Annotated in this window: 58 protein-coding genes and 1 pseudogene; 22 read left to right on the top strand and 37 right to left on the bottom strand. The window is 44.8% G+C overall.

The window, feature by feature from the left end; all coding sequences use genetic code 11:
• The first annotated feature begins 224 nt into the window (after positions 1-224).
• Positions 225-479 (top strand): transposase, encoded by a 255-nt coding sequence (locus IPL83_07875; GenBank protein ID MBK9039063.1) that lies wholly within the window; start codon positions 225-227, stop codon positions 477-479.
• 4 nt (positions 480-483) lie between these two features.
• Positions 484-579: a hypothetical protein gene (locus tag IPL83_07870; protein ID MBK9039062.1), complete on the top strand. Its 96-nt coding sequence runs from the start codon at positions 484-486 to the stop codon at positions 577-579.
• Positions 580-583: 4 nt separating this feature from the next.
• Here the strand turns inward: IPL83_07870 and IPL83_07865 are convergent, their stop codons facing one another.
• Together IPL83_07865 and IPL83_07860 are read right to left on the bottom strand one after the other, a co-directional pair.
• The gene (locus IPL83_07865) at positions 584-820 is read right to left on the bottom strand and encodes a hypothetical protein (GenBank protein ID MBK9039061.1); all 237 of its coding nucleotides are present in this window, start codon (positions 818-820) and stop codon (positions 584-586) included.
• A gap of 32 nt (positions 821-852) precedes the next feature.
• Entirely contained in the window at positions 853-1,854 is a 1,002-nt protein-coding gene (locus tag IPL83_07860; GenBank protein ID MBK9039060.1) for a tyrosine-type recombinase/integrase, read from the bottom strand.
• 289 nt (positions 1,855-2,143) lie between these two features.
• On the opposite strand from IPL83_07860, the gene IPL83_07855 reads away from it, so the two are divergent.
• Positions 2,144-3,394, top strand: a complete 1,251-nt coding sequence (locus IPL83_07855) for a hypothetical protein (protein MBK9039059.1) — start codon at positions 2,144-2,146, stop codon at positions 3,392-3,394.
• A gap of 223 nt (positions 3,395-3,617) precedes the next feature.
• Here the strand turns inward: IPL83_07855 and IPL83_07850 are convergent, their stop codons facing one another.
• Both IPL83_07850 and IPL83_07845 read right to left on the bottom strand, forming a co-directional pair.
• Positions 3,618-3,923 carry an XRE family transcriptional regulator gene (locus IPL83_07850; GenBank protein MBK9039058.1) on the bottom strand — a complete coding sequence of 102 codons (306 nt, stop codon included), beginning with the start codon at positions 3,921-3,923 and terminating at the stop codon, positions 3,618-3,620.
• Positions 3,924-4,045: 122 nt separating this feature from the next.
• Positions 4,046-4,219: a hypothetical protein gene (locus IPL83_07845; protein ID MBK9039057.1), complete on the bottom strand. Its 174-nt coding sequence runs from the start codon at positions 4,217-4,219 to the stop codon at positions 4,046-4,048.
• A gap of 327 nt (positions 4,220-4,546) precedes the next feature.
• Here IPL83_07845 and IPL83_07840 point away from each other — a divergent pair, with 327 nt between their 5' ends.
• The 7 genes from IPL83_07840 to IPL83_07810 all read left to right on the top strand — a co-directional run bounded on the left by IPL83_07840 (position 4,547) and on the right by IPL83_07810 (position 9,593).
• The gene (locus IPL83_07840) at positions 4,547-5,392 is read left to right on the top strand and encodes a hypothetical protein (GenBank protein ID MBK9039056.1); all 846 of its coding nucleotides are present in this window, start codon (positions 4,547-4,549) and stop codon (positions 5,390-5,392) included.
• 1,556 nt (positions 5,393-6,948) lie between these two features.
• Complete coding sequence (locus IPL83_07835; GenBank protein MBK9039055.1) at positions 6,949-7,284, top strand: hypothetical protein; 336 nt, start codon at positions 6,949-6,951, stop codon at positions 7,282-7,284.
• The gene (gene tnpB, locus IPL83_07830; protein MBK9039054.1) at positions 7,281-7,691 is read left to right on the top strand and encodes an IS66 family insertion sequence element accessory protein TnpB; all 411 of its coding nucleotides are present in this window, start codon (positions 7,281-7,283) and stop codon (positions 7,689-7,691) included. The genes IPL83_07835 and tnpB (IPL83_07830) overlap by 4 nt, the downstream gene beginning before the upstream one ends.
• Before the next feature lie 131 nt (positions 7,692-7,822).
• Positions 7,823-8,197 (top strand): hypothetical protein, encoded by a 375-nt coding sequence (locus IPL83_07825; protein ID MBK9039053.1) that lies wholly within the window; start codon positions 7,823-7,825, stop codon positions 8,195-8,197.
• Positions 8,194-8,334 (top strand): hypothetical protein, encoded by a 141-nt coding sequence (locus IPL83_07820; GenBank protein MBK9039052.1) that lies wholly within the window; start codon positions 8,194-8,196, stop codon positions 8,332-8,334. Before IPL83_07825 ends, IPL83_07820 begins: the two co-directional genes overlap by 4 nt.
• Before the next feature lie 316 nt (positions 8,335-8,650).
• Entirely contained in the window at positions 8,651-9,226 is a 576-nt protein-coding gene (locus tag IPL83_07815) for a transposase (GenBank protein MBK9039051.1), read from the top strand.
• A 100-nt stretch (positions 9,227-9,326) separates the two neighbouring features.
• A complete protein-coding gene (locus IPL83_07810; protein ID MBK9039050.1) occupies positions 9,327-9,593 on the top strand; it encodes a hypothetical protein in 267 nt (88 codons plus the stop codon).
• A 264-nt stretch (positions 9,594-9,857) separates the two neighbouring features.
• Here IPL83_07810 and IPL83_07805 read toward each other — a convergent pair whose 3' ends face one another.
• The 3 genes from IPL83_07805 to IPL83_07795 form a co-directional block, all read right to left on the bottom strand.
• Positions 9,858-10,253, bottom strand: a complete 396-nt coding sequence (locus IPL83_07805; GenBank protein ID MBK9039049.1) for a hypothetical protein — start codon at positions 10,251-10,253, stop codon at positions 9,858-9,860.
• A gap of 22 nt (positions 10,254-10,275) precedes the next feature.
• Positions 10,276-10,629 carry a hypothetical protein gene (locus tag IPL83_07800; GenBank protein ID MBK9039048.1) on the bottom strand — a complete coding sequence of 118 codons (354 nt, stop codon included), beginning with the start codon at positions 10,627-10,629 and terminating at the stop codon, positions 10,276-10,278.
• A gap of 89 nt (positions 10,630-10,718) precedes the next feature.
• Complete coding sequence (locus tag IPL83_07795; protein MBK9039047.1) at positions 10,719-11,384, bottom strand: hypothetical protein; 666 nt, start codon at positions 11,382-11,384, stop codon at positions 10,719-10,721.
• 517 nt (positions 11,385-11,901) lie between these two features.
• Here IPL83_07795 and IPL83_07790 point away from each other — a divergent pair.
• Together IPL83_07790 and IPL83_07785 are read left to right on the top strand one after the other, a co-directional pair.
• Positions 11,902-12,222 (top strand): type II toxin-antitoxin system RelE/ParE family toxin, encoded by a 321-nt coding sequence (locus IPL83_07790; GenBank protein ID MBK9039046.1) that lies wholly within the window; start codon positions 11,902-11,904, stop codon positions 12,220-12,222.
• A 10-nt stretch (positions 12,223-12,232) separates the two neighbouring features.
• On the top strand, positions 12,233-12,514 hold the full coding sequence (locus tag IPL83_07785) for an XRE family transcriptional regulator (GenBank protein ID MBK9039045.1): 282 nt from the start codon (positions 12,233-12,235) through the stop codon (positions 12,512-12,514).
• Positions 12,515-12,627: 113 nt separating this feature from the next.
• Here the strand turns inward: IPL83_07785 and IPL83_07780 are convergent, their stop codons facing one another.
• The 4 genes from IPL83_07780 to IPL83_07765 form a co-directional block, all read right to left on the bottom strand.
• Positions 12,628-14,010: a hypothetical protein gene (locus tag IPL83_07780; protein ID MBK9039044.1), complete on the bottom strand. Its 1,383-nt coding sequence runs from the start codon at positions 14,008-14,010 to the stop codon at positions 12,628-12,630.
• Positions 14,011-14,441: 431 nt separating this feature from the next.
• Positions 14,442-14,840, bottom strand: coding sequence for a hypothetical protein (locus IPL83_07775; GenBank protein ID MBK9039043.1), 399 nt, complete (start codon positions 14,838-14,840; stop codon positions 14,442-14,444).
• A 4-nt stretch (positions 14,841-14,844) separates the two neighbouring features.
• Positions 14,845-15,117, bottom strand: coding sequence for a hypothetical protein (locus IPL83_07770; protein MBK9039042.1), 273 nt, complete (start codon positions 15,115-15,117; stop codon positions 14,845-14,847).
• 286 nt (positions 15,118-15,403) lie between these two features.
• A complete protein-coding gene (locus IPL83_07765) occupies positions 15,404-15,913 on the bottom strand; it encodes a hypothetical protein (GenBank protein MBK9039041.1) in 510 nt (169 codons plus the stop codon).
• On the opposite strand from IPL83_07765, the gene IPL83_07760 reads away from it, so the two are divergent.
• The 6 genes and pseudogenes from IPL83_07760 (at position 15,903) to IPL83_07735 (ending at position 19,418) form a co-directional block, all read left to right on the top strand.
• A complete protein-coding gene (locus tag IPL83_07760; GenBank protein ID MBK9039040.1) occupies positions 15,903-16,295 on the top strand; it encodes a hypothetical protein in 393 nt (130 codons plus the stop codon). The genes IPL83_07765 and IPL83_07760 overlap by 11 nt on opposite strands.
• A gap of 358 nt (positions 16,296-16,653) precedes the next feature.
• Positions 16,654-16,734, top strand: a pseudogene (locus tag IPL83_07755) (type II toxin-antitoxin system Phd/YefM family antitoxin).
• A 487-nt stretch (positions 16,735-17,221) separates the two neighbouring features.
• Positions 17,222-17,554 (top strand): IS66 family insertion sequence element accessory protein TnpB, encoded by a 333-nt coding sequence (tnpB, locus tag IPL83_07750; protein MBK9039039.1) that lies wholly within the window; start codon positions 17,222-17,224, stop codon positions 17,552-17,554.
• Positions 17,523-18,692 carry a transposase gene (locus tag IPL83_07745; GenBank protein MBK9039038.1) on the top strand — a complete coding sequence of 390 codons (1,170 nt, stop codon included), beginning with the start codon at positions 17,523-17,525 and terminating at the stop codon, positions 18,690-18,692. The genes tnpB (IPL83_07750) and IPL83_07745 overlap by 32 nt, the downstream gene beginning before the upstream one ends.
• Before the next feature lie 317 nt (positions 18,693-19,009).
• Positions 19,010-19,159 (top strand): hypothetical protein, encoded by a 150-nt coding sequence (locus tag IPL83_07740; GenBank protein MBK9039037.1) that lies wholly within the window; start codon positions 19,010-19,012, stop codon positions 19,157-19,159.
• Entirely contained in the window at positions 19,146-19,418 is a 273-nt protein-coding gene (locus IPL83_07735) for a type II toxin-antitoxin system RelE/ParE family toxin (protein ID MBK9039036.1), read from the top strand. The genes IPL83_07740 and IPL83_07735 overlap by 14 nt, the downstream gene beginning before the upstream one ends.
• Before the next feature lie 66 nt (positions 19,419-19,484).
• On the opposite strand, the gene IPL83_07730 is transcribed toward IPL83_07735, so the two are convergent.
• The 16 genes from IPL83_07730 to IPL83_07655 all read right to left on the bottom strand — a co-directional run bounded on the left by IPL83_07730 (position 19,485) and on the right by IPL83_07655 (position 32,627).
• Positions 19,485-20,225, bottom strand: coding sequence for a hypothetical protein (locus IPL83_07730; GenBank protein ID MBK9039035.1), 741 nt, complete (start codon positions 20,223-20,225; stop codon positions 19,485-19,487).
• A 488-nt stretch (positions 20,226-20,713) separates the two neighbouring features.
• On the bottom strand, positions 20,714-21,535 hold the full coding sequence (locus tag IPL83_07725; protein ID MBK9039034.1) for a hypothetical protein: 822 nt from the start codon (positions 21,533-21,535) through the stop codon (positions 20,714-20,716).
• 60 nt (positions 21,536-21,595) lie between these two features.
• Entirely contained in the window at positions 21,596-23,380 is a 1,785-nt protein-coding gene (locus IPL83_07720) for a hypothetical protein (GenBank protein ID MBK9039033.1), read from the bottom strand.
• A gap of 20 nt (positions 23,381-23,400) precedes the next feature.
• Positions 23,401-24,405, bottom strand: a complete 1,005-nt coding sequence (locus IPL83_07715) for a ParA family protein (protein ID MBK9039032.1) — start codon at positions 24,403-24,405, stop codon at positions 23,401-23,403.
• A gap of 133 nt (positions 24,406-24,538) precedes the next feature.
• Positions 24,539-24,865, bottom strand: coding sequence for a TraM recognition domain-containing protein (locus IPL83_07710; GenBank protein ID MBK9039031.1), 327 nt, complete (start codon positions 24,863-24,865; stop codon positions 24,539-24,541).
• A gap of 188 nt (positions 24,866-25,053) precedes the next feature.
• Positions 25,054-25,470 carry an ATP-binding protein gene (locus IPL83_07705; GenBank protein ID MBK9039030.1) on the bottom strand — a complete coding sequence of 139 codons (417 nt, stop codon included), beginning with the start codon at positions 25,468-25,470 and terminating at the stop codon, positions 25,054-25,056.
• A gap of 11 nt (positions 25,471-25,481) precedes the next feature.
• Positions 25,482-25,850, bottom strand: a complete 369-nt coding sequence (locus IPL83_07700) for an ATP-binding protein (GenBank protein ID MBK9039029.1) — start codon at positions 25,848-25,850, stop codon at positions 25,482-25,484.
• Positions 25,847-26,332 carry a hypothetical protein gene (locus IPL83_07695; protein ID MBK9039028.1) on the bottom strand — a complete coding sequence of 162 codons (486 nt, stop codon included), beginning with the start codon at positions 26,330-26,332 and terminating at the stop codon, positions 25,847-25,849. Before IPL83_07695 ends, IPL83_07700 begins: the two co-directional genes overlap by 4 nt.
• Positions 26,333-26,593: 261 nt before the next feature.
• A complete protein-coding gene (locus IPL83_07690; GenBank protein MBK9039027.1) occupies positions 26,594-26,839 on the bottom strand; it encodes a hypothetical protein in 246 nt (81 codons plus the stop codon).
• 128 nt (positions 26,840-26,967) lie between these two features.
• On the bottom strand, positions 26,968-27,342 hold the full coding sequence (locus IPL83_07685; protein MBK9039026.1) for a hypothetical protein: 375 nt from the start codon (positions 27,340-27,342) through the stop codon (positions 26,968-26,970).
• Positions 27,343-27,345: 3 nt separating this feature from the next.
• Entirely contained in the window at positions 27,346-27,741 is a 396-nt protein-coding gene (locus IPL83_07680; GenBank protein ID MBK9039025.1) for a hypothetical protein, read from the bottom strand.
• A 69-nt stretch (positions 27,742-27,810) separates the two neighbouring features.
• Entirely contained in the window at positions 27,811-29,607 is a 1,797-nt protein-coding gene (locus tag IPL83_07675; GenBank protein MBK9039024.1) for an ATP-binding cassette domain-containing protein, read from the bottom strand.
• On the bottom strand, positions 29,591-30,409 hold the full coding sequence (locus tag IPL83_07670; GenBank protein ID MBK9039023.1) for a replication-relaxation family protein: 819 nt from the start codon (positions 30,407-30,409) through the stop codon (positions 29,591-29,593). Before IPL83_07670 ends, IPL83_07675 begins: the two co-directional genes overlap by 17 nt.
• A gap of 395 nt (positions 30,410-30,804) precedes the next feature.
• Positions 30,805-31,131, bottom strand: a complete 327-nt coding sequence (locus IPL83_07665) for a hypothetical protein (GenBank protein ID MBK9039022.1) — start codon at positions 31,129-31,131, stop codon at positions 30,805-30,807.
• Between the two features lie 22 nt (positions 31,132-31,153).
• Positions 31,154-32,083: a hypothetical protein gene (locus IPL83_07660; GenBank protein MBK9039021.1), complete on the bottom strand. Its 930-nt coding sequence runs from the start codon at positions 32,081-32,083 to the stop codon at positions 31,154-31,156.
• A 1-nt stretch (position 32,084) separates the two neighbouring features.
• On the bottom strand, positions 32,085-32,627 hold the full coding sequence (locus IPL83_07655) for a hypothetical protein (GenBank protein MBK9039020.1): 543 nt from the start codon (positions 32,625-32,627) through the stop codon (positions 32,085-32,087).
• A gap of 897 nt (positions 32,628-33,524) precedes the next feature.
• Here IPL83_07655 and IPL83_07650 point away from each other — a divergent pair.
• Positions 33,525-35,864 carry a hypothetical protein gene (locus IPL83_07650; protein ID MBK9039019.1) on the top strand — a complete coding sequence of 780 codons (2,340 nt, stop codon included), beginning with the start codon at positions 33,525-33,527 and terminating at the stop codon, positions 35,862-35,864.
• Positions 35,865-36,084: 220 nt separating this feature from the next.
• Here the strand turns inward: IPL83_07650 and IPL83_07645 are convergent, their stop codons facing one another.
• The 6 genes from IPL83_07645 to IPL83_07620 all read right to left on the bottom strand — a co-directional run bounded on the left by IPL83_07645 (position 36,085) and on the right by IPL83_07620 (position 39,737).
• Entirely contained in the window at positions 36,085-37,104 is a 1,020-nt protein-coding gene (locus tag IPL83_07645) for a group II intron reverse transcriptase/maturase (GenBank protein ID MBK9039018.1), read from the bottom strand.
• Between the two features lie 129 nt (positions 37,105-37,233).
• Positions 37,234-37,596 carry an ATP-binding protein gene (locus IPL83_07640; GenBank protein ID MBK9039017.1) on the bottom strand — a complete coding sequence of 121 codons (363 nt, stop codon included), beginning with the start codon at positions 37,594-37,596 and terminating at the stop codon, positions 37,234-37,236.
• Between the two features lie 563 nt (positions 37,597-38,159).
• Positions 38,160-38,420 (bottom strand): hypothetical protein, encoded by a 261-nt coding sequence (locus IPL83_07635; protein MBK9039016.1) that lies wholly within the window; start codon positions 38,418-38,420, stop codon positions 38,160-38,162.
• A 117-nt stretch (positions 38,421-38,537) separates the two neighbouring features.
• Positions 38,538-39,041, bottom strand: a complete 504-nt coding sequence (locus IPL83_07630; GenBank protein ID MBK9039015.1) for a transposase — start codon at positions 39,039-39,041, stop codon at positions 38,538-38,540.
• A 52-nt stretch (positions 39,042-39,093) separates the two neighbouring features.
• On the bottom strand, positions 39,094-39,369 hold the full coding sequence (locus IPL83_07625) for a helix-turn-helix domain-containing protein (protein MBK9039014.1): 276 nt from the start codon (positions 39,367-39,369) through the stop codon (positions 39,094-39,096).
• A gap of 164 nt (positions 39,370-39,533) precedes the next feature.
• Positions 39,534-39,737 (bottom strand): hypothetical protein, encoded by a 204-nt coding sequence (locus IPL83_07620; GenBank protein ID MBK9039013.1) that lies wholly within the window; start codon positions 39,735-39,737, stop codon positions 39,534-39,536.
• 1,056 nt (positions 39,738-40,793) lie between these two features.
• Here IPL83_07620 and IPL83_07615 point away from each other — a divergent pair.
• Positions 40,794-41,171 carry a hypothetical protein gene (locus tag IPL83_07615; GenBank protein MBK9039012.1) on the top strand — a complete coding sequence of 126 codons (378 nt, stop codon included), beginning with the start codon at positions 40,794-40,796 and terminating at the stop codon, positions 41,169-41,171.
• Between the two features lie 38 nt (positions 41,172-41,209).
• Here IPL83_07615 and IPL83_07610 read toward each other — a convergent pair whose 3' ends face one another.
• The 4 genes from IPL83_07610 to IPL83_07595 form a co-directional block, all read right to left on the bottom strand.
• Entirely contained in the window at positions 41,210-42,670 is a 1,461-nt protein-coding gene (locus IPL83_07610; protein ID MBK9039011.1) for a DUF1552 domain-containing protein, read from the bottom strand.
• A gap of 103 nt (positions 42,671-42,773) precedes the next feature.
• On the bottom strand, positions 42,774-44,636 hold the full coding sequence (locus IPL83_07605) for a DUF1592 domain-containing protein (protein MBK9039010.1): 1,863 nt from the start codon (positions 44,634-44,636) through the stop codon (positions 42,774-42,776).
• 419 nt (positions 44,637-45,055) lie between these two features.
• Positions 45,056-45,496: a hypothetical protein gene (locus IPL83_07600; protein MBK9039009.1), complete on the bottom strand. Its 441-nt coding sequence runs from the start codon at positions 45,494-45,496 to the stop codon at positions 45,056-45,058.
• A 19-nt stretch (positions 45,497-45,515) separates the two neighbouring features.
• Complete coding sequence (locus IPL83_07595) at positions 45,516-46,346, bottom strand: hypothetical protein (protein MBK9039008.1); 831 nt, start codon at positions 46,344-46,346, stop codon at positions 45,516-45,518.
• Between the two features lie 74 nt (positions 46,347-46,420).
• Here IPL83_07595 and IPL83_07590 point away from each other — a divergent pair, with 74 nt between their 5' ends.
• Together IPL83_07590 and IPL83_07585 are read left to right on the top strand one after the other, a co-directional pair.
• Positions 46,421-46,702, top strand: a complete 282-nt coding sequence (locus tag IPL83_07590) for a hypothetical protein (GenBank protein ID MBK9039007.1) — start codon at positions 46,421-46,423, stop codon at positions 46,700-46,702.
• 496 nt (positions 46,703-47,198) lie between these two features.
• Positions 47,199-47,300: transposase (locus IPL83_07585; GenBank protein ID MBK9039006.1), on the top strand; the 102-nt coding region annotated here is incomplete at its 3' end.

Here is a 47,300-nt window from a genome sequence, read left to right as displayed (position 1 = left end):
CATCGAGTGAGAACGACTAATTCGAACCACGAGGGTCCAATTGCTCCACGAGTTTTCAGGATCGAGGATGATCTGCCTAAAGAGTCTAATCAGGTTTTGGCCGGAGATATAACCTATCTAAGATTTGGATCTCGCTTTTCTATCTGGCCATAGTTCTCGATGTTTGTACCCGAAAAGTTGTGGGTTGGTCGGTCACTGACAGTTTGGAAACCACCGAGTCTTAAATGCTCTGCGGATGGCGTTGGCTAATTGCAGAAATAGGGCGAACATCGTCTTCCACTCGGACCGCGGAATTCAGTACGCGAGCAAATTATTTTTTGGCTTTGCTGAACAAAAATAATGTGATTCCGAGCATGAGTCGCAAGGGAAACTGTTACGATAATTCGATTGTTGAGAGTTGGTTCAAGTCATTCAAGTCTGAGTGGCTTTACCGTCATGACTACAAAACAGAAGCGGAGCTGAGAACCTTGGTTTTTTGAGTATATTGAAATCTGGTACAACAAAAAGAGATTGCATTCATCACTTGGCTATCAGAGTCCTTTAGAGTATGAGTCAACACTAAATGTAAATGCCGCCTGAGAAACTATCCACTTTTTCTGGGGAATTCCACCTCTTCACTTTCATGGACTACAGTAAACCCAGCTGCAAGCATCAGGTTTTTAACTTTGTCCTTCTCCTTGCCGTCGACCAAGAGATCAATATCGAGAGTCGCTCGAGCAACCCCATGGGCCGCTAGTGCAAAACCACCTATAAGAGCATGTTCTATTGAAGCACTTTTAAGAGCTTCATTCGCAGTAGTTAGCGTATCTTTTAAATTCATAGGACCTACCTTACCAGAGACTACGAAATTCCTCAATCGTCCCACTCAAGCCACTTGGAATTCGACTCCTTGGGGTTGGCCTCTAAATACCTTCCGGTGGTCGCAACACTCCTGTGCCCAAGAGTTTTTTGCACCACGTGAATCGGCGCGCCGTTTTCGAGCGCGTGAGTGGCTGAAGTGTGTCTGAACCAATGGGGTGAGGGCACCGGACTGACTTTTGCCTTTTTAGCTGCATTTTTAATCATGCGAAACACTTGCTCGGGCGATAGCCGTCCATAAGGGGCTTTTTTTGATAAAAATAGAGGTGTTTTAGGGTCTTTTTTTAGGCCTATTTCTTTATGATAACTATATATTTCATCCATTAGCGCCTTTGGCACTATGACGTTTCTCACTACCCCACCCTTACCTAGGATTTGCAGCAAGGATTCACCACTGGGCTTAATCCTCACATCACTTAACTTTAACCCCACTAGCTCCCCTACTCTGATTCCTGAAAAATAAAGGAGCTTAATGATTGCGCGATTGCGCAAGGATCTTTCGCACTCATACATCCGCAAAACCTGAGTGTGAGATAGGATTTTTGTCCCCACCCGATCAGGCACTTTTATTGATTCTAAACTGAGTCCGGGGTTTTTCTCTAAAAACCCGGTTTTGGTCAGAAAACTTAAGAAAGAGGAGAGCGAGTTTTTTGCCAGATTTCTGGAGGCTGGTTTTAAATGCTCCTTTGACTTGAGGAACAGGACTAGGTGGCCTATTTGAATTTCGCGGAAGGAATTTACAGTGACCTCAAAGAGGGACAGAAATTCGGTCCAAATACGCTGGTAATATCGACGCGTGTTGGGGGCTTTTTGATAGAGCCAGGAGAAAAGTAGGCCCTGCTCGTGGCTTGAGAGTTTTGAGAAAACGGTTTTGTAGTTGAGGGAGATATTTTTACTAGATGACAAATCAAGGGCCTTATTATCGGCTCGCGAGTTAGTTGGAGATTTTGCTGAATTCAGGGGGCTTTTTGAGGGAATACCAAGGTGATTTGCCATATTAAAATCCTAGCACAACTGACGAACAGAGAAAGGCAAGAAAACACCTATAAGCTTACAGTCTTATGGGCCAACCGCTCTACTCAGCCACTTTACAAGCCCAGAAGAGGTTTGATCGGGTTTAGGTTACAGAACCTCAATCCACATTCAGCACTAGGAATGAAATCTCCGATTGAATTTGCAAAGGAACAGGATTCTATGTTAGCAAGCTAACGCCACCTGACTCAGGTTACTCGACCTATAGAGTCTTGGGCCAACGGACCTCATAATAACGGGCTTAGGAGCATTCGTGATCATCACAATCTCAATTCCCCTTTCACTTACATTGGCGCTCTGCTTTTCCCAGCTGCTCCAAGCACAGGAAATCAACTCAATTGAAGACCTTCAATCCGTCATAGATTCAGGACGCATTTTATCGGCTGATGAAGTCTTCAATCGTTTACCTATGATCATGAAAGAGCGTCCAGCGCTAGTCACTCACGGTGAAGGGAATCAAAAAGGGAGTTCAGAACGACCACGCATGCTCATGGCGAAACCTGACGGCAGATTCTATGTAGGGTTTCTTACTGACGAAACTCACCAAGCCTACAATGAGGCTGAATTCGCGCAGCTGAATTCAGCGAATGAACTCGATTTTTATCTTTTCAGGAATGGCGCTCTTCAAAAAAATCCTAAACAATGTATGTATTGTCACCAGCTCGGAGCCAAGCGACACTTGCGCATAGAACAATATCCGCAGTGGTCAGGATGGCTGGGAATTTCCGTTCACACATTTGGGCGCTTACGAGAGCTAGACATAGAACGTATTGGGATCCTAATGAAGGCCAAACCTGAGATTGCCCGCCTAAGACACCTCGCCCTCGATCTTTCAGTTCCTGATTATTATAACGTGTGGCCGATGCATGATAACGCCTCACGATTCAATTTAATTGCAATGAAAACGCTGGGAAAGGTCTTATTCGAGAGCGTTCGTCGCCATGCTCGCTATCATACTCTTAAATATGCGCTAGCGGTACCCCTAGTAGAAAACGCAGGTCACATTCTTCAAAGTCTTCTCTCGCCGTCGGACTACCGCCAATACACGAAGGATCGAAGGTCTCTCATCCAAGAATTGAACGGGCATAAGGAGAATCTAAAAACCTATGTAGATAAATTGTTTACAAAAGTCTACGGTGTCCCTTGGAAGCATTTTATCGCGTTGGTACCAAATCTCCAAAATGTAGATGAAGACCCTGTGTTTGTCGAATGGGCCCTGCGACAGATGGGCGATTCGTTAAGCAACTACTCCACATCTGGAACGAGGCCATCCCCTGTTTTGAATGATGGTTTTGGCGGAGAAATGGGCACTGGAATCATTAGGGTGATTCGAATTCAAATTCTTAAAGACATCAGTGGAAATTCAGAAATTGCAGCGCCTTTTTCTTACGTACAACCGGAAAAATACGACGGACTCATTGAAGTCGTTTCTGATCAGACGAAGATCCGCCCATACGCTACCAAGGCCCAAGCGGCCGCTTGCACACAAGTATTAATCCAGTGATCAACATATCCCGCTTCATATGTGTTGGTGCTGGTTACATCTCTGAAGAGGACCACAACGGATTCTCTCAGCACTCTAAAACCTAATCTCCATAATGAGTGCCGTCGATACGGCACGTCTCCTTGTCATTCCAGTTAATAGAAAATCAATTGCGCTCCCAAATTTATCGACGGCCCTGTAGAGATACAGACTACTTCTTGCAGATTGCAACAGGTAGTTACTCTTATTTAGCAATCTTAAATTCTACCCGAGGATCAATTTCTTCATTATAAGAGATCAGCTTGTCAGTGGAAACCTTGTCAATACGGTGATTGACGATCTCACTGACCCTTGACTGATCAATTCTCAATAGCTTTGCAAATTCCACCTGAGATAAACCTTTCTCATTCATATATTTTACGAGATTTTGGCATAGGTCCCAACGAAACTTCTCAGCGGGGGAAGAACTGGGGCCAACCATCAAGGTGCCCTCAATATCCCGGAGTTTCTTATCAATCTCTTTTAATTGCCTCTTGCTAGGATAATCCATGATTACCTCCTGTAGGCGTTCACTATACCAACATAAAATTCACTATCATGAAGCAGCCAGATCAGTTTATAAAATTTCTGGTTAAGTTCTAGCCGGTCATTTACGAAATAGAAAAACCCCTCTTAATCTCTATCGACCGGGCCAAAAAATTTTCCGTCAAGTTGGTTTACCAGAGCCAATATTATTTCATCGGTCACTGAATCCGAGTGTTTTTCAGCGTAGTGAGGATCAATGACAACCGACTCTATTTTCCGTCCATTGATGTTCAATTTAAGCTGATAAACCCGCCGACTCATGCGGAGAGCCTACCAGATCTTGCAATAAATTGCAAGATCATTTGATGCTCTAAATCACAGTCGATTTATGTAAGAAAACTGCATTAAGCTTACAGTTTTAGCGACAACCCCCATCAGATCATTCTCAAACTGCTTCCCGAGAAAATTAAACTTGTCGCAGTTCAAGAAAGTGGTAAAAATACCTATGAAGCCCGCGGTGTTGTCAGCTTTCAATCGGTCATGGAAAACGGTGTGGTCGGAGAGTTGAAAATGTTCCAGGTCAAACACATCATCAGCAAGCCAGTCTCAAGCTGAAAGAATAGCGATTTTGAAGGCTAAAAGTATTCTATGAAAAATTGGTGGTTTTGGTTTCTTATCTTCTGCGTTGTGATTTTCTTTTGGAATCATAAGAAAAGGCGAATCGCTGATGTCGTTTCAGTCGAAAGTGAAACTCTTCAGTCTGAACCTCTAGAAAGTGCTCATGGACCGATTCCAAAACAAGCGGACCATGCACCCAAAAGCAACTTTCAACAATCGCAGGCAATGCCATCAGCGACACGAAGTGCTACGCCAATTTCACAAGCCAAAGAAGAGGTCAATCCTTATCACGTTGATAGATTTACCCTTAGAAAACTTGATCTGCCACAGCCGAAATCAGTTGGAGATTTGATAGGTAAATTGACTGATTTCAAAGAGCCAATGCTGCCAGTTGTTTTGCCTCTTCAGGAAGGAGATGGCGATGGAGACGTGCTAACTGGCCCTATGCGCGGGTATTATGAGATCACTGGGGGCGGACTTAAACGGATTCAGGTGGCGCGCGATACAGGTGGAATTTCTGTATCGCTTGAAGAAGCCAATGGCGAATACCACGAATGGCAAACGGACGAGCATAAGTTAAAACTTAAGAACTTCAACGACGATCCCTATTCCCTTGTGATTATTCTTCCTGATAACCGCATGATTTATTTAAAATTCCATGCTCGAATTCAATATCCTGGAGTGGACTATCGAGTACGAGGAATGACTGGCTGGATTTTATCCAACAGCGGTGAAACCTCTAGGGCCTCTCGTACTGCGGTGGTTGGTGATCTTGGCGGGGAATTGGCGGTATTTGGCCAAGCCCAATCCGATGGCACTCAGTGGCCAAGCATCGACGATATTAATAGGATATTGCCAGAAAATCTCCCACAGTGACTACCTGTCCCGTCTCACGTAACGGGACCGGTATGACGCAGACAAAGCTCACATATGTGGACCTGATATGTGGGGTCAAAATCTCACATACTTGGACCGGTTAAATTCTTAAAAATTAGGCATGGAAACATCCACCTGAACTTCATGCAAGAATAGCCTTTAAAAGTGACATTTCGCAGTAGACCTTCAAATCCACCTCTCAATTTTTTCTAGTCGAGCACAAAGATGGGTTGAATCCCCCGTCCATTTATATAATTTTATCTGACGCGGTAAAATTTTGGGTTTTCTGGATTATTTCTAAGGAGTCCGAACGGAGCTTTCCCTTTCCCAAAGAAATGGGATCAGAGGTCATTTAGAATCTAGCTTCGATTTGAAGGAGCTAAGGTCTGCTGCCGTAGATCATTTTGGCGCTCGAACCGAAGCACTCGATGATAATCCGCTGAGCGCACTCGAGCCCTTTAAACTCTTCATAGATACGGCCAAAAATATTCACCCGTATTTTGATGACATTTCTCATCGTCTGAAAGGCCCATTTTAAAAAAGACGTGCCGTATCGACGGCACGTCTTTCAGAAAAGCACTAAAGTTTTCTTATTTATATCCCGATGATGTTGTTGGATTATTATGAGATCAGAGAGGAACCCATAATGAGTGCCGTCGATACGGTACGATTACTTGCGCGAAAGCAAGACGAATCCAAAGGCCACAAAAATGGCCCACACTTAGGATTGATTTTCCACGGCCGCTTTTTTTCTAACACAGTTTGCTAGAATTTTAGTATGAGATAAGCAAACAACGGTGACCTGGAAATATAGCGGCGCGAGATCCTTTTCGATGCGAAAGGAGTTAAGTCAGAAGAGCATCTTATCTCGAGCGTGAGAGTGGGCAAAATCCGGGGGCATCGGTAAATTTCATGGAAGAGACGTATACAAACGAATTCTCGAGTTTAAACACGAAGCCCAGAAGTCTCGAGAGGAACGCACTGTTGTGCTGGATGTTCGAGGGATCTGTAACCTAAACCCGATCAAACCTTTTCTGGGCTTGTAAAGTGGACGGGAGGCCGCAGAGAATGCGCAATTTATCTAATGCGTGTCCTATTTTCTGGCCTGATCCAATGATTATTGCAGAAAATCAGTAATTCTCTAGGATGAGACGAGAGCCCAATAGGCATCAATGGGATCTTGATGAAGTAAGGGCAAATAACAACTTCCGCACCCTATTTTCAAGTACGATTTCATATGATTCATAACAGTCCTCAAGATTGCCATTTTGTGTTTGGTAGAAGAAAATTCCGACTACATCTTTTCCTGTTTTTATTCTGTCCAGGTCTTCAACGCAGCTTTTCTTTGCGTGTGCGGCCAGGAAAAAAAGACTCAGACGACAGCGCAATACAGAAATAAACAAAGTAGGTTCTCATGGTCAACTGTCCTGCCTCATCCACCTTCATTTGGAATATTCATCCTTTATTCTAAATCGTATCCGTTCACTGACCGTGAATGGAATCTGATATTTTTTTAAGTAAAATCCGCCGATTGACACTTTCAAAGGCGGTAACCAATGACTTCAGATTTTCTGCAAGAATTAAGGAGAGATATCGAAGCCTGGCGAGTCAGGAAGAAATCTCCTCAGGAGAAATTTCCTGATGAACTGAGGAGTCGGATTTTTGGTCTGCGAGAGCTATTTGATGACCGCCTCCTGCGTCGAGAACTCAGTTTATCGCCCGGATTTTTTCAATCCAAAGCAAGTAGGGAACGATCCGCCTCTAAGCTTCGGCGGAGGAATTTTGTGCCAAACAATTCTGGGCCCTTTATTAAGTTTTCCCCCGATCTAACAGTTGAGGCACCTCGAGTTGTTTTACGACTTTCTGATTTGACGATTGAAATTCATCGGTGATTCAAATCAGTCCGTCCTCACCGATTTATATCCACTGCGGAGCTGTGGATTTTCGTAAGGGAATCGATGGCCTTTGTGGAGTTTGCAAGGAGCAGATGGAGAAGGACCCCATGAGTGGAGCTCTTTTTGTTTTCTCCAATAGATCGAGGAAATCTCTCAAGATATTGGTTTATGACTCCCAGGGGTTTTGGATATTTCATAAGCGGCTCAGTCGTGGATCGTTTAAGTGGTGGAGGACGGGAGAGGGAGTCTCGGGTGAGCTACGAGCCTCAGAGTTGGCAGTTCTTATCTGGAATGGAAATCCCGATTTAGCCGCACCACAAACAGAATGGAAAAGTACTTCCAATTTTGTGAAATCAGCGGAAGACTTTTCCGATGTTGAAAGCCAAGAAGAAGATCCACATTGAGATGACAGATGAGAAGCTTCATCGGCTGATTGACGAGATTGAGAGCTCAAACTTAACGGAAGAAACTCGTCAAGAATTAATCAATTCTCTCAGAGCCTTGATTGAATTAGATCGTTTGGTGGGACTGAAAAGTGCCACCATCGCCAGATTGCGCAAGATATTTGGAAAGCAATCAGAGAAAGTTCAACAAAAGACCCTCAGGAGAAAAGCCTGCTCATGGGAACACCGGAGGCAGTGGTCGCCATGGCCACGATCATTACCCATCGGCCAGTGTCCAAAATTATGAGATTGTAAATCTAAAGGAAAAGGACCCTTGTCCGGACTGTCAAAAAGGGAGGGTGTACAACTGGAATCCAGGCATTTATGTGCGCGTGACGGGCAATCCGCCACTTTCAGTGAGCGTTCACAAGACCCAGAAACTTCGTTGTAACCTGTGTGGCAAAATATTTGAGGCGGAGTTTATCGGAAAAGGGGAGGAAAATTCGACGCACAAGCCAAAGCCATGATAGCCATTCTTCACTATAAGTCCTCTCTGCCATTTTACCGTCTTGAAAAGTTACAAGAAAAGCTCGGGCTCCCTGTGGCTCGATCAACACTCTGGACTCAGACGGAAAACCTGGCCAACCAGATGATTCTGGTTTGAAGGTCATGGTCCGAAAGGCTTCGGAGGGAGCGTTGTTCTATATTGATGACACCAAGGCCAGAGTTCTCTCCCTCATGAGGGAGAATGAACTTCAGGAGCCAAATACCAAAAACAGAACCGGCATGTACACCACGGGCATTCTTTCTGAAACTCCAGAGGGAAAAATCATTCTATATTTTACCGGAAGGAAATACAGTGGAGAGAATTTGGAAGAGCTCCTGACTCGGCGGCAAAGTCAGGGTCCCATTGCCATCATGTCAGATGCTCTGAATATGAATAATATCAAAGACCGAGCCCAGGAGATATTGAAATACCTGTGTCTCACCCACGGTCGGAGCAATTTAAGGATATCGAGCAGGACTTTAAAAGAGAAAGCGAATTTGTGCTGGGCCTTATTTCTCAGGTCTATGCAAACGAACGGCACTGTAAAGATGTGAATTTATCCCCCGAAGAGCGCCTCCAATACCACCAAGAGAAAAGTGCCCAGCCGATGGGGGAACTCAAAACCTGGATTGACAAAGTATTTCCCAACAAACTCGCTGAGCCCAATTCAAAACTAGGAGCCGGCGTCAAATACATGCAGAAGCATTGGAAGGGGCTCACCGCATTTCTCCGCCACCCAGGAGCCCCCATCGACAACAATATCCTCGAGCAACAGCTCCGTACCCCCGTTCTAAACCGAAAAAACTTCCTCTTCTTTAAAAGTGAATACGGGGCCTTCGTGGGCGACATTCTTCTCTCAGTTATAAAAACTTGTGACATCAGTGAGGCCAACGCTTTTGACTATATGGTGTCCATTCAAAAAAACTTTGAACTGGTCAGGTCCAACCCTGATAACTGGATGCCATGGAACTACACACAAAATTTCGAAGTAGTCATTCACGGTCAATGAACGGATACGGTGATTGAGACCAAGGGGTTCTCGGAGACCTTCTTAAAAAAGATTCTTCGAAATGCTCAACTCTATCAAACCCTACTGTTGGAGGAGTGGAATGAAATCCACAAAGATGAAGAAAAAAATTGAATACGGAACTGTGGAAGCGCCGGATGGCTTTGACGACCCCAAAAATCACAAGGTCCGGGTAACCATGTGGCTCGATGGCGATCTGCTAGATGAACTTCGTAAACGCGCCGCTGAAGTTGGTGCTGGCTATCAGACCTACACGCAAAAGATTCTGCGCGATTGCGTGTTTGAAACAGACAGCTTGGCCAAGCGCCTGGAGCGCGTCGAGAAAGTCCTTAAGATCAAGATGGGATGACAAGTCACTCTTATACATCATTACTTCCGCAGTATTCGTTTATCTACGATCTCCCTTTCAATAAGCTCCGTGACAGGCCAGATCCCGCTTACCTATCATCCCGCAGTTTCTTTATTTCTCTAATTGGACCTTCTGCATCAGTAGAAGGTCCAGGAAGAATTGATCCCGAGCTAGTCAAAGTTCCCAAATAACTAAGCCTTTCAATCACATCAGCCAAAGTGCGTTCGTTCAATTCTTGTTCGCCAGAGTCCACATTGAAAATGATTATTCCATTTTTTTGACTTCATTTTTTATAACAGGACGACCTGGAAATGCTTGATGATAAATTGCAGTGAGTGGAGAGAATTCAGAATTTCCTCTAGTTGAAAAACTAAGTGAAGATACTAACGTAGTCTTCCCGGTGACTAATATTTTGTGAATAATAATTTTAAAACGCAGCTGAACAATACTATTCCCGTTTATCAGAACAGGCACAAAACCTCTTCCTTTATAAATTTTCTGGTTAACTAAAACTTTGGAAAAATTACCAAATACTTCAGGAGCATCAGTTACTTCAAACGGACGCCTTTCAGGATCCAACTTTTTAAATTCTATAGGCAAATCAAAGATATTGTAGCCATCCCAGCGCATTTGAAAAAGAGGAGCCAAAACATGGGTCATTAATGGGACCTCCGCAACGAGGTCAGTAAGTAAAACTTTTATTTTCTCCTAGAAAACCCGCAATTGATCCTTCGATTTTTTCACCGATTTTAATACGTCTACTATAGACATGTCGCGGAGTCTTTTCTTGGAGCACCCAATCCCACATTAGTTTGTCGTGCTTGTATGCCAGCTGCGTTCTTTGAAAGGCCTCCAGAACGCCTTCGTCTAGAGAAAAAGCTAAATTACCTGTTCCTGCTAATCTAGCACTGCAAGTTATCGAATTGACATGAGGAATTAAAGAAGTGGAATTTCCCAAGGAGTGAAATGGTAAAAAAAATATAAAAAACGTCACTGTTGCTGCCAATGATCGGAGAATTGTTATTAATTTTTCCATAGACCCCCTTTTATATAAAGATGCGGGATAATTATTCGTCGCATTAAATGCTGTCAAGCATTATTCTACTTCATGTAAGAAAAGTCTTGTTAATGCTGTTGCAGTATTGATTCGCTAATTTCTGTATCTGAATTGCCTGGTAGCTGAACAACTTGAGTGGTTCTTACATCACCGCCGACGCGACGATTTACTTCATTTCGTCTTATCTCTACCTCTAGAAGGAAACATGTCCCCCCAGAAGGAGCAGAATTCGGGCATTTAGTTTGTTCGCCAAAACCAAACTGCCATACTTGGCTCATTGGTGCTTTGCATTTCCCCGTTCCCATAAAACCTCTGTTACACCATTCTTCCTGGAGAAAATAACGATTGAAAGTTTCTTGTAGATCAATACGACGAGTTTCGGACCACCGCTCATTTTCTTCATCAAACTCAGTTAAAAAAATCTGATACAATTCATTTATCGAGCTAAAATGTCGAAATTCGGTAAAACATAGATTACATCTACTCACACCGACCCAAGCAAATAGCCCTCTGGAAGGCTTATTGAATTGGGACATCTCTTTGGGAATATTCACCATATTCTCGGCTATTACCGTCCATGACTTCCAAGGATTTTCTTCTTCTACAAACTTAGCTGTCGTCGTATGCAGTCGATCTTTTCCTTGTTGTATGGTTTCAGCAAGCGAAACTCCTGAACAAAGAATTGTCATAATGATGATTTTTGTCATAAATAGCTGCCTCGAAATCACTCTCATCGCTCTCTCCCACCATAAGGAGGAAACTCGCTTTTGGAATTTCCTGTTCTATTCTCAAAATTGGCGAACCTCATCCACCCAAATCAAGCCTCCCAACTGGGACGCGCAATGAGAGGGCCTAAAATAAGCATTCCCCCACATCTGGGATGGCCCCTTATGACGTAATGCGCAATTTTTGTCAATTCTTTTCGTTGATGTAAGAAAGGTGCAATAATCATACATGATCAGGTGCAGAATCTGAGGCTCTGAATGCCCTCCCCGCCCGTTACGATTGTTACAATTTAGTCAGATGAGTCGACACTCTCGAGTTAAGAGCGAACGTCAACTGGTTGATTTATTTGGCTTATAGCCATTTCTCCAGGCCTCCTCCGTGGCTCTCAAATTTGAAAGCCGATCACTCTTAGTCCCTAGTCATCCACTGTTTCAGATCCTTTTTCGGGAGATCAATATAATTCCTTTCAAAATTATACGAAATATTGTATACATTAAATTGTATGATTGCGGGAGAGGTGGGGTCTTGGCGCTAAAGGAAGTTTTATGGCTAGGCGACAGCAAAAAGGTGGTTAGCCGATTTCCAGCGGCAATTAGGGAGGATTTGGGCTTTCAACTCTACCAACTTCAACAGGGAAAAATGCCACTTAAAAGTCGTCCTATGAAAACTATAGGACCGGGAGTCTTTGAGTTGAAGGAACAAGACCATCAGGGGTGGTATAGAGTTATTTACACCATCCAGGTGAAGGACCGTGTTTATGTCCTTCATTGTTTCAAAAAGAAGAGCTCGAAAACGGCTGGCATTGATCTGGAACTTGCAAAAAATAGATTAAAGCAGGTGAGGTAGGAGAATTTATATGAAGACCAGTAAATCTGTGTTTAAAGATATGGGATTTAACGAACAGGAAGCCATGACTTTGAAGGTTAAGGCTGACCTTCATGGTAAGATCCTCGACGTCGTTGAAAAGAGGAGAATTAAGCCTCGCGATCTTGAAAAAATACTCGACGTGCCACAGCCAAGAGTGAGCGAGCTTTTAAGAGGTAAAATGTCTTCATTCAGTATTGAGAAGCTTCTTTCCTATCTCGAAAAAATGGGAATTGAGGCCTCAGTCTCTTTTAAAAACCGAAAAGCTGGCTGAATTTTCGAGATCACATTGCATGGTCCCAAAACTCCCAAACAGAGTTTAGGAACCGATCTATTTCGCCGACATTGATAGCGAACAATGAAGTTTCAAAAATGAAATGACCAGCCCTATTTCAGGACGGAGTGGGCTTCCAAGGAGCGAATAAACTCTTCGTCCAAAGCCTCTCTTGTGAAGTGAAAATCCCCTGTTTCCATCCCAAACTGTGGAGCCAGAACAACTTTTATAAAAGCCCTGGACAGAGTCTTGCGATCAATATGTGCAAACATAGGGTCATTAAAGACAGTTTCATATTCGGAAGCCCAACGAAATAAAACCTCAGTTTGATCAAGAATCGGCAGGATCGACCTGACTTGCTCGACATACATGTGACGGAGAGTATTTTTGTCGCTCAATTCCTTAGCTACAACCAATGGAACCTTAAACTCGGCCGCCGTCCGAAAATTTTTTGGATCAACAAAAAAGCGGGCCGTAACCCAAATTAGGCCGTTCATTTTTGAAAATGAGAGGGACTCTACTACATCTTTTCGAGTTAAAACGTCAACAAGCGCGCGAGTAGTCGCATTGATTCCCCACCCAGTGCGGCCAAGGGACCAAATAACCTCCGCCGCCTTTTCGGGCGTCTTAAAAAGGTTCACAGGAGCAAGGGGATCATCAATCCCATTCGCAAGGTGTAAGAGGTTTCGAGGCATAGTGAAATTTTCATCAAAATACATCAGATGCCAGTAGTTGCGCGTATTATCCACGAGTTCCTTCACCACCCCGAGCTGCATCGGTAGATTGGCTTTGTACGATCGCACAAACCCATAATAAGGGCTGGACTCGCCTCTTAGCATTTTTAAAAAGTCTTCAAAATGATCGAATTCATGTTTCAGTCCCACAGAAAGAAGTGCTGATTCTGGTTCCACTGCTGTAAGAAGTTGAACGTTCACTCGCGGGAGAGGAAGAGGCGCACCTCCTCGCCACCAATAAGCTAAGCGCTCAACCGGATTCCTTGGTCCAACCCCGGCTGTTGGAGGCACGAAGCTGGCTCCTATCCCCATAATATACTGTTCAATATGAAACCCAATCTCGCCGCCTTTCTGTTGAACGCCTCTGACAACTTCGTCCAATGCCTTAACATTTGAGGCGTTTAAAATGGTGATTATATGCGATCTATTTCCATTGGGGGCAATTCGAATCTCTGCCCGGTGAGAAACCCCTTTGTTACGAAGCAACAGGCTTACCCCATTAAACAGCAATTCAACTAGCTGCCTTTGTTCATTCAACAAAAATGGCCGATGGTTACTGACAGAATCCCCAAAAATATTAGCAAAATAAATGAGAAACTGACGCAATTCTTCTAGATCGAAGACCCTCTGATCGCTGAGTTCAACGCCTCTCACTGTGGACCGAAATCCAGGCAAACCCGAACGGACCTGGTCTCCGTGCATCTCGATCTCCGTCGTGGCTTTCGGTAGATGTTCCAAAGATAGGTTCTTGAGGAGCCTCATGCATTCTTCAGCTGGTTCCACACTAGCATTTGAGCTACCAAAACCAATTTGGGATATGAACATGAATAGGATCACTAGGATATTTGTGAACTTGGACATTTTACCTTTCTCGCCGTTGATTGAATCGGAATCCGTATAACCGAATGTGTGCGCGAAGCATTATTTAATGTCAAGCGTTAGATCATATTAAGTACATGATCATGCACAAAATATGACGCCAAAAAAAATGCTATCCCCGCCCGTTACGATTATTACATTTTAGCCAGATGAGCCATCACTTTCGAGATAAGATAAATGTCAACTGGTTGATTTTTTTGGGCTTATACAAATCTCTCGAGACCTCAACGGCACTCGAATTAGAAAGCCCAATCCGTCATTTTGCCGAATGTGCACCTTCAAGGTGTAGCCTCGCAGTGAAAGCGCTGGGGAAGCTAAAGGTCTTCACCACCGCCTTCATTATAAGCACTATCATGATCTGGATGTAAGGAAATAAACACCATGAATTTTCCATCTCGACAAACCCTCGCTCGAAATTTCTTTGATATTCGAATGGAGGCTATGGTTTTACCTGATTGCGTGAGCTGGGCTTCAATCGGCTCCCAGTTGAGACCTCGTTTTTGGGTTCTTGATGAGGTCTTATATACCTGATCCCAGGTCATTTGCTTGATTTTTTCAACTGTAGCCTCGAGTTGATCAAGCTCTGGAGCTTCAAGCTCAGATAGTTCCTCAACAAGCCGTGGAAATTCCAAATCGCATTCAATCAGTTCATGTTGGGTGGATACAGCCGCAACTCGTGTAGCCTTGCTCTTTTCCGGCTTCTTTGCCTTCACAGGCTCACTTTTTCTTTCTCAGAGAGGCAAATAATTTCTTCGTGTCTGTGGCCTTTGGCCTTCTTTTTGATTCCCATTCATTAAATTCATTCACAGATTCATGAGCTTCCTTTGTATGAAAGATTTTCTGTGAATCTGGAATAAATGTTCCCGAAGAAATTCGTATTTCGTGGCCATCGAGCTCCTCGACCAAAATCTGTTTGCCAGCCCAAGACTTACCAATACTTATTTGCCCATTAGCAGGAACTTTTAACAATTTGACGTTTTTAACTCCCATCAGAACTCCTTAGCTCGAATCATAATATCCTAAATTAGGATATTATGCAATTCCTCGCAAAAAAAGATCCTGGAACCATGAAACCCGATATATTCGATTTAATGACAAATATGGGCGAGAGTCGCAATCATACATGATTTCAGGCAGAAACTGAGGCCCAAAATGAGCCCCTACTCCCTCATAATTTTACCTGTAGAAATCAATATCGTTGCGAAGCCAAGACGGATAATCAACAGATCATGTATTTCATTTTTCAAGTTGTGATTTTGCTACAATACCCCAAACGCTATGGCTCGTCATAGCCAGTAGAACCATCTGGGAAAACCGCAGTCCCACATGAATACTGGGGCATAGCCGATTTCTTAACTTCACGATAACAAATTAAGTTAAGACCATTTTTTATGTAAATAGCGCCATCTACTGATTTTTGTTCTGTCGCTACAACATGGGTCAACTCATCATATAATATTTGCGCAGGCATCCCAGAAAAAGAAAGAGAGGCGGTACCAGTACCGGCATTTGCCACTGATGAATAGACCGTGATCTTTCCGCTGGCCACTTCTGTTACTTTTGCGGCCTCTGCCACAATTGGCAAATAAGCAACGATAGAAAACAACATCCACAATTTCAGCAATATATTTTTCATCCGCATGGAAAATCCTTCCCCTTGAGTTTCATAATTAACCAACGCCGCAGTTTGACCTATCATCAAAAATATTAGAAAGAAAGTCATTCCACAATATGTAAGAATTTGCTTTCTTATAGATCGTGATGAGAAAAAACCTGTGATCATCACGGCATATCATCCCAGTGATATTGAGGTAAGTTATTTGAGAAAATCCAGCGGAAAAAACAAAAGTAAGGAAAGTGACCTTCTGAAAGAAGCCGAAGAGTGGGATTCCGGCAAACGAGGTTCGATTTCAACTAAGGCTAGCGATGAAGAAGAAATGGCCATTGATGAGGTCATGGGGCTGCAGATGATCTCTATTCGTCTACCACAGCTGGTTGTAGAGAAACTAAAATACCTGGCTCAAAAAGAAGGCCTTGGCTATCAACCATACAATCGACAAGTGTTGATCCATCAGGTTGAGGGAGATTATAATGCAGACAAGTTACATGATATCGAAAGGAGGCTCAAATCGGTTGAACGAAAGGTCTTTAAAAAGACTGGCGGTTAATTCGGACACCTGGAAACGACGTCAGAAAATATCTTCTCATGCGGCCACAAAATCCATCTCTCGTCGCCAGACCATATGCCGCCGCAAAATCCAGCTCTAGCCTCAAGACCATAATGTTGGGGCAAAAGGGAAATTGCGTTGAAAACCTGAGCTTAATTGATGAACCAGAATCATATTGGAGAGTTGAAACAGAAATCTCAAAAGGCGCCGCTAACGCTCCGAGCTTACGGTCGGGACTTTGGATAGGGTCAGTCAATCCATGCGCGTGTCCACAAATCATTTACAATAAAGTTGACTCTTAGAGCTACTTGAGCTATTATAGACCTTATAGCTCATTGGAGGAAATATGAGTCTCAAATTGAAATCGTTTTCGGCGAAAGAAGCAAAGGACGAGTTCGGACGACTTTTGGATACAGCAAGGCAAGAGCCTGTTGAGATCGTATCCGTTCACTGACCGTGAATGGAATCTGATATTTTTTTAAGTAAAATCCGCCGATTGACACTTTCAAAGGCGGTAACCAATGACTTCAGATTTTCTGCAAGAATTAAGGAGAGATATCGAAGCCTGGCGAGTCAGGAAGAAATCTCCTCAGGAGAAATTTCCTGATGAACTGAGGAGTCGGATTTTGGTCTGCGAGAGCTATTTGATGACCGCCTCCTGCGTCGAGAACTCAGTTTATCGCCCGGATTTTTCAATCCAAAGCAAGTAGGGAACGATCCGCCTCTAAGCTTCGGCGGAGGAATTTTGTGCCAAACAATTCTGGGCCCTTTATTAAGTTTTCCCCGATCTAACAGTTGAGGCACCTCGAGTTGTTTTACGACTTTCTGATTTGACGATTGAAATTCATCGGTGATTCAAATCAGTCCGTCCTCACCGATTTATATCCACTGCGGAGCTGTGGATTTTCGTAAGGAATCGATGGCCTTTGTGGAGTTTGCAAGGAGCAGATGGAGAAGGACCCCATGAGTGGAGCTCTTTTGTTTTCTCCAATAGATCGAGGAAATCTCTCAAGATATTGGTTTATGACTCCCAGGGGTTTTGGATATTTCATAAGCGGCTCAGTCGTGGATCGTTTAAGTGGTGGAGGACGGGAGAGGGAGTCTCGGGTGAGCTACGAGCCTCAGAGTTGGCAGTTCTTATCTGGAATGGAAATCCCGATTTAGCCGCACCACAAACAGAATGGAAAAGTACTTCCAATTTTGTGAAATCAGCGGAAGACTTTTCCGATGTTGAAAGCCAAGAAGAAGATCCACATTGAGATGACAGATGAGAAGCTTCATCGGCTGATTGACGAGATTGAGAGCTCAAACTTAACGGAAGAAACTCGTCAAGAATTAATCAATTCTCTCAGAGCCTTGATTGAATTAGATCGTTTGGTGGGACTGAAAAGTGCCACCATCGCCAGATTGCGCAAGATATTTGGAAAGCAATCAGAGAAAGTTCAACAAAAAGACCCTCAGGAGAAAAAGCCTGCTCATGGGAACACCGGAGGCAGTGGTCGCCATGGCCACGATCATTACCCATCGGCCAGTGTCCAAAATTATGAGATTGTAAATCTAAAGGAAAAGGACCCTTGTCCGGACTGTCAAAAAGGGAGGGTGTACAACTGGAATCCAGGCATTTATGTGCGCGTGACGGGCAATCCGCCACTTTCAGTGAGCGTTCACAAGACCCAGAAACTTCGTTGTAACCTGTGTGGCAAAATATTTGAGGCTGAGTTTATCGGAAAAGGGGAGGAAAAATTCGACGCACAAGCCAAAGCCATGATAGCCATTCTTCACTATAAGTCCTCTCTGCCATTTTACCGTCTTGAAAAGTTACAAGAAAAGCTCGGGCTCCCTGTGGCTCGATCAACACTCTGGACTCAGACGGAAAACCTGGCCAACCAGATGATTCTGGTTTGGAAGGTCATGGTCCGAAAGGCTTCGGAGGGAGCGTTGTTCTATATTGATGACACCAAGGCCAGAGTTCTCTCCCTCATGAGGGCTCCAGAGGGAAAAATCATTCTATATTTTACCGGAAGGAAATACAGTGGAGAGAATTTGGAAGAGCTCCTGACTCGGCGGCAAAGTCAGGGTCCCATTGCCATCATGTCAGATGCTCTGAATATGAATAATATCAAAGACCGAGCCCAGGAGATATTGAAATACCTGTGTCTCACCCACGGTCGGAGGCAATTTAAGGATATCGAGCAGGACTTTAAAAGAGAAAGCGAATTTGTGCTGGGCCTTATTTCTCAGGTCTATGCAAACGAACGGCACTGTAAAGATGTGAATTTATCCCCGAAGAGCGCCTCCAATACCACCAAGAGAAAAGTGCCCAGCCGATGGGGGAACTCAAAACCTGGATTGACAAAGTATTTCCCAACAAACTCGCTGAGCCCAATTCAAAACTAGGAGCCGGCGTCAAATACATGCAGAAGCATTGGAAGGGCAACAGCTCCGTACCCCCCCGTTCTAAACCGAAAAAACTTCCTCTTCTTTAAAAGTGAATACGGGGCCTTCGTGGGCGACATTCTTCTCTCAGTTATAAAAACTTGTGACATCAGTGAGGCCAACGCTTTTGACTATATGGTGTCCATTCAAAAACTTTGAACTGGTCAGGTCCAACCCTGATAACTGGATGCCATGGAACTACACACAAAATTTCGAAGTAGTCATTCACGGTCAATGAACGGATACTTGAGATCAAAAAGAACGGTCGCTCTGTTGCTGTGTTGGTTTCGTCTGAAGAATATCAACGTCTGGAAGCAATGGAAGATGCTTGGTGGGGCAGGCAGGCCGAAGAGGCTATCAAAGAGGGAACTCTCGGTGAGAAAGAGAGCGAGAAGAAACTTGCTCAATGGTTAAATGCTAAAGATTGAAATCACCAGGCGAGCCGATAAGTTTATTGAGTCGTTGCCAGCAAAACAAAAAAGACAAATCACCACCAAAATCCTAGAGCTTCGCAACAACCCAGAACCGCACGACTCTATTCAGATCAAGGGATTTTCGCAGTATCGCCGAACCAGTGTCGGAGAATATCGCATAATCTACCAAGTCCAAGACAACATACTTTTGGTAATCGTGTTGGTCGGCAGAAGAAACGACGACGATGTTTATAAACAACTGAAAAGGCTTTAATAAGGATGTGTCGTAATGAGTGCCGTATCAACGGCACCTCATTACTGTACCAGCCTGCCCAATCGATTACAGAACCGTTTGAAGTTCCCTTGCACAGGATGATCCATCGTATTTTCTGGCCCCTTCCTTTAATCCCGATGAATCAACCCAGTGAAGGCCTTGATGCATGAGAAACAGATATCGTGTAACGAGTGAATCATGGCCAGCCCGAACAGCAAGAGTTTCAATATTAATAGCCCTGGTTCTTGAACCCGGCTCTTCCCGACTGTCCACAAATTCGATGAAAGTTCCGTCGAAAGGGATTGGATTCAGTCCAACGTTGCCTTGCCGAACATTTAGACTTTTAAAAGGGTCCATTGAAAAGTCCAAAGCAATCCAAATCGGACGGGTTTTCAGCTTCTCCATTCCCAGAATCTTAAATGTACCTCGCAAAATTAATTCCCGATAAATCGGTTCGCGATTGCTTTGCTTCGGTTTAAACCTACCTCTTTTATCCAATGTAAAGCCCCACATTTCCGAAAGGTACTGAATGCTGAAATGATCACGTATCGACGCACGATTATTCAAAAGCATGCCTTTTACTGCCGTGATTCCTTTCGTAGTATCTCCAAAGAAAGTTTTGAGACTTACACTTGCGATAGGATTGCCCACCTTGGAAAACAGAACTCCGTCTACCGCTGGAATCCCTTTGAACCCCGGTAGATTACCAATTAAAAGCGCAGGTAAATCTAAGGCTCGCGCTACTCGACCCAACGATTCCCTTTCGTGACTTTCACCCTGATAGACTCCAATAAAAATATAGACCATAGGTTCGACTTCTGTGATCAATCCGGAGGTTTTGAGACAGTCGAGGCTAAACCCCCCACAAGAAAGGATACGCCTAAAAAAAGACTCTGTAAAATTCTTGTCTACGACCGAACAATTTGCATTTAAAGCACAACTCGCAATGAAGGTAAGGATTATTATATGACTTAAAAATCGCATAAGCCCCGTCACAGAACCCATCGTGCCAATATCTAGCAATGGGATCTTCAGAAAAAAATTCACTTACAGTCGAGCATAGCTGGTGAGTTTGACATAGCCAATATGCGCTCGTGGAGTCACCAAAGGATATTTGACGAGGATTGCATTGTACTTCTCCCATGACAATTTTCCATTTTAGCTCCGGCCGAAGAGCTAGAGTCATTGAATCTATAGCTAAGCTCAACCCGAAAATTGGTGCTATTTAATGCGTCGCATTAATTAATGTCAAGCGTTAATTAATATTAAGCGTCAATCTTGGAGCTTGATATGTCTTATGCGGCCGCAAAGTCCATCTCTCGTCGCCAGACCATGCTCCTCCGACGAGAACGAAATTGCCTTTGAAAACCTGAGCTCAATTGATGAACTAAAATGATATTGGAGATTTGAAATAGAAATCTCAAGACAACCAAAGAGATGGTATTGCTCTTTTGAGCTTGTTCGGGCCTTAAGCTTTGATTCATCTCATTGGCCTGAAGCTCCAGAAGACTCTTTCTGTGCTCGTTGTTCTCATTGGTCAGCTTGCGGGCCGCTGAAAGCCAGCCTTTTTGCATGAATACTTCAATTGCCAGATCATTTTTCATCATCGTGGATTTTAGACCGGATATCGTCTCTCTCAACACTTCGCCTTGGGCAATATTGCCCATCCCCTTCCCTATCACGTTGGAAGAAAAGGACCAGGACGAGTAGAGAAAGAGAAGTGCCAGCACTGTTTTGACCAGAATTTGACTCACCAGGTTTGATGGTTTGAGAAAGGCAAACACGATCAAGAGTCCTTCAACCAAAAGAGCTGCAAGAATGGATTGTTCAAGGTTTGAATTGTTTGACTGATAAAATTCAACCGCTTCACGGAGTAAAAAGTAAGTGATTCCAGCAATAAGGAGTATCTGGACCAGGAGGCCAAGAAATTCAAATTTGAAAGTTTGACTCCGAGGTTGACCGATTTGAGGACCACGTTGAATTTCAAACAAGGAGAGTTGGGATTCAACAATTGAGGGTTGAATTTCAGTCTTTCGCTTGAGCCGATATTCTCTGATTCGCTCTTTGTTGCGAAGGTAATATTCCGAATTGTATTGCTTTCTGCAAAACTGACCCACCTTGCCTCCTTCCATGAAAACTGGATCCCTTTGTCCCATACCCGATCCGGGGGTAGGTTTTTAAGATTTAGAGAGGCCCTCAACAATCTTGGCCATCACGAGCCTCTCATGAGAAACACTTCCGATCTTGACCAGTCCGTTTTCGGGAACAAGGGAAAGCTTCTCCCTCTCTGTCATGTGAGAGGCGATCTCCTGAGCTTTAGCTGTGAGCTTGTCCTGAGCCTGGCGCTTTTCGAGATCCGCCATCTCACGCCTTCTTTTTTCGTTGTTTTCCACCTGGACCTTGAGCTCGCTGACCAGACCTTCAGAGATGTAGGCTCCAGAACGTCTGAGGATGCCCATCAGAAAGGCAAGCTTCGATCCACGACTGCTAATCCCTCCGACTTCCAAATCGTAAGCAAAGGCCTCCAGCGACTCCTGAACCTCTGATGCTGATAAGGTACCCAGTTGGAAGAGCTGTTTGATCTGAGTTTGACCAAAACCGATGGCCTTCACATTCTCCGGTGTCTGAATCTGAAGCCAGTCTTCGGGGAGGTCCTGTCGCTTGGATTCAGGACCGATAGTATTAGTAATATTCTTATTATTAATATCACTACTACTACTAGAGCCCGTTGTGTCTGTTGTGGTGTTGGCGTTGTGTCGGTATTTGTTCGCGAGATGTGTCGGTACTGTGTCGGTAGTTAGACGTTTGGAATACAGCTTAGAAACCAGATCTGGAACTAAAATCTGGACTAATGCTCCCCGCCCTTTTCCAATAGGTTGAAGCTCGATAAAACCACTGGACTTCAAGCGCTTTGTTGTCGTTCGTACGCTGCCAAGTGGAATCTGAATATTGATGGCGATCGAATCGTAGGTTGTTCGAAATCCTTGGAAATTGCTTTTTAAGGTCATTTCATAACAGAAGTGAAAGACTTTGAGGCGATGACCACGCAGTGCGAGGAGATCTCGATCAATTGTGTCGGTATTGTTCACGATAGTGTGTCGGGACTGTGTTGGGTGTGGTGTCGGTGTTGTGTCGATAGTGTGTCGGAGTTGTGTCTGTTTTGCTTGGAGATTGAATCCTGTGTGTGTCGGCAATGTGTTGGTAGTGTGTCGGTTATATTGAGGTTTTGATTTGTCTGATGGGATATTACTATGAGACTCGCCAGTTTGAGATTTGTGTCGGTATTGTGCTGATAATTGATTTGAGTTTGTGTCGGTAATGTGTCGACTACTTTTATTTTTGTGTGTCGGTATTGTGTTGGTATCTTCTTCGGTGAAGACATTTAAATCGATATTTATAGAGTCTAATTCGGTATCACCTCTTTTATTTTGTGTCGGTACTAAGTCAGTTTTTGTGTCGGTACTGTGTCGGTTATCTTTATTTTTTTGTGTCGGTATTGTGTTGCCGTACTCTATGCTGAATGGATTTGTGATTTCAGAGTTTGTTTCAAAAATCTGTGTCGGTATTGTCTTTATTTGTGTCGGTACTGTGTCGGTATTTTTCTCCAATTGGCCTGGTTTTAAAAAGTGGGTATCGGAGCCAGGGGGTGTGGTATCGTTTCCCATAGCCCGTCCTGAAGCCTCTAGCGACCAATTTGAAATTTTATCTCTCGATGAGTTTATCTCTGACTTGTCAGGTGTAACGTCATCTGGTTTTGTTGGCGAGAGTTTATCCGAAAGAGAATTCTTTAGAATAGGTCTGAGTTGTTCAAGAGCGTCTTCTTCTGAAGAGGCTCCGGATTGCCTCTCCATTTGTCCGATTTGCCAAGGTCGAGTTGCCCCAGTTCTTTTAATTTTTTTCGGTTGATTGATTCTATCGATTCGAACTCTATTTTTATCGAGAACGTCGTCTATGTTAGCCATTTTATAGATACCTTAAAGAGTTAGTTACTTTTCTTAGAAAAAAAAGTGTCGATTCCCATTATTTCTTTTACAAAAGAATCATAGTCATCCTTCGCGTTAGAATTCTTGTACTGAAAAAGATCTTCCTTTTTTGTAATTGCATTTTTAAGATCGGATGCCGTCCGTATCATCGTCTTGAACATTCTATCTTTATTGCTATCAGCGATTTCGGACAGATATTTAAGCGAGGTGTATTCTCTGGCATCAAATCGAGTGAAAATGACCCGAGTTTCCCTGTTGCCAATTTCCGGGAAATCTTCCTCTATTTGATGGATCTCTTTGAGTGTTTGTTCGAGACCAATTTGAGAGAATTTATCCGGAGCAACCGGTAAAACAACTAAATCTGAGGCACAAATGATTGCAGTATTTGTGAGATTTAAAGCGGGAGCGCAGTCAATAATAATGTAATCGTACTTATCCTTAACCAACTCAAATATTTTCGAAAAAGGAACACTGGGGTTCTTAAAGTTATCCCTAATTTTACTTTCCAATATTGAATTCAACGGCGTTGAGGGGATGAGGTGGAGAAACGGCGAAAAAGCAATAGTAGCCTCATCAATTGAGGCATCTTTGGTCAAGAGATCGACAAGAATCGGAGTTTCTTCGTCAATTTCAATTTTCATAGAACTCAAATCAAATGCGGACGTGAGATTACCCTGTGAATCACCATCAACGACCAGAACTCGAGCTCCGTAGGCTGCCATTCTAGTTGCAACGAAAAAGCTTGATGTTGTTTTTCCAACTCCGCCTTTACACATCATGAATGAAATAACTTTTGCTGGATTTGGGTAGACGAATCCTTTGGCCTCGAGAAGGCGTCTTGAGTCTGAGGATGAAAAATCCTTAACGGCGCCTCGACCTGGTTTGGCTTGTCCTGGCAAATAATGAACTCCAGTCTTTTTCAAAAGGTCATTCATGGTCGCTGGAGCAATATTTAATGCTGTCCTCAGGTCCGTTGATCTAATACTTATTAAATTGTCCTGCATAAAATCAAATCCTCCGTTTAGTCCGAAAACTTTTATATAAAAACTATAAAAACAATTCGGTTTCAATTCAAAGCAATATCAATCAGAAAAACAAAAAACTAGACCAAATCAATTCAACCGCATGAAAGAATACCTAAGAGTGAATTTGACACAATATGCGTTCTTTACAGACCAACCGCGAAATCTTCAACACCTGTCCTTGTCCGAGCTGTCGGATTTGATTTGGGTGAACGACAAATTCCTCAGTGTCCCTGACTGACTTTTCACCGGTATTTTGATCCCAAAGTAGTCCTTGTTTATAACGCACCGTTGATTTTTGTATGCTTCGAGTTCCGGCCATGGAGGCAAAGTACTCGGCATCATCCGGGCTGTCGGTTCCGAAAATCAGTTTGGTGTTACAGTTTCTTTCTAATTGATCACAAAAAGTGGGGAGTGTTAGGCGACAATCAATTTTGGCCACTTTTTTTGTTCGGCGCAAATTAAATTTGGCCAGTTGGTGACGCAGATGTATCTACATCTTGTTTGGCTGTCAAACTTGTTTCCAGGTTTTTATTTTTTTCAAGAGATGCTTGGTTCTGCTTTGCGAAGGGACCCCCCGATCACGATGATCGGGGGTAACAGGGTGTCTGAGGGATAGAGTCCCTCAGGTCAGGATGACGTTTTGATGGAGGGCTGTACTTTCTTATCCGCCAGAGTTGCTTTTATTTTTGTTCTTTTTTTTGCCTCTTCCGCTCTCCAACTCGGGCCCTTGATGGTGAAGGTTTCGCATTTATGAATGATTCGATCGATGGCAGCTGCTGTGTTTAATGGATTAATAAACACCCTGTCCCATTCGGAGAATGTGAGATTGGTGGTAATCAAAACGCTTTTTCGCTCTGCTCTTAGCGATAAAATTTGGAAGAACAGATCCGCTCCATCTTGGGTTTGGGCAATGTATCCAAGCTCATCGCAAACCAGCAGGTCGTACCGGTCGAGGCGTTTGAATAGGTGTTGCAGCATGAGATTTTTTTTTGCTTCCAGCATTTGTTCAATCAGGCCGTGAGTCGAGACAAACAGGCAGCGCACATTCTTTTTTACTAGCCCTTGATGAGCGCGATCCCTAGATGCGTTTTCCCGACCCCAAAGCTGCCATAAAATACAATGTTGGATCCGTCTCGAACAAAATCGCCTTTTGCGAGACGTTTAAATTCTCCTTCGGTGATACCTTCTCTTTGGGTAAAATCGAAGTGTTCGATCCGCTTCTCCAGAGGAAGTTTGGCCTCTTTACTTAACCGCTTAATTCTTAATTCGTATTTGCTGTTCAGCTCCTCATCGACAAGGCCCGCCAGATATTGCTCATAGGTCAATCTGCCCTTTTCCGCAGCCCGCGAGGCTTCGTTATAGCCTTCGGCCATGGTTGGCAAATTCAGCTGTTTTAGGCCATTGCTGAGTTCTTCATTTGTCATCCGGTTACTCCTTGTTGGTTGGGAATGAGTTGATCATAATCTTTTAAATTTGGACTTATCGGGGTTTGGCCAAACCGTGTGCTGAGATCGATTACCAATGCCTCGGGTCTGCGCTCAACAAGAAGCAGGTCTTTGACTTCCATGAAGATGTTCATCACGCCCACAGGCTGGCCAAGAACAATTTCTAGCGCACATTGGATCTCGCTTAACGGCGTGTGATGGATGAGATTCATTATACGTAAAAACTCGCGTTCGGATGCCCCAGGAAGGTTCTCTTGGCTTTTGAGCCGACGATAAAGATCCCTGAATATTTTCTCTGGGAATAAAATTTCACGGTGTTTCCATCGGATCATCGCTTGTGGCTTGCGGAGAAGGCTTTTTAAAATATGCTCAAGCTTTATGCTATGCTCACCCTCAGACATTCGAGGATGGACAACGATGACATCACTGCCCTTGCGCGTGATTCGTGTCTCAAAAAGCACCAGCCACGACTCGGCACTCTAATCCGATCCATGCATCCGCAACTGAGTAAGTGGTCTTGGCGACGCGAACCGTGCCATGCGGAGACGCACGAGTCTCTTCCACGCGGCAAAGCACATCCTCGTCTCGCGGCAACAGCGATCTCAACTGACCACACTCTGTTTTCAGCAGTTCAGTGACGGCTTCGCTTTGCTCCTGTTCACCGAAGGCCTCGAGCTCGACGTTGAGGTGGGAAAAATCCCGGAACCTGATCCCATGAACATTTACGTGATTCCTAAATCTCCTCGACCAGGTTTGAATGTCGCGCTCAACATCACCTTTTCATTGCCTCGGCCTGGAGAGCAGGGAAGAACTCCAAAATCGTAATATTTGATCGCCCTATTAAACGCATCCGTGTAGTCGCGGCCTCCGTCTTTTTTCACCCGCTTCACGCATGGACTTAAGTTGTCGATTCGAATATTTTTTGTTTGACCACCAATTTTTTCAAAAAATGAATGGACGCCATCCATGAAACATTCATAGGTCTTGTGTGGGAAGCCCTTGATGACGCAAGCGTTAGAAAAACGGCAAAGTACCAAAATGTAAGTGCGCAATCACCGGGCCCGATAAAAATGGCAGTTCGATTGATTCTTTAAAATCAAACTGTGCCTGCTCGCCAGGGTATACTCTTGCTCAAAAAGCGCTCTTTTGGCTTTCCCTCGCACCACGATTTCATTCGCCTTTGAATCGTGCGTTCGCTACCCAAATAGCCTAGCGGACGAATCAGCGCATAGATCTCGCCGGCCGAAAGTTCCGGGGCGATAACGAGCTTCCCCCGAACAAAACCCTCAAACTCGGCAAAGAAATCCTGCCTTGAGGGAGTGGATCTTGGTCGATAGCATGGGGGAGCTGTCGATTTGAGGTACTTGCGCACAGTCTTTCGATCAAGATCAAGCTCCCGCGCAATCTTGGACTTGCTCTCGCCAAGGTGATCAAGAGCTCTTATTTTATGAAAAATATCCATTGTTATCACTGGCTAAAGCCTCCTCAGTCCCGTCGGGGACACGAGGAGTGATAATGCAGCCTCGGCTCCAACGCCAAGGTGGGGAATTTTAATTGGCGCGCGACCGACCTCGCAATTTTCCCAATGCCTCCAGCACGTTACCAAGATTGCCAGAGTCCAATGCCTCCAGAAGCTCCCAAACCTTGGCATTGCCCGAGCCGCTCCAGACATCCAAGCAACGCGAATCCATTGCTTCTCGCCGCTCGAAAAACACGCCGCATGCCTGCGCATTTCCATCGCTTGAAAACGAATTCGCGGACGCCTATCTTCGAAATAAAATTCCAACAGCTTGGGATGATTACGGAAAATCACCGCAATCACTTCGTGAGTAAATCGATCGGGATCTGTAGCCGATTGCCAGCCATCCATAAAGGCCTCCTTTGGCCCCGCCTCGGCGGGGAAAAAGTGGCCAAATTTAATTTGTGCCGGTGGCCCTTTTTAATTGGCGGCTAACAGGGAGACTTTCATCAGATCTCCTCTGGATTGATGGGCGACCATGATTCCGAGTTTTGCACCTCTTGCCCTATTCAGAAGATCGATGAAATTGTCTGTGGCAAAGCTTGCGAATTCATCGACTATTAATAGACATGGCTTTCTTTGATTCTCGGGGACCTCGTCATAGATTTGTCCGACCACTCGAATGATATTCTGAAGGATGAGTTTTCCCGTGATCACACAGGATTCCTTGTCGGCCATGGAATTAAGCAGGAAGTAATTGATGCGTCCCTTTTCGATGGTTTCCTTGATTGAAACACTTTGACGCTTCAGATCTTTGTTGTCTAAGAGAGGTCCTGCGGACGAAGTCATCAGATTTTTTAAGCCGACCGACAGTCCGGCTATGTCGCGTAGCCCATCTTTTGATTCGAGAACTTGAATGAGCTTTAGTAATTTTGCATTTGATTCGGGGCTCAGTGCCGGATGAGTGGCGAGCTCTTTGACTCGTCCGATATCGTTTGCACAGTCCGAGATATCGGCAAGACTATAATCAATGTTTGAGTGTCGTTTCAATTCGTCAAGTACTGAAATGATATCAGACAGGAATCTTGATCCTTGAGCTCGATAAAAGGGCTCAGACCACTCAAAGGAATTCATGATTTGGGCGAGAACTTCCTGGGGACTTCCTCCTTGAAGGGGATTAAATGATCTCGAAATCTGATGTTTGGTGAGACAAATCAATTCGAGATCTGAGGAGCGCCCAGCCTCTTGTGTCTCCCTTTGAATCCAGCTGATGGTATCGGAGTCGGCTTTCAAGTCGATAAAGATGATTCCCATTTTTAAATGGATCAGTTTTTTCATAATGACCTGAATCAAAGTTGTTTTGCCGGCTCCACTGCCCCCGATCAGCTGGACATGGTAGTTGAGATTTGCCTTGGTCAAATAGACGGGTTCAAGTGGATTTCCAATTTTATGTCCAATGAGGATCTCTCCCTCCTTTTTTTGCGATCTCTCGGAAGCATCGAGAATGGACTCAGCGAGCGGGGGACTGAAGTGAGAAATGAATTTACCTAAAAGGGGAAGGAAAAAACAGGGGAGTGCTAGAGCCTTGTATATGGGTAAGATGTCAGAAAATACGTCGAAATTGATGATCCCTAAAAGGAGAACGACGCCTGAGATTCCAATTTTTTCGAGAAATCGGTTTGGATTTTCTGTTTTCTTTAGGCTGCTCAGAAATAGGAAATTGAGAACTGGCTTCCACAATCCATAGGATCTGCTAGCAATTGGGGAGAGAAGATTTGTAGAGAGGGCCCCATGGGAGAGAAAATTGAGGTAGATAAATCCAAACTGGGCTAAAATTCCTATCAAAAATATCCTTAAAAGATAAAGCTGCACATCCACGGTCGAGAGGGAGTTGATTTTCAAAAGCTTTTTTATCCAGGCAAAGAGATGTCCTGTATCGATCAAGTGGTTATACGTTACAGCCCCCCAGTGAAAGAGATCGTTTCCCCATTGATACTCAAAGATCCCCCAGTAGACGTGCTTCGGTGTGGGAAATCCAAAAATTAAAATGGTCAGTCCAAAGGGGACTAAGAGGTTTGTAAGAAGGATCAGTGCTTTGGTTTTTAAGGAGGATTTTAATCCCCAAGTTCCACTGAGAATCATTCCCAAAAAAAGACCAAAAAGGACCATGGGCAGATACTTGGCCACTTTTATGAGGAGCATCAGTGATCCAAGTGATCCTGCCGTAATCAGAACTCCCGTTTGATCTTGAGGATTCATCTTACTTTGTCCAGACATGATTGATTCCTCCATCTGTCATCAGTTGCTCAAAGGTCTGAATTTTTTGATCCCAAATACGAATTTCAGGTTTATAGCGGGCCAGTATGGATTCGTTGGCACAAACAATATGGACACCCTGATAGTGAGTCTTCATGCTAACGACGAGATTGGTCAGGATCAGAGATCGCTCTTTGATGCGAGCTTGAGATTTCTGGGTGCGCTCATACTCGAAGAGAATTTTGGCTCCATCAGATCTGACGTAGACCCCATCAGGGATATAGACCTTCTGAATTTTGTTGAGTTGGCGAAGTTGGTCTTTTTTGTCCTCAAGGCCGATTCTTCTCTCTGATCTCCATGCTGTGGCCAAGCCCATATTTTCAAGAGCAATTCGAGACCAGATAACCTGAAGTGAGTGCACCATATCTTCCGGTACTTTTCTTAAGTGGCTCAGATGAATGCAGTGATTGAGGCGGGAGCAAAGTGCTTGCACTCCCTTTTGAGTTATCAAATAGAAGGGCCTTCTCAGCTGCCAGAGATCTTTTTGAATGAACCCACTTTGACGGAGAAGTTGCAGCCTTCGACGAGCGATTCTCAATCGAGTGTGAATTCTTGATGCGATAATCGAGTTAAAGAATTTTGCTGCTATAAGTTGAGATGTGGCAGGCCCCATTTCGTTCAGGAACTGGAGAACTTCCAAATCCCTTTTTTGAAGATCCATTGCCCTCACAATCCGGCCTTGAGGGAGTTCTTCGCTCCCTTCTTTCATCATGCTCAATTGTCGCTCAGCATTGTTTTTGAATTTCTCTGAATTTATCATCATAGGTTTTCCCTCACTTCTCTAAAAACGGACCTTCGAATTTCATCTCTCACTCATCATTGAACTTTCATTTTGACACCGGCTCCCGCGCGCCTTCCCCATCCTCCACCCCCTTCCATCTCTTTTCTTTTGTGCTCTTAATATGACTACAAATCTTCGTCCGAAATGGGCTCTGGCGGTTTGTTGACCACCCGACCTCAACTACTTGTTGGGGGTGGGTGGTCAACAAAATGGACGAAGTACATAGCCAGAGCCCAAAATCATTAATTTCAATAGTTTAACTCCACCTCGGGTGCACCGGCGCCTATACCTTTTGGAAGGGGGTAATCGGTACAACCCAGCGGTACAGGTCGCGGTACAGGCAAGGGTATGGGGAGAAAAAAAGAAGCTCTTCATTCTCACAGCCTCTCGCCGTGTTTTCTTAAGACAATTTCCGGAGCGATGTGGTGGTCTTTGTTTTCTATCTGCCTCGATCTGGGAGGCGAGGACTTCACCAATCCCAGAAGTTTTCCTCTGACCTCGGGATCTGAAATGGCCTTTCCGATCAGAAAAGATTCCTCGGCATATCGGTTGATGAGCTTCCACCAGGCGTCCTCCTTTTCATGGAGGAGAAGTTGGGAGATAATTTTTGTCCAATCAGAACTTTTCAGTCCCATGCCTTTGGCGTGTTCCTTGAAAAACTTGATTCGATTTCCAGCTTCCGGGTTGAGTTTGATAACGGGCATTTGTGACTCCTTTTGTTGATTGTTAGTTTTCAATGGCATGGGCAAGAACGAGGACTTGAATTTCAAAGGGACCTTTGAGTTCTGAGAACTCAGGAAACTTTTTGAGCTTTTCTCGAAACCTCTCAGCCGAGCTCATGGCACTTTGGCTGAGAGCCTTTTTTGTAGCGGAGTTCATCGAGGTGTCCTCAACAGTTCCGCCAAAGGGGTTCATGTATTTTGGGACCTGAGCGTCAAAATAGGCGGCCATAAAAGTAGAGATGAAATCACCCGCAAAATACTTGGCCTCTTTTGAGTGATAGATTCCCTCAAAGCCCGGAGTGCCGAGCTCTGTCAGGGCAGTTCCTTTAAAGGAAAAAGAAGAGGTCTTGGATTTTGGAGAGAGCAGTTCAAAATCAATGAAGACTCGATTTGAGTTGGACTCAAGGCGCGAGAATCCGACAAGTCTTGATGAGGCAAGAGATCCCGAAATGATCCGAGCGATCACGGGTGCCTTTTCGTCGGCAAATGCGATCACTGAGTGCTCGACTTGAGCTCGGAGAATATCTCCGGGCCAGATGGACTTCAGTTTCTCTTTGATTGAATCAGTGGGAAGAAGTGTGAAGCTCTCGGTATCCATTTGCTTTGAAAAGTGACTCACCAAGTAATGGGCCGGAAGATTTGAGGTCAAGCCGCTCGATGAGCTCAAAGGGGGGCGAGCTTTAGAGTTGCTTTTCTTGAATGTGAGGGAACTTTTTTTAACTTCTGCTTTCGCTTCTGTTTTTGGATTAACTTGAATACTCACTTGGTCTTCGTTTTGCTTTTCTTCTTGAAGACCATCTCCACTTTTTGGAGCCGAACTTTGAGAAGGATCCTCAAGTACGATGAGGGGATTGCCATCGAGAGTTTTGTTTGACGCAAAAGCTTTAAAGCTTTCAAGAAATAGAAATATACAGAGTAGTGCTTTTGAATTCATCTCAAGGTTGTCCTTCTTTGATCGGGGCTTTGGTTTTTTTGTCCAATTGAGCTGACGAATTTGTGTTGGATGGATGGACAAGGATCTGATCCTTTTCTTCTGACTGAATTGAGACTCGTCCGATGGGCTTGGCTGTTTTCTTTAGTATTTCAGAAAGAGAGGGAGATCTTTTGATTTTACTTCCGTCCTGGCGCTCTCCATTTTGATCCATCTGATCTAAAGACTTTTCAAAAAACACAGGTCCTTTGGTTCCGCCGAGAATTCGGATCACGTCTTGGTGGTTTTTTTGATTGGCAATGACGTCAAAGACAAAAAGTCCATGAGAGCAGCGAACGATGAGATTTGTCGGATCTGAGAGGTTTGTTCTTGCCGACAAGACGAGCTCCGACTTAAGGGTTTTTGAAATCTGGACATCGAGGCTTGATTTTAATCCCACCTTGGCTTCGTCAATCTCGCAGGGAAATTGAATGAGGCTTGAGAGTCCGGGTCTGATAATGAGTGCCGTAGATACGGCACGTTTCCTTGCCCTTACGCTAACAATCAAAACGAAAATTTGGCCGGAGAAAATCTCGATAAAGTGGGCCTTAAGTACTTCAGCACGTCTTTTCGCCCGGCATGCAGGCTGCGCGACTTATCACTTTCCTCAATACCCTATGGGCGTTGGTTCTCGAACTTCCAACACAACAGTGCGTTCCTCTCGAGACTTCTGGGCTTCGTGTTTAAACTCGAGAATTCGTTTATATACGTCTCTTCCATAAAATTCACCGATGCCCCCGAACCTTGCCGGCTCTCGCGCTCGAGATAAAATGCTCCCCTTATTCAACTCCTTTCGTATCGAAGAGAATCTTGCGTCGCTATATTTCCAGGTCACCATTGTTAATCTGAGGGTTATCAAATTTACCCCAAATAGTGCTAGAATTAAATTGGCTGAGGAAAATTATTTCTGGATTTTTGCTGCTTTTGTGGTTTAGGCTTTGTTTTGCCTTTGAGCAAGTAAACGTGCCGTATCGACGGCATGTCTTTACTTTTTACAATAATTGAATCCTCTAAGAAAAATGACCTCGACCCAAGGACGTTCCTGCTTATGTCTCTACAGAAGGTCGCCCACGGGGAAGCCCTTGAAACCCCACTTGCCTACGCCAGAAGAACCCGTTCAAGTCAAAGCGCGAATTAGGCAGGGGTTACAAAGTTTTAACGTTAATCGGCAGTTGTAATTGATTAAGTGGAAAGCGAGAGGACCTTCAGGTTGAGTCTTTCAAACTTCGTATGAATCCAAACTTTTGGCATACATCTTGAAAGAGAGACAGAACAGCTAAGGCCAGCTTTATTTCAATCTGAGAGATGGGAAATAGAACCAAAAGGGTCTATAGCGACATTTTTTTACATGGTACGCAAGACTTATCAAATCTTTGCGGCAATGTATTTTTGGAGGACCAGAGTGATGAAACTTTGCAAACTCAAGACTTATTTGGCAGTCCTTTTTACATTACTGCTTTACTTCCCCTCTGCTCACGCATCAGCGGCACAAATGATAGATCAAGAATCTGTTTATGGATGGCTCAACGGCAGAACGTCGTCAATGGTTGGAATTGTTAATAGTCACTGGAAGAACATGGCTTCGCATTTGGCCCATGACCCGAGGACTAAGATTGATTTTCTAAAACTTTCTGTGAGTAAACTTGAAGAGAACAATACCATTTACAACGTTGATTTTATAGAAACTCTAAACCAGTTCATACCGAATATCAGTGAAATTGCCGATACTCATATTGACTCTGGGTTGTACGCTACTCTGATACAGCTGAGATCTCTGCTTAAACAAGAAAAAGTTGAGCTGGAAGGCAAGGGAGGAGTTCTCGATAACCTGTCTTGTCTATGGCTTTGCGACCCCGCAAGCCCAGAAATACAAGACGAAATTCGGCGCTTAACTTCTAAAATCGACAATGCTTTAATTGAATTCGCTACTGCAGGTAAAGTAGAAGCTACCGCTGTAATGGCTGCTCTGGAAGCAAGTTCTAAAGGGCAACTTGACCTATTTTCCCTGACCAAAATCACCTATTATTCTCTTAAGCAACTAAGGGACCCGGCTGGGGCTAGGGCGACTATACAAGTTAGCGATTTTATTAGAAAGTTCTCAAGAGAAGATTCTTTTACATTGGGCGCGATGCCTGTGATTGACAGATCGGATCTTGGCTTTATCAATGAAGATTTAAAGAAGAGGAATTTGCTGGCGGTAGACAACTGGCCAGACTATGCTAAAGAATTTCGACGTCAAGTTTTGACTGCTGCATATTCAGCACAACCTGAGATCACCTACACCTACTTACATGAAGTGATCGTAGATCGCCGCCATTCTGCAAGAAGACAAGAAGGATATATTTTTCTAAATGCCTTAGAAAAACGCTCCGTAGATGAACTTGTTTCTGTGTCGAATGAATTGTTCACCAGTGATGATTTTGACATTTACCTTAGGTCGAATGTTGTACATCAACTTGCGAAATCAAATGAAAGAAGGGCTATTCAGCACAGCAGAATAAAAATCGAAAATTTTTCTAACTATTCCTTATCCTTAAAAGTTGTTGCCGTAGACATAGAGATTCTTGAAAAATACGCAGACCCAGAAACTCTAAACATATTAGCAGACAAACTTGCTCAGTTTGCCGAAAGACTAGAAAAGCAAAAAGAGCAATACACATGGGCAAAAAGTGCCAGTGGATCTGCCGCTCGAGCTTCTTTTCGTGGGTATAGCGCTAGAAAAAGTAGTAGCGGCTCCAGTAGTGGTTTTCCGACAAGTCCTCGGGTTTTTACCGAAGCCGCAGATTCTTATATTTCGGGGAGAATATCCTCAAGGCAAATACTAATATTTTTATCAGCTGCGATTAAGAATATAATAGAAATCAAAGGTGAACTGCTTAGTAAAATAATGAAAATTTGCAGCCATGCCGTTGAAACAAAGGATAGTGACGTTGTAGCTGCTTGTGCTGGTGAAGTTCTGCTTAAACTAATTGCCGTGGATGAGTCTTCTTCAAGTCCTGACAAGATTACGGACAGCATTTATAAGTTAGTGAACCTAGTAGCAAGTAAGATTGAAGAACCAAATTCTATTATGTCTTGTGCTGCTTTAGATAAACGACCAATACTTGTTGAAATACAGCGCATTTTGAACCAGATCAGCAATCAAACGCTCACAATTACGAGCGAGCCTAAGCAGGTTAGTGACAATTTGTTAGGGAAGACTATCAAAGTAGGTTACTGTAATGATATTGGAGTTACATATGAATATGGCCATTGGAACGATAAATTATCTCTAGAAGGTGAAAGTATTCGAAGCCTTGGAGGAGAGAGATTTTATGTAAATGAAGGCTATACCCCATTTGTTGCCTTGTTAGACGGGGAGAATATATCAGAATTAAGATTATGCCGCGAACTAGTTTATCCTGTATTGAATCGTAATCAACTGATTGAAATAGCCAAGGTTATGGGTCAAACAGTGGATGAAGCTTGTGGGAATAGATGTATAGAGGATCATCCTAACAACTCTTTAACAGGGATAAATGACCTCATGGAAATTCTTTACAATAAAACAGACTTTTCAAATCCGTCTTTAATTGCTCTTGGAGAGAAAATACAAAGTTACAAAGAGCTTCAATGGTCTATACAACGTGGGAACGGGGGCCCATTTGTATTAGTAAATAGAACTGATAAGGGGATAGCTAGAATTTGTGGTGCAGCCGAATTGGGTGTAAATCAATACATAAAATTTTTTAGCCCGAAGAATTAGTTCTGGCGCCAGCAGAGTGATCAAAAGCCGACGGGCTAATGAGAACTTAGGCGGGTTCGAAGCTGTGCGGTCGAGGAGGCTGATCCCGCCATTGGGGAGCTTTTAGTCAGGCTCAATCTTTAAGTCGAACGATCGGGTAGGCCGGCCCATTTCTGAACCGGCCCCACCACAGAACCGTACGTGCAGATTTCCCGCATACGGCTCTTCAGGAAGAGTCTCATCACAGCCGAGCATAAGTCGATAACTGGGAGTAGCTGACTTTTAGTTTAGCTGACTCCATGGGATACTTCCTCAGGATCGCCTGAAAGCGCTCCCAGTTAACTCGCCCATTTTGGCTTCGATTCGACAAAGAGTACTTCCACTCATGTAGAACCGTCTGCCTGAACCTGTTCAGCTTTTTGACGTTGCCGGCTATACCGTAGTAGTTGAAGTGCCCACGCAGGATCGCGTTGATCACTGTTACTTGGTCCGGTATTGGACGATGTCTTATTTGGTGGAGCTTTTCTTTCATCGCGGCTCGCGCCCGACTAAGACGCTTTCCATCCGTCTGAAACACCGTTTTGCTCGCCGTCCGACTTCGGTTCTTTGATCGATAGATCGTGAACCCAAGAAACGTCATCCGCCGTCGCTCGTGGGCGCTCGTATTATCCCGCACGCCCACATTCGTTTTGTGAGTCTTCTCATCTGCGACGCTCAATCCAAATTGGGCCAGACGCGCTTTCAGCAGAGGCATCATGTTTTCGGGGCCAGATGCAGTTTTAAAGAACAGACAAAAATCATCGGCATACCGGATAAGCTCCGCCTTGCCTTTGAAAGTTGGCTTGATCTTCTTTGCAAACCATAGATCCAACACGTAATGAAGGTACACGTTTGCAAGCAACGGCGAGATCGATCCCCCTTGCGGAGTCCCCTTCTCGTTGTCTTGCCACTTACCTTCCACCATGACTCCGGCCTTTAGCCAGGTCTCGATCAATTTCAGTACTCGCTCGTCACCGACTCGAAGTCTCAGGAACTTCATGAGCCATTCATGGCTCAGACTTCCAAAGAAGTCCTGGATATCCACCTCTAGAACATGTTCCATTCGAAACCGGTATAAGATTGCGTTGACCGTCGCCAATGCGTGATGACAACCCAATCCTGGGCGAAAGCCAAACGAGCATTTTAGAAAATCTTGTTCATAAACCTCGTTTAGTGCACGATTCAGACTTATTGACCCACCCGATTCGGTGAATTGACCCACCCGGCGGCGACAGAACTGCTAAATAAACGAGCTAGCAGATTTCCACAAGTTATTTTCCTCTGGGAAGCTGATTTAGTTTTTCGCGGTAAGACCCCCCTTGAGATTTATTCTCTGGCTGGGTTGATCATTCTATCCACGATGGCTTCGGCAATGACTGGGTCTTCGAAGAGCTTGAACCAACCCCTTGGGATCAATCTGGGATGTGACGATGACAGGTCCTTTTCTGGCCCGCGCTTCGAGAAGTTCAACAAGTACATTGGCTTCTTCATGCGAATATTGCCTGAGTCCAAAATCATCGAGGATAAGCACTTGTGTGGAATTGAGTCTGGTGAGAAATCCAATCATCTTGCCCGAGCTTCTGGCTGCGAGAACTTCTTCAAACATGAGGTTTACGGGTAAAAAAGACACTGACAAGTTTTCTTGGCAAATCTTTCTCCCGAGTGTGATTGCCAAATGGGTCTTGCCTTCGCCAGTGCGACCCAGAATGATCAAGTTCTCTTTATTTTTTAAAAATGATAGAACCGAAGCTCTTGAGTTTTACTTTTGTCAGTCCCCTGTCAAAACTCATGTCCCAATCTTCGAAGTCCGCCTGGTGTCTGAACTTCGCTCGTCTGGTAAGAGATTTTGATAGACGATCTCGTCTGAAGTTTTTCTCATCCTCGAGGATGAGGGACAAAAACTCCAGAGGATGCAGATTTTTACTCACAGCTTCTTGAGACCTAGAATCGATGTTTTGGTGAATACCGAAAATCTAAGGTCATAGGCGATCCGTTTTGCCTGTACTTCCATAATTAAGGTTCCTTGTTGTTATGTAGATAAATTAAATTGGGATCTCGTTCAGGTTTAATGATGCGTGGTCTTGTACCTCCTACTTTGTGATGGAGAGCCGAAGCTCTGATGAAATTGAACTGGGTTTTATTGAAAATAAGGGCTTGTGTCGCCGCGTACTCGAGATCAGCCTTTGAGACTTCATTTTTGTGAACTAACCTGAGGATGCCCTGAGCCCTTCTGAGAGACTTGAGGGGATAAGGATCACGGAAGAATTTTTGAAAGAGTTACAAAGTTTTGGATCCGATATTTTGCGCTTGCCTGAGAGCCGAGGCCACTTCGAATCGGGCGGTGGCGACTTGGTGTTCTGGGTAGTGGGCGTCGATGGTGGAGGCCCTGTCTGGGGATTTTACTTTTGCGTGGATTGCGATTGAATCTGAATCCGCAGTAAATATCTCGACGGTATTTATTTTGATTCGGGCTTTGACCGTGGTGCCGACAAACTGATGCGGGACGGGTAGAATTTGGAATCGACTTGAATATGGCAATCTGGATGAACCTTACAGGTCTTCCAGACGGAGAGTTCAAATGAATTGGGGTTTACAGTTTGCAAAGAGGTCTTTCATTTTCGAATCTATCCTCTCTTGAAATTCCATCATGATCCTTCATGGGTGCAGAGTTGAGTTCGTTGAGATATTTTTGAAATCTTTGATTGAGATCAAATATTGAATAAAAGATTTGATCTCTGACTTCGTTGAAGAATTGTTTTGTATAATGCCGATTGCGCCTTCCACCGCGGCTTTATCTTTGGGCCGTCGAGGCCTTGCTGGGAGGACGGCAAATCCATGATGGTTGCTGAACTCAATGAAGGACTGGTTGGTGTCGGGATCATAGATATGGGCTCTTGTGACGCCGGGCTTAAGATTGTCAACGACTGCGTACTTTGGGGTGCCACCGAGTTTGATGAATGAGTTTTCAATGGCTCTGAAGAACTCAGGTTGCTTTTGTCCGAAGGTAAACTCACCGACGGTGTATGAACTCCATGGCAAGGTTCCGACGAAGAGTTGAGTTTTAATCTTAGCTTGAGTCCTTGGATCAGTGATTGAAATCCCATCTGAAAAATCGAAGAAGATTTTTTCGCCGGGATTGTGTTGAAGTCTGATTGTCACCTGCGGTTTTTTGGGAATCGCCGTCTGAAACGATGATAGAAAATCATATAGGTCATGACTTCGATGGCGTGTTCTTTGTGAAGAATTTTAAGAGGGACACCTTGTTGAACTCGGTCGCGATAAATTCCCAGTTGATTGGGACAGGCTGGCTCTGTGCGAAACCCACTACCGAGGGGACTGATGATGGTCGACCTGAGTCTCTGATGCAAGCTCTGACGGTATTCCTGGCGATCTTAAGGGCCTGCGCAATCTTGCGGATGCTGCGGCCTTGAGTGTGAAGTTCTAAAATTTGATTTTGCATGGCAACTGAAGTTCTCCGTTGAGTCATGGAACCCTCCTTTTGTTTAAGGATAGGTGCCACGGGATTGAAGATTTAGTCGCTGCCTGGATTTATGACTCAGTGCTCAAGTCGAATATAGGTGGGTCAATTCCCCGAAACGCCTGGGTCAGCTCATCCGAATTGGGTGGGTCAGCTTCTTTGAATTGGGTGGGTCAACTCAAGCCGAATCGGCCATTCGCCAAGCATTCCTCGACCAACTCATAGGTGAGATGGTGAAGTAGGTTGTTGAATTGTTCTTTCGGGTGGCTCCGGGCCTTCGCTGCTATCGCGGATCGCCTAGATACCGGATCTTGCCCCTTAGTGCTACTGTGTTCACCAGGGTTACCCGCCACTGAGTGCGGTTCCAATTTCTTCACTTACCCTTCCTCTCTCTGCTACGCCCTTTGCTCCCCGATCATTACTCGGTTCATCGCTAATATGACGTAGTCTGAATTCCTGGCACTTTCATGACAATGCTTTCGCTACCATCACTGCCCGCTTCGTGCGAGCTCATGCCAGGACCTCTCAAGTTTATGAAAGTGCTCTTACAAACATGCCGGAGCCTACCGCCCCCGGTGGCTGAGGACAGACTCGCATAGCGCCCGTCTCTCTACTGCCTTCCGCGCCTTAGCCATCGCGTCGGCAACCACAACTTAAACTCTTTCGGGGTTATCGCCCATTCATCACACTGATTCGGCCTGTCTGTTCAAACCCTATCCGCTTTGACGGGCCGATCACTCGACACGCCAGGATGAGTTCTTCACCTCTGCCTGCTCGGCTTTAAAGTTGTGTTGTTTACATAGCACAAGCTCCTTTCACACTTCTTGACGCACGCTAAGGATTTCAAATGCGATTTAGGCCCGATTCAAAAGTATTCCTGGCCGCCCCACCCGAGCCTAATCCCAATGTTTCGCCAGGAAATCTTAGGTTACACAGCTTTGAGAGCACCGATGCCTCTGTTTACAGATACGCCGAGGGGTGCCGATGCTAGTGCTCTGCAGCTGAGTCTTCACAGCCAAAGTCAACGGGGCCAATCCATATCAAGCACTAACCAGGACCCTCACAAAAGTACCACATACCCAAACAATTGATGACTATGAACGGCTGGCCGACCTCATCTTTACATCCTAAAATCGGCCGCTCCACAAGGCGAGTTGGAGCGCTTAGTTTACTTTATTGGACACCCCGTCTCAGAAAAGCAAAAGTATTGGCGATGATTGTCGCTTAGTGACTTAAAAAGCGACTAAGCGCCTTTCCGCCTTTCCGAAAAAAATTCAACGGTGAGATCGGTGATTTTTATAAACAACTCATTTATGGACCTCCGAGTTGCCTTGCAACAAATTCCGAGGAGAGAATGTGAGCAGCCAAACTGCGAGGTCTTAGTAAGCAGAGGCGATCAACAAACAAGAAACGAAAAATCTGGGAGTTCAATTATGTCCAACTACAAATACAAATGCCTCATCGTCACTGGCTTCTTGGCGTTAACTGCCCCACTGGCTTGGTCTCAGGATGTGGATCAAAAACCCCATCTTGGCACAGTAGAAATCTTTTCAGCTGAGCAAAACGTGGGCAATTCCATCCCCTCTTTCACTATGAAAGGTGAAGGAGTCAAAGTCATTTATGAGGCGCTCTCTGGCCTCACCAAAGACAAAATAAAAAAACAGCAGACGTCCAATTGGTTTCGAGTCATAAAATTTGGCAAGAACCTCGTTTGCTCCAAAACGGAATTTACAGCTAAACCTCCGGTTATTGAGTACAGCTTCAGCGCCGATGTTTTAGAAGATGGAAGCACTGGAATTTTTGAACCCTAGGTATAGTGCTCCAAAAATTGACTTCAACTAGAAATCGATCAAAGCACAAAGTAGGGCAGTTTATCATTGCGGGTGGTTTTATAGGCATCGTATTCGTTGGGGTTATATTGGGTGCGCTCGAATTCTCCAAAGTAACCCCCTTTGCCATAACCAGTGAACTCGCTCGGGTCCAATCCAGCGGCTAGCATGATAGAACACAGAAACTGAGTGTAAGGTCTGCCGGTCGCCGGAAAATCCTGGCGATTGGCCACGTAACTAAAAGGACGTGTGCGGTAGTCAACATAGCTTCCCATACGAAATTGAGCCGGCCAACCAGCTACCATGATCGGCATACTCTCTCCCCGATGACTTTCCGTTCCTTGCTTGACTGAAATCTCACTCCCCCAAAACACCAAGGTATTTTCTAGCATGGGACGGCCGTTGGTATCTATTGTGGAATCCAAACCATGAATCAGATGAGCGACTCGATCGGCAGTCCATCCGTTGCGATCAGCCGATTCCTTTAAGTTGGCAGCGGAGCGATCGCGGTGAGAGAGATCATGAAAATAGGAGTAGTCCGTCTGCTTGTCATCGTAGTCTTCAATATAGACACAGGCAATGCGGGAGATATCGCAAGTAAATGCGGCCACAATCGAATTATTGATATTCTCATATTTTTTACGAATGGGATCGCTCGATCCCATGAACGACAATTTGGGTACTTGACAACTTGCAGGAGCGGTCACCACTAGTCCTTTTCTTATATCGCTCAAGCGATCCTGTTGATCACTAATTCTTTGCACATCAAGGCCAGACAACCGAGTTTGCGTCTTCATAAGATTCAGGCGCTCTAGGGATTTTTCAATGAGAAAAGATTTTCGTGCAACCAAATCGACAGTTGGAACCGTTCCACCGTTTTCAATCCCCGCAAAGACATTATTGAAAAAGCTGGCGTCAGATCCCCAATAAGTCAGTCCGTTAATGGCTCCACCATTGTTACTAAAAGAAAATCCTCGCCCACCCCCATTAGAAAATCGCATGGTGCGGATTCTGGGAGCTGTGGAATAAAATTGCGCTGACTTCTCGATGATCCAATCTATTGAAGCACCAAATGGCGGATTGGAGCCTTCACGATTTGTCGCTCCCCCTTGGGTCACCCCGCAAAGAAAACTGCAGCGATTATGATCATTGGATCCCACTACGTCCAAGCCTCGCAGAATGGAAACCTTATTTTTGAGTGAATCGTAAGCCGTGCCAAACAAGGGAGAGATACTCCCATTAACATCTGATAGCGGGGCCTGGTAAATATTGCTTCCCACTTGAGCCGGGCTCACATTCGGATAAAAATTATTATCCCACTGACCATTGCGATTCATGATAAATACCATGCGAAGCGGTGGATTAGAGGCTTGGGCCAAACTACGAGAAGACATCAAGGAAGGAAGAACCGGCAGATAAATACTGGCGTTCCCCAACATCTTCATGAAGTCACGGCGATTTAGCCCTTTTTTTCGACTCATCGATTTTTCTCCCCAATGTAAATTCCCAATGGCCCAATCTTCAAAATTCGAAATTTCTCACAACTCTCTGGTACCTGGCGCTTGGCACTATGCTTTGTGGCTTTTACCTCTTGACCACCTTCAATTTCAAATAGCGGTTAAGTATCTGTTTTTTAATTCCATCCAAAACGGACCCACTCTGAGCACTGAGACCAGCATGAGTATCCAAGACTTCGCAAGCGTCACCTGGAGCGCTCTCGTTTCGAAGGTGATAAAAGCGAAAAATCTGACGAGACAAACAAACGGCTCCCTTATCACTGTTGGCAATTAAATCGACTAATTGAAAGGGAGATTCCGCACTTTCGCCGGTCTGATAGTCAATCGCCAGATCTTCCACCTTAAGATCAAGAGAATGCTCCGAGATGACTTGATGATTGGCGTCGTAATTGACTTCTTTGCTTCTCCAGCGACCAAGACTATCAAAACTTTCGAGAGCAAACCCAATAGGATTAATAGTCCCATGACATGCCAGGCATTGAGGCGGAGAAGTCGCTGCCGTCACCCTTTGGCGGTTATTGAAATTGAGCACCTGATTGGCATCAACGATCTGTTGTTGCGCTTCAAAAGCCAGCGGAGATGGCGCCCCAATCGTGTCGCACAAAATTCTTTTTCTCAGCAAAACGCCCCGAGTAATAGGATGAGAATAGTCGGTGGTCGAAATCAGAAAAGGACCACGTAGCAGCAAACCTTTTCGGTCTCCACCCATCTGCTGAGCTCCGAGCGATGGATTGGCGGCCAACTCATGCCCATAAATCTGAGCCAGTGCGGGTGTGCGCGCAAAGGAAACCCGACTGGACATGAGTTCGTGGTAATTACCTCGGCGATCAAAGACAATATACTGAAGGTACTCATCCAATTCCCTTTTCATTTCTTCGCGAAGTCCGTCCGTCGCGATACCATCTAAAAATTGAGGATTCTCAGGAACACCTGGAATATTGGAAGTGTTGAGCCAAAAAGTGAAAAATTGAGAGATTTTCTCTTTGGCTTTGGGATCAATAAGCATTGTGGTCACCACTTGGTCCAATATCTGTGGATCACTCAACTGACCCTTCTGAGCCAAGGAGATCAAATTGGCATCGGGCCCAGCGCCCCAAATTCCATAAGAAAGCCGCGAGGCCAGTTCAAATTGGGAGATTTCAAATTTGTCGCTATCGCCCTGTCCATTAGTCCCCAACTCCCAATGAGATGAAAACTCCGGAGCCGCAATTAAAGCTGAAATCAAAATTCCAAACTGATCAGGAGCATCGATACCCGTATCATAAACAGCGCGCAACCAATCAACCTCACCCGAAGAAATTGGACGGCGCCAGACCCGAAGGCCAAAATTCTGAATGAATTGAGTGACGCAAGCATTATTCACATTCGCTATTTGGCAGGGACTATAGACCGATAGCAAAGCATTGATCCGTGAGTTGGTCGCACTCACCTCCTGACCTACTTTCACGGCAAGATCGGTAATGACATTGAGATGATCTTGAGTCAGAACATTGCCAAATTGGCTCACTTCATTGTCGATGAGATCTTCGGGAAGACGGGAAAGGGTCGGACCTACCAAGGCAGAAATCTCATCGCCAAATAAGTCAGTAACAGTGCGAATGATCTCCATCTTAGTCAGGCGAATCGTATCACTAGGGGCAGGAGGCGAGTTCGGCGTACAAGACAGAAGGTTGAATTTGTCTCGAGGGTCTTCTATACCATTTTGTCCATCTTGTCCCCCGCCGGGAGAATGAACTGAGTCCAAACGACCCTGAAAGGGGGAACAATTATTCCAAGCGAGCAACTGACCAGTAATTAAACCAAGCAGCAGGAAGGTTTTGACCCACCTCTGGCGAACCCACTCCTCTTGGGATAATCTCCAAAAAATGACATGAAATCGACTAACAAAGCTATTTTTAGTTTCCCCTCGAAAGCGCCTTTTGTTCCCCATATCTCATGTATCGACATGTTGGACTAAAGTCTTGAGTCAAAAATGAGTAAATTGATTCATAGTTCTCAATATGAGAACGACAACTAGCAGAGATAATTGAGGTCTCAAAAATGAACGATGACAACCACTTAGGTCGGGAAAAAAATTAGCCGATCTATTGATCATGAAGAACGTTAAATTCAATATCGAAAGATTCGCTGGAGCGAGACTGTTTAATGGAGGATCTCGCCAACTAATACCTACTAGCCCGAGGCTTCGATCCGAGCCAAGACCGGTTCAGATCCTGGTCTTGAGTTTGCTTCTCAGTTTGATTTCTGGGGGTTGCAGACGATCGGGTAGGCCGGCCCATTTCTGAACCGGCCCCACCACAGAACCGTACGTGCAGATTTCCCGCATACGGCTCTTCAGGAAGAGTCTCATCACAGCCGAGCATAAGTCGATAACTGGGAGTAGCTGACTTTTAGTTTAGCTGACTCCATGGGATACTTCCTCAGGATCGCCTGAAAGCGCTCCCAGTTAACTCGCCCATTTTGGCTTCGATTCGACAAAGAGTACTTCCACTCATGTAGAACCGTCTGCCTGAACCTGTTCAGCTTTTTGACGTTGCCGGCTATACCGTAGTAGTTGAAGTGCCCACGCAGGATCGCGTTGATCACTGTTACTTGGTCCGGTATTGGACGATGTCTTATTTGGTGGAGCTTTTCTTTCATCGCGGCTCGCGCCCGACTAAGACGCTTTCCATCCGTCTGAAACACCGTTTTGCTCGCCGTCCGACTTCGGTTCTTTGATCGATAGATCGTGAACCCAAGAAACGTCATCCGCCGTCGCTCGTGGGCGCTCGTATTATCCCGCACGCCCACATTCGTTTTGTGAGTCTTCTCATCTGCGACGCTCAATCCAAATTGGGCCAGACGCGCTTTCAGCAGAGGCATCATGTTTTCCGGGGCCAGATGCAGTTTTAAAGAACAGACAAAAATCATCGGCATACCGGATAAGCTCCGCCTTGCCTTTGAAAGTTGGCTTGATCTTCTTTGCAAACCATAGATCCAACACGTAATGAAGGTACACGTTTGCAAGCAACGGCGAGATCGATCCCCCTTGCGGAGTCCCCTTCTCGTTGTCTTGCCACTTACCTTCCACCATGACTCCGGCCTTTAGCCAGGTCTCGATCAATTTCAGTACTCGCTCGTCACCGACTCGAAGTCTCAGGAACTTCATGAGCCATTCATGGCTCAGACTTCCAAAGAAGTCCTGGATATCCACCTCTAGAACATGTTCCATTCGAAACCGGTATAAGATTGCGTTGACCGTCGCCAATGCGTGATGACAACCCAATCCTGGGCGAAAGCCAAACGAGCATTTTAGAAAATCTTGTTCATAAACCTCGTTTAGGATCTTTGTCATCGCGGCCTGGACCGCGCGATCAATCACGGCTGGAATCCCGATTGGGCGCTGCTTGCCGTCGGCCTTCGGAATATACACTCTCCGAACGGCTGGCGCCTCGTAGCGGCCCGCGTGGATTTGCTTCAGTATCGGCGGCAGCAGCCAGCTTAAATTCTCTCTGGCCTGCTCCACTGTCATACCATCTACTCCGACTGCACTTGATTTTGGAATCTTCGCCAAGCATTCCTCGACCAACTCATAGGTGAGATGGTGAAGTAGGTTGTTGAATTGTTCTTTCGGGTGGCTCCGGGCCTTCGCTGCGTACATCGTCCTACCTCCCCACATTTTCAACCTGAGACAATTCAGTTAGACTGAATTCATATACACAGGAGGTGTGGATAATGGATTTGGAGATTCTAAAAAAGAAGATCAGTACATTTAGAGGTGATGGAGGGAAAGTTCGCAATGTGAGCGATGAGCTATTGGTGGAAATACTTTCTGCCTGGGAGAATTGGACTGGTCCGGCAAAGGGGTTTGCTGGAGCGATCGGAATGAACCGAAACTCTCTTCCGAAGTTGATAGGTAAAGCCAAACGACTTCGTCGGGAAGGCTATTTTCCAGTCGAGGAATTCAAAGAGGTTAAAGTAGCCAGTAGCAGTGCAGAGCCTAGAGTTCCCCAATAATAGTGGACAGTTTTCTTCGAGCGGTTTAATCAAACCGATAGGAGATAACAATGAGTTCAAAGAGAAGGGCTTTCACAAGAGTATAAGGCCGAAGCCGTTGATTTGGCTGAGAAAATTGGCACAACAAAGGCCTCGGAAGATCTAGGTATAAATCCGGCAAATATTCGTCGATGGAAAATGGAGACTCAATCAGGTCCGACCGCTCGCAGCGGTGCGAAAACTCTATGAAGAACTGGAGTTTGAGGTTCGAGAACTCAGAAAGGAAATGACCTGAACAAAGTCAGCGATGTTCTAAAAAAAGCCTAGGATTATATCAAAGGAGATCAAATGAGAAATTCCAAATGATTTTCGATCTTTCAAATGAAGTTCCTATCATCCGGCTATGCAGACACTTTGGAGTGAGTACCAGCGGGTATTACCAGTGGAAAAGAATGGCCAGTTGAAATCCATGGCGAGAAAAATGGAAATCTGCAAGAAAATTCAGGAGATTTTCAACGTGAGTAAAAGTACTTATGGGTCACCTAGGATCTTTCATGAGCTGAGAAGCGAGGGGTTCTCTGTAAGTGAAAATACTGTCGCGAAGTATATGAGGGGAGAT

The sequence above is a fragment of the Bdellovibrionales bacterium genome, assembly GCA_016716765.1.
Classification (GTDB): domain Bacteria; phylum Bdellovibrionota; class Bdellovibrionia; order Bdellovibrionales; family UBA1609; genus JADJVA01.
This window is presented reverse-complemented; position numbering and strand designations above follow the sequence as displayed.

Bases quoted from the DNA above. Each gene is read 5' to 3' on its own strand.
- IPL83_07595 (MBK9039008.1), bottom strand. From the start codon at position 46,346: ATGTACGCAGCGAAGGCCCGGAGCCACCCGAAAGAACAATTCAACAAC.
- IPL83_07730 (MBK9039035.1), bottom strand. From the start codon at position 20,225: ATGGTCTATATTTTTATTGGAGTCTATCAGGGTGAAAGTCACGAAAGG.
- IPL83_07700 (MBK9039029.1), bottom strand. From the start codon at position 25,850: ATGACAAATGAAGAACTCAGCAATGGCCTAAAACAGCTGAATTTGCCA.
- IPL83_07735 (MBK9039036.1), top strand. From the start codon at position 19,146: ATGCTAAAGATTGAAATCACCAGGCGAGCCGATAAGTTTATTGAGTCG.
- IPL83_07860 (MBK9039060.1), bottom strand. From the start codon at position 1,854: ATGGCAAATCACCTTGGTATTCCCTCAAAAAGCCCCCTGAATTCAGCA.
- IPL83_07615 (MBK9039012.1), top strand. From the start codon at position 40,794: ATGTCCAACTACAAATACAAATGCCTCATCGTCACTGGCTTCTTGGCG.
- IPL83_07650 (MBK9039019.1), top strand. From the start codon at position 33,525: ATGAAACTTTGCAAACTCAAGACTTATTTGGCAGTCCTTTTTACATTA.
- IPL83_07875 (MBK9039063.1), top strand. From the start codon at position 225: ATGCTCTGCGGATGGCGTTGGCTAATTGCAGAAATAGGGCGAACATCG.
- IPL83_07850 (MBK9039058.1), bottom strand. From the start codon at position 3,923: ATGGATTATCCTAGCAAGAGGCAATTAAAAGAGATTGATAAGAAACTC.
- IPL83_07670 (MBK9039023.1), bottom strand. From the start codon at position 30,409: ATGATGATAAATTCAGAGAAATTCAAAAACAATGCTGAGCGACAATTG.
- IPL83_07745 (MBK9039038.1), top strand. From the start codon at position 17,523: ATGTTGAAAGCCAAGAAGAAGATCCACATTGAGATGACAGATGAGAAG.
- IPL83_07820 (MBK9039052.1), top strand. From the start codon at position 8,194: ATGATAGCCATTCTTCACTATAAGTCCTCTCTGCCATTTTACCGTCTT.
- IPL83_07865 (MBK9039061.1), bottom strand. From the start codon at position 820: ATGAATTTAAAAGATACGCTAACTACTGCGAATGAAGCTCTTAAAAGT.
- IPL83_07690 (MBK9039027.1), bottom strand. From the start codon at position 26,839: ATGGATGGCGTCCATTCATTTTTTGAAAAAATTGGTGGTCAAACAAAA.
- IPL83_07810 (MBK9039050.1), top strand. From the start codon at position 9,327: ATGAAATCCACAAAGATGAAGAAAAAAATTGAATACGGAACTGTGGAA.
- IPL83_07665 (MBK9039022.1), bottom strand. From the start codon at position 31,131: ATGCCCGTTATCAAACTCAACCCGGAAGCTGGAAATCGAATCAAGTTT.
- IPL83_07610 (MBK9039011.1), bottom strand. From the start codon at position 42,670: ATGAGTCGAAAAAAAGGGCTAAATCGCCGTGACTTCATGAAGATGTTG.
- IPL83_07590 (MBK9039007.1), top strand. From the start codon at position 46,421: ATGGATTTGGAGATTCTAAAAAAGAAGATCAGTACATTTAGAGGTGAT.
- IPL83_07835 (MBK9039055.1), top strand. From the start codon at position 6,949: ATGACTTCAGATTTTCTGCAAGAATTAAGGAGAGATATCGAAGCCTGG.
- IPL83_07780 (MBK9039044.1), bottom strand. From the start codon at position 14,010: ATGAGGCTCCTCAAGAACCTATCTTTGGAACATCTACCGAAAGCCACG.
- IPL83_07845 (MBK9039057.1), bottom strand. From the start codon at position 4,219: ATGAGTCGGCGGGTTTATCAGCTTAAATTGAACATCAATGGACGGAAA.
- IPL83_07795 (MBK9039047.1), bottom strand. From the start codon at position 11,384: ATGAGAGTGATTTCGAGGCAGCTATTTATGACAAAAATCATCATTATG.
- IPL83_07715 (MBK9039032.1), bottom strand. From the start codon at position 24,405: ATGCAGGACAATTTAATAAGTATTAGATCAACGGACCTGAGGACAGCA.
- IPL83_07675 (MBK9039024.1), bottom strand. From the start codon at position 29,607: ATGTCTGGACAAAGTAAGATGAATCCTCAAGATCAAACGGGAGTTCTG.
- IPL83_07660 (MBK9039021.1), bottom strand. From the start codon at position 32,083: ATGAATTCAAAAGCACTACTCTGTATATTTCTATTTCTTGAAAGCTTT.
- IPL83_07605 (MBK9039010.1), bottom strand. From the start codon at position 44,636: ATGGGGAACAAAAGGCGCTTTCGAGGGGAAACTAAAAATAGCTTTGTT.
- IPL83_07625 (MBK9039014.1), bottom strand. From the start codon at position 39,369: ATGACTCAACGGAGAACTTCAGTTGCCATGCAAAATCAAATTTTAGAA.
- IPL83_07770 (MBK9039042.1), bottom strand. From the start codon at position 15,117: ATGGGAGTTAAAAACGTCAAATTGTTAAAAGTTCCTGCTAATGGGCAA.
- IPL83_07840 (MBK9039056.1), top strand. From the start codon at position 4,547: ATGAAAAATTGGTGGTTTTGGTTTCTTATCTTCTGCGTTGTGATTTTC.
- IPL83_07800 (MBK9039048.1), bottom strand. From the start codon at position 10,629: ATGGAAAAATTAATAACAATTCTCCGATCATTGGCAGCAACAGTGACG.
- IPL83_07680 (MBK9039025.1), bottom strand. From the start codon at position 27,741: ATGGATGGCTGGCAATCGGCTACAGATCCCGATCGATTTACTCACGAA.
- IPL83_07805 (MBK9039049.1), bottom strand. From the start codon at position 10,253: ATGACCCATGTTTTGGCTCCTCTTTTTCAAATGCGCTGGGATGGCTAC.
- IPL83_07720 (MBK9039033.1), bottom strand. From the start codon at position 23,380: ATGGCTAACATAGACGACGTTCTCGATAAAAATAGAGTTCGAATCGAT.
- IPL83_07785 (MBK9039045.1), top strand. From the start codon at position 12,233: ATGAAGACCAGTAAATCTGTGTTTAAAGATATGGGATTTAACGAACAG.